Origin of the sequence: Bacillus haimaensis (genome assembly GCF_048270625.1) — a bacterium.
Classification (GTDB): domain Bacteria; phylum Bacillota; class Bacilli; order Bacillales; family Bacillaceae_I; genus Sutcliffiella_A; species Sutcliffiella_A haimaensis.
The window spans coordinates 4,088,880-4,146,550 of record NZ_CP158164.1; the positions used below are offsets into that span (position 1 = coordinate 4,088,880).

Here is a 57,671-nt window from a genome sequence, read left to right on the forward strand (position 1 = left end):
GTTAAAATAGAATTCTTTTGCATTTACTTCAAATACCTGTCCATTTTTTACAGCAGGGATATTTTTGTATGTTTCTGTTTCCTGGAAGGAAGTGTCGCCGTCTGAATTTTTACTGAAAATGACATAGTCGCCAGCAAATTCAGGAAGCACTTCAAAGGACAATGTATAGTAGCCATCCTTTAGAGCTGTCTGCTTCACTTTTTCCGGCATGTTAAGTTTCATTTCCTGATAAAGGATTTCGGTTCCGCGAGCCCAGTTGTCGCCGAATACATAAAGCTCTTTATCGAAGTTTTCAATAACGGATACTGTTGCGTTCTCTCCGATTTTTGCTTTGATTTCATCACCTGCAGCAGCTGCACGCTGCTTGAAGTCGTCAATCCAATCCTGTGCTTCTTTTTCCTTGTTTAAAAGCTTTCCGATTTCAAGGTGCTGTGTAAGGTAATCCAATTTACCGTATGTAAAAGTTACAGTAGGGGCAATTTCATTCAATTTTTCAACGTTTTTGATTGTGGAAAGTCCGATGATCAAATCCGGATCCAATTCAATGATTTTCTCCAGGTCCTCATCTGTTACTTGTTCCACGCCTTCCAGATATTCAGCATAGCGGGGATTCATCGCAGACCAGGAGTCTACTCCAACAAGGTCTACATCCAGTGCCATGACATTACCTGCAAAAGATGAAAGAACAATGACACGCTCTGGGTTTGCCGGTACTTCTACAGGACCGTTTTCTGATTCATAGGTGATGGTTTCAGCAGAACCTTCTTTGTTAATATCATCTGATGTTGCATTATTGTTGTTACTGTTACCGCATGCCGCGCTAACAACCAGTAAGAGCAGGAATACGAATGGTACTAGAATTTTCTTCATGGGTATTATCTCCTTTGAGTAAATTATAAGTGATACACATTGGTTTATCTGTTCGCGGATCTCGTCCGATGACGGCGTCAATCTGGAACACTTCTCTTAACACATCGGGATGGATGACTTCCTCACAGTTACCCGCCTTAATAATATGACCATCCTTTAAGGCGATCAGGTAATCGGCGAAGCGGGCAGCCTGATTCAGATCATGCAGGACCATGACGATGGTTCGCCCCTGTTCCCGGTTCAGACGCTGCAAAAGCTCCAGGACCTCCAGTTGGTGGGCCATATCAAGGTAGGTGGTCGGTTCATCGAGGAAGATGATCTCCGTTTCCTGAGCCAGTGCCATGGCAATCCACACACGTTGACGCTGGCCGCCTGAGAGGGAATCTACTGGCCGGAATTTGAAATCGAGGGTACCTGTTTCCTGAAGCGCCCAATCGATGACTTCATAATCCTTTTTCGTCAGACGTCCAAATCCTTTTTGATGAGGAAATCGGCCATAGGAAACGAGCTCCCCGACTGTCAGTCCACTTGCACTTTCCGGGGTTTGTGGAAGGATGGCCATCTTTTTTGCGAGCAATTTGGTATTCTCGCGTGAAATATCCTGACCGTCTAGAACCACAGTCCCGGATTGCTGGGAAATGATGCGAGTGATCGCTTTCAATAGTGTCGACTTTCCACAGCCATTGGAACCGATAATGGTGGTAATCTGCTTGTCAGGGATCTCTACTGAAAGATCCTTGACAATGAGACGCTCACCATAGCCAATGTTTAATTCATTCGTGTAAAGTCTCACCATGCTGAACCCTCCCAATGTTTAAAAATATGTAAATAAAAAACAGTTGATAATGATTATCAATGTCGGTACATTTATACTATAAAACCAACCAATTCTTCTGTCAACCGTTTTTTGTGTTGTAAAAATAGAAAGAAAGTCGTATATTTGAGTGAGAATGATAATCAATTACTCTTTTCGGGGATACGAGGGGTGTGCATATATGAGGGAAATGGATATATATGATGTAACAGTCATTGGCGGCGGACCGGCAGGATTATACTCGGCCTTTTATAGCGGCCTGAGAGAGATGAAAACAAAAATAATCGAGTATCAGCCACAGCTTGGTGGAAAAATTCATGTTTATCCCGAAAAAGTGATTTGGGATGTTGGTGGCCAGACCCCGATTCCAGGCGCAAAATTAATTGAGCAGCTCGTTCAGCAGGGAATGACGTTCAACCCGGAGGTCGTGCTGAACGAAAAAGTGGATAGCATCACAAAGGATGAAGAGGGAATCTTTATTCTCCATACAGCTTCAGGACAGAAGCATTATTCCAAAACGGTGATTGTTGCAGTCGGGAGTGGAATTCTTAATCCGCAAAGGCTCAATATTGAAGGAGCGGAACGATTCGAGGTTTCCAATCTGAACTATACCGTGAAATCCTTAAAGCATTTCCGGGACAAAACCGTCATTATTTCAGGCGGCGGAAACACGGCCATCGACTGGGCGAATGAACTGGAGCCCATTGCGAAAAAAGTGTACCTGACTTGCCGAAAGGACGCTTTAGGCGGTCATGAAGCACAGGTTAAACAGCTTTTGACCAGCTCGATCGAGTGCATGTTCCAAACCAGCATTACAAAGCTGATTGCCGATTCCAATCAGGAAGAAATCGAAAAGGTGGAGCTGACCAATTCGGAAACAGGGGAAATCTGTTACCTCGAGATTGATGAAGTGATTATCAACCACGGGTACGAACAGGACGCAAGTCTTTTGCAGAACAGTGATTTAAATATTGAGATTGCAGATAATTTCTATGTAGCGGGCAATGCCAACAGTGAGTCATCAGTAGATGGCCTATATGCAGCAGGGGATATCCTGAAGCATGATGGAAAGCTGCACTTGATTTCAGGTGCCTTTCAGGATGCCGCCAATGCTGTGAATAAAGCGAAACAGTACATCCAACCAACCGCACCTGGAGCGGCGATGGTGTCGTCCCACAACGATGTCTTCAAAAAACGCAATCGCAAGCTTGTAAAGGAAATGATGAAATAGATATAGCTAAAAAAGGGGCCTGACCCTCAACGCTTTAAAGCGTTAAGGGTCAGGCCCCTTTTTATTAAAATTCTTTATTTAACACCCTTCATCAACACTTGAATCTTCGGTGAAAGGATAAACAATAGGATGCTCAACAGAATGGCAGCTCCGCCGATGGTACCGAAATACATTACTTCATTTTCCGGATTATAGAATCTGACGAGCTGGGCATTGATTGCCTGAGCCGCAGCACTTGCCAGGAACCAGATACTCATGGTTTGAGCAGAGAATGCTGCAGGAGCCAGTTTCGTTGTTGCGGAAAGGCCGACCGGTGACAAACACAATTCCCCAAGTACGACGATGAAGTAGCTCAGGACAAGCCATAACGGACTTACCAATGCTCCTCCGCCAAGATAACCAGGGATTAGAATGACAAGGAAAGACAAACCGGCAAACAGCAGTCCCAAGGAGAACTTTTTCGGGACAGATGGCTGATACTTTCCAAGTCTTACCCACATCCATGCAAAAACAGGTGCAAGGATGATGATGAATAATGGGTTCAAGGATTGGAACCAAGCTGGAGAGATTGTTATTCCAGCAAATTCAAGCTGTGTACGTTTATCCGCATATAAAGCAAGAATGGTGGAACCTTGCTCCTGGATTGCCCAGAACATTGCAGCAGCAATAAACAACGGAATATAGGCAATAATGCGTGAACGCTCCACTGCCGTTGTTTTAGGGCTGCGGTACATCACAATAAAATAAATGGTCGGAATGGCTACGCCAAAGATACCTACCATGTTAATAACTGTTTTAATAGTAAATAGACCATTTGGAATCAGGATCGCTAAAAGCACACCAATAACAATGATACCGATACCAAAAATAAGCGACAGCTTTTTCTTTTCAGCAGGTTTCAACGGGTTGGCAACATAAGTTCCTGCTAGACCCAAAGTCTTCTTCTTTGTAAGCATGAATACTAAAAGTCCAAGGAACATCCCGACTGCAGCGACACCGAATCCAAGATGGAAGCTTTCTTTTGCCAATTCTCCAGTAATAAGTGGAGATAGGAAAGCCCCCAAGTTGATCCCCATATAGAAGATACTGAATCCTGCATCCCGGCGGTTATCGCCTTCCGCATACATATCTCCTACTACGCTCGATACGTTAGGCTTTAACAGACCTGTACCGATAACGATCAGAACCATGGAAACAAAGAACATGGAAAGACTGCCAGGTACAGCAAGTGCGATATGTCCGAACATGATTAGGATACCGCCATAGAAAATGGCCCTGGAGGTACCGAAAATCCTGTCAGCCAGCCAGCCGCCAATTACTCCTGACATATAGACCAATGCACCGTAGATCGACATGATGGATAGTGCAAGCTCCTCTGATAGACCAAGTCCACCATCAGAAATCTCATAGTACATGTAAAATACAAGGATAGCCCTCATTCCATAGTAGGAAAAGCGCTCCCAAAACTCAGTAAAAAATAGAGTGAATAGTCCCTTAGGGTGTCCAAAGAACCCTTTTTGAGGAACGCTATCCACAATTTTCTGTTTATTAAAATCAGACATTTTATAGCCCCCTCAACGTTTCTAATATAATAAAAAAATATTTCAATTTTGTCAAAAAGCAATAATTAACTGTATTATTTCAAATGGAAGCGGTTTTATGACAAGAATAATACTATATTAATAAAATGTTACAAAGAGGGATATAAGAATGGATAAAATGGAATATATTTGAGAATGATGGTGGGTCGATGGAACTAAAAAACGAACTTCCCTTCACCAGTAAAAAGATGAAAAAAAGTTCGTCATGATTGTTATTTTCGATGCATTTTAAATTCCAGGAACAATTCATTATAGTAAGCCAGGTTTTTTACACCGAGATTCTCGTAGACTTCCAGCTTTTCCGTCAGTTCCGGTGACGGATAGAAGCGTTCATCATTTACAAGCTCTTCTGGCAAAAGTGGAAGAGCAGCTTTGTTCGGGGTGGAATAGCTAACATATTCCGTGTTTTCGGCTGCGACCTCGGCATCAAGCATAAAATTGATGAACTGGTGGGCTGCTTCCACATTCTTGGCGGTTTTCGGGATGACCATATTGTCAAACCAGAGATTGGATCCCTCAATCGGTACCACATATTCCAGGTCCTCGTTCTCGAACATGAGTTCAGACGCCACACCGGACCAGACAAGACCGATTGCAGCCTCCTGGTTTTCAAGAAGCATTCTGCTTTCATCCCCGACAATCGCCTTGATATTTGGTGTGAGGGCATTCAGTTTTTCCTTTGCTTCCAAAAGATGCGCAGGATCGGTATCATTCAGCGAATACCCAAGGCTGTTCAGTCCCATTCCCATGACTTCACGTGCCCCATCTATGAGCAAGATTTCATTTTTTAGATCTTCATCCCACAGGTCATTCCAGCTCGTGATTTCCTTCCCATCAAGCATGGTGGGATTGTACACAATTCCGACCGTCCCCCAAAAGTAAGGCACAGAATACTTGTTTTCTGGGTCAAAAGGAAGGTCCATGAAGCGTTCATCAATATTTTTCAGGTTAGGGAGCTTCGAGTGGTCCAGCGGGATGAGCAGATTCTCCTGGCGCATTTTGTCAATCATATATTCAGATGGAACCGCAATGTCATAGGTGGTTCCGCCTTGTTCTATTTTCGTTTTCATCGCCTCATTCGAATCGAATGTTTCATAGATGACCTTCACTCCGGTTTCTTCTTCAAAGAGGTCGATCAGGTCGGTGTTGATATAGTCCCCCCAGTTGTATATGGTGAGCGTATTGCCGCTTGTAAAGCCCTGCGATTCATTCATTTTGGTAATGGTAAATAGAAGTACCCCAGAAACAAGTACAATCAAGATGAAAAACTGGACAAGCTTTCTCATCGTCTAACCCCCATTCCACTTGGCTTGTTGCGCATTGTAATGAAGTAGTACACAATCACCAGAATAATGGTGAAAAGGAAAAGCAGGGTGGACAATGCATTAATATTCAAGGATATTCCGCGCCGTGCAAGAGAATAGATCTCAACGGAAAGGGTGGTAAATCCGTTTCCTGTCACGAAAAAAGTAACGGCAAAGTCATCAAGCGAGTAGGTCAAAGCCATAAAGAACCCTGCGAAAATACCAGGCGTGATGTAGGGCAGTACCACTTTCCTTAATACATCCCAGCGGTTCGCCCCTAGATCATGGGCCGCATCAATCAGAGAGGGACTCATTTCCAAAAGCTTCGGTAGGACCATCAATACCACAATCGGCACAGAAAAGGCGATATGGGATAACAGAACCGAATAAAGTCCAAGCTTAATGCCTGCCATTGTAAATAGGATCAGGAAGGAGGCACCGATAATAACGTCTGGACTGACAATCAGAACGTTGTTTAAAGATAGCAGTGTGTTTTTCGTGCTTCTTCTTTTAAAAGAATGGATTGCCAATGCCCCGAACACGCCGATAATCGTGGAGATAAGGGCAGATAGCAAAGCGATAAGCAGGGTATTCAGGACAATGATCAGAAGTCGTGTATCCTCGAACAGCTCCCGATACGAATCCAGGCTAAAGCTTTCAAAATCATACATGTTTCCACCGCTGTTGAACGAATAGAAAATCAAAAAGAAAATAGGCAAGTATAGGATGATGAAAATCATACCGAGAAATAGTTTTGACGAGTGAGATATTTTTCTATCCAACCTAAATCCCTCGCTTTCTGCTGCTTGTCATTTTCATAAACAGGAACATGATGATAATTAAAAAGACGGCAATCGTCGAGCCCATTCCCCAATCCTGTGTCACAAGGAAATGTTGCTCAATGGCTGTACCTAAAGTGATGACGCGGTTTCCTGCAATTAACCGGGTCAGCATAAATAGGGACAATGCCGGGATAAAAACGATCTGACATCCTACTTTCACTCCGTCCATCGTAAGTGGCAGAACCACGCGGCGGAAGGTGGTGAAGCGGGATGCGCCCAAATCGTTCGCTGCATCTACAAGCGTAGGATTTAGCTCGTTCAGGGCATTGAAAATCGGCAGTATCATAAATGGAATGAAAATGTATACCGACACAAAAACAAAGCTGAAATCGGTAAAAAGGATCTGCTGGGTTCCAATCCCCAACACCTCCAGGAAACTGTTCGCTACTCCATATGTACCGAAAATCCCTAAAAATGCATAGGCCTTCAACAGAAGATTGATCCAGGAAGGTACAATCAATAATAAGAGCCATAAATGCTTATGACGCGTTTTTGTTAACAGATAGGCGGTAGGGTAAGCCACCAACAGCGAAATGGCTGTAATAAGAAAAGCGTACCAGAAGGAGCTGAAGGTCATTTTCAGATAGACCGGTGTAAAGAACTTCTGATAATTTGCTATGGAAAGGTTCCCTTCAATGTCAAAAAAAGAATAATAGAGCACAAGCAGGATAGGTGCAACGACAAACAGGGCTATCCAAAGGGCGTAGGGAATAAAGTAAAGATTCCTTGATACTCTATTTTCCATTTGGTTCTCCTATGGTATATGCCTCTAGACGTCGATCGAAATCCTCTTCCGACTCCCCGATACGCATAACGTGAATCGCTTCTGAACCAAAATAAAGACCGATCGTATCCCCTACCGCAGCCTTTTTCGTCGAGTGTACCAGCCACTCGTTGCCATCCTGGTCATAGCTGCTGATTTCATAGTGAACGCCTCGGAAAAGTTGGGAATCCACGCGAACCTGCAATTTCCCCTGTTCTGGTGTCGTTATCTCCAAATCCTCCGGACGAATGATGATCTCGACCGTTTCGTTCGGCTTCAACCCTTTATCCACACACTCAAATTCCTTTCCGGCAAATTCCACTAGGTAATCCCGGATCATTTTCCCGGCTACGATATTCGATTCCCCGATGAAATCAGCCACAAAACGGTTGATTGGTTCATCATAAATATCTATCGGTGTTCCACTCTGCTGAATTTTTCCTTCATTAATGACAAAGATCTCGTCTGACATCGCCAATGCTTCTTCTTGATCATGTGTGACAAAAATGAATGTGATTCCGAGCCGCTGCTGAAGCTCCCGCAGTTCGTACTGCATTTCGGTACGCAGCTTCAAATCCAGTGCCGATAAAGGTTCATCCAGAAGAATGACCTCCGGCTCGTTGACGATGGCACGTGCGATCGCTACACGCTGCCGTTGTCCACCTGACATCTCCCTGATTTCACGCTCCTCAAAGCCTTCCAGGTTTACGAAGCTCAGCGCTTCCTTTACTTTTGCCTTTACATCCAAATTTTTCATCTTTTTGATTCGAAGGCCGAATGCTACATTTTCATAAACATTCAGATGAGGAAACAAGGCGTAATCCTGGAATACGGTGTTCACCTGACGCTTATTGGCAGGAACATCATTAATCTTCGTTCCGTTAAAAAAGATCTCTCCATCCGTTGCTTCGGTAAATCCGGCAATCAAACGTAGGATTGTTGTTTTACCGCATCCGGAAGGACCAAGCAGCGTATAGAATTTCCCCCGTTCAATTTCAAAGCTGACATTATCCAATACAGCCGTGCCCTGATCGTATTGCTTTTTTACATTCTTGAATTGAATGATTGCGTTTGACATAGCAACCTCCCTGTAAATCGAATTTTTTCTGCTATAGGTTAATCTTCTATTATAAATGGAACCAAATGGAACGCTCTTTCATTTCGAAAATTAAAAATATTTAATTCGAAACAATTATACATGAAATGCATGAAAATACAATGGTGTTTAGGATCGGAAGATGTTTCGGCAGCTGTAGGGGGCCAATCTTCCAACGGAATTGGAGCTGCTTTATCTGATGAAGACAGTGAAGCTTCTATAAACGGTTCTGCAGATGCTGCCGGAATGACTACAGTTGAAACGAATGAAGATTCTTTCAAAGCTGAAACTACAGCGGCTGCAGCAACAGGTGTGGCAGCAGGTTATGAAGGTGAGGATTCTTCAGCTTGGTCGAATGCTACAACAACAGCAGTCCTGGATACAATGGTTGAAAGCAACGAAGAGGAAGATACAATCACAGGTGCATTCGAAACAGATGCAGCAACAGGTGTCATCGCGGGCTATGAAGATGAAGACTCTTCAGCGATGGTAAACGGAATGACTGGTGCGAGCCTGATGGGTATGTTTGAAAGCAAAGATAATGAAGACGAATCTTCTTTTAATGGAATGGTCGGTGGAAACAGCAGTACAGATTTAGGTGGATTACTTTCTTCAAATGAAGAGCAGGCTGGTATTCAAGCAATGAACTCTACAGCTGGTGCTCTCACCCTGATGGCAACAGAAAGTGATGACGAAGACACAGTGAAAACTGGCTTGAATCTTGACAGCCAAAACGCATTGGGATTCATGGCAACCGCTGATGAAGATAACGTCGTTTCTTCATCAGGTGCCAGTTTGGATGCAATGGCAAATATGGGACTTGAAACTACTAATTCAGACGATGATACAGAAACAAATCTAAATCTGGACCTTTCAACTGGAGTGATGCTTTATTCTCTATTTGATAGAGAGTAATAGCTAGACCTAATATAGAAGAAAGGATTGATCACCTTTCTCCTATCATATTCAAAAGGAAAGAGGAAGCCGATGACGGCTTCCTCTTTCTCGAGTTTACATAATCATAGGGGTCTGGCCCCTATTACTTTTTACCATTCTTTTGGTTCGTAGTTCAATTCAGCGAAAAGCTGCTTTTTTTCTTTTTTGCTGAGGTCGCGCCATTGTCCCATTGGAAGGTTGTTCAATTCGATGTTCATGATGCGCGTGCGCTGGAGGCGGTATACTTCATAGCCAAGCTCGGCACACATGCGGCGGATCTGGCGGTTCAATCCTTGTGTCAGGATGATTTTGAAATCAAACTTGGACAACTGCTCCACTTTGCATGGCAGGGTTTTGGTTCCGAGAATTTTCACACCTTCAGACATTTGCTTCACAAAATCAGGTGTAATCGGCTTGTCTACCGAGACGATGTACTCTTTTTCATGCTTATTTTCCGGACGGAGGATCTCATTGATGATATCCCCGTCATTCGTAAGAAGGATCAGTCCTTCGGATTCCTTGTCCAATCGGCCGATATGGGACAAGCGCAGAGGATGGTTGACTAGGTCGATGATATTTCCTTTTACATGCTTTTCGGTCGTACAAGTGATTCCGACTGGTTTGTTTAATGCAATATAGACATTATCACGGGCGATGCGGATAAGCTGTCCGTTCACCAGCACCTCATCTCCAGGCTCCACCTGTCCGCCTATTTTGGCTACCTTGCCATTGATTTTCACTCTACCTTCTTCAATCAGTTTATCTGCTCCGCGTCTGGATGCTATGCCAGAATCGCTAATGAATTTATTTACTCGCAGTGTACCCACGTCCTTATATGAAAAATTCTTATGAATAGTTGTTTTGAACAACCTAATCATACAATAAAGATAGAGTGGCTTTCAAATGGAGAAGGGGATAGTAAGTGAATGCACCATCCTCGTGAATCTAGCTTAAAGTATTGCAATAAATTTAAAGAATATTAATTATATGGAAAAAGCGTTTGTGAAAAGGCCATGAAATGAAAAATGCAAGGGTGCGGGAATGGAAAATTTTAATAGAAATACGGGACCCAAGTCCTTATCGCAAAGAGAACAATTGTTGAAAAACCTCTCTTTTTCCTACATGAAGAAATCTATTTTTTTCAACAAGACCTCTGCATAGATATTCCCGTAAATTATGTAATTTCTACCAGACGTCTAAGGTCTGACTCTTTAATCATCCGGCTTTTCTCGACAAAATTCTTTCCTAGGAAAATATAATCAGGGAATTTTGTTTATCTTTTAAAAACATATATTGAAAAATAAGAAGTTAACGAATATAGTATGATAGTAAGGGTTTTCAATTTACAATAAATTTTTAATTTTGGGGGAGTTAAGGCATGAAAAAGGGATTACTAGCTACAATTATTACTGTCATGACAACTATGTTGTTTTTAGTTGGTTGCGGCAGTGACGGCGGCAGTGGAGATAAAGGTGGATTTAAAGTCGGGATGGTAACAGACGCTGGAACAATCGATGACAAATCTTTTAACCAAGGTACTTGGGAAGGTATCAAAGAAGCTACGAAAGAATTGGGCCTAAAAAATAAATACTTAAAGCCTGCTGGAACATTAGAAGCAGACTATATGAAAGAAATCACAAACCTATACGATGCAGATTTCAAATTCATCGTAACTCCTGGTTTTAAATTTGAAACGGCTATCTTCAATGCACAATCTCAATATGAAGATGCTAAATTCGTTTTAATCGATGGTTCTCCACATAATGGAGATTTCAATCCTGTAGTAGGAGAGAACACAGTTTCCATCTTCTTTGCAGAGCATGAAGCAGGATTCCTTGCTGGGGTTGCAACTGCGTTAGAGCTTAAAGACGGTGAAGCAGGATTCATCGGTGGTATGGAAATTCCTCCAGTACAAAAATTCAACTGGGGCTTCCAACAAGGTCTTGCTTATGCAAATGAAAACCTTGGCACAAACGTAACAATCAAAGCGGACAATGTTGTATATCAAGGAACTTTTGACGATGTAGCAGCTGGTCAGCAAATCGCTGCTCAAATGTTTGATCGTGGTGTGGATGTAATCTTCGCAGCAGCTGGTGGTGTTGGTGTCGGCGCGATCACTGAAGCGAAAAACCGTGTTCAAGACGGTGAAAACGTATGGATGGTTGGAGTTGACGTTGACCAATACGAAGAGGGCGTATACGCTGATGGCAAATCCGTTATCCTTACTTCTGCTATGAAGCAAATCGACAAAGCGGCAGCTGATATGATCAAAGCTGAAAAAGACGGCAAGTTCCCTGGTGGAGAAACATTGACGTTTGACGCGAAAAACGATGGCGTTGGTCTTCCTGATGAGAACCCGAACCTAAGCGAAGATACAACTACTAAAGTTGATGAAGTATTCGAACTAATCAAGTCCGGTGAAGTGAAAGTAGCTTCTGAACAAGGTGACTTGATCAAGTAATAGAGAGAAAGTAAGCTGATAATGTAATAAAAAAAGACGGGTTGTCCCGTCTTTTTTGTTGCCTATATTGTTAGAGGTTAGTTGTCTGTCCTCTTGGAAAAATAATACTCGAGTGTGTTCAATTGGAAGAAATACTGATTGAATACGCTCTTCAAAAGGGAGAATCGCTATATGGAATATGTAGTTGAGATGCTCAATATCAGGAAGGAGTTTCCCGGGATCGTTGCCAACGACGATATTACCCTTCAACTGAAACAGGGAGAGATTCATGCCCTGTTAGGTGAGAATGGAGCGGGTAAGTCCACACTTATGGCTATCCTGTTTGGAATGTACCAACCTGATCGAGGATCCATCAAGATCAACGGAAAAGAAACGAAAATTTCCAATCCGAACGTTGCAACGAAGCTCGGGATCGGAATGGTGCATCAGCATTTTAAGCTAGTGAGTAACTTTACCGTTACAGAAAATATCATTCTCGGTTCTGAATCTCACAACTATTACATGCTCGATACAAAGTCGGCAAGCAAAAGAATAGAAGAGTTATCCGTCAAGTACGGCCTTAATGTAGACCCCCATGCCAAAATAGAAGATATATCTGTAGGAATGCAGCAACGTGTAGAAATCTTGAAGATGCTTTATCGTCAAGCGGACGTTCTTATCCTGGACGAGCCCACTGCGGTTCTTACACCACAGGAGATTACGGAACTTGGTAAGATCCTGAAAAACCTGATTGGTGAAGGGAAGTCCATCATCATCATCACGCATAAATTGAAGGAAATCAAAGAAATGGCTGATAGATGTACGGTGATCAGAAGAGGAAAAACCATCGGTACCGTAGATGTTGCAGCAACGAGCAAGGAAAAGATGGCCGAGATGATGGTTGGCCGTGAAGTTAACTTTAAAGTGAGCAAAATAGAAAGTACACCTGGCGAAGTCGTTCTTAAAATGGATGACGTTTCCGTGAAGCAGGGCAAGGACGTTTTTGGACTGAAAAATATGTCCTTTGAACTGAGAAAAGGAGAAATCCTTGGTATTGCCGGTGTTGATGGAAACGGACAATCCGAAATTGTAGAAAGCATCACCGGGTTGAAAAGTGTCGATTCCGGAACAATCACCTTTGAGGGAGCAGATATCACTAAGCTTCCGATCCGCTCTAGAATTGCAAAGGGTATAGCCCATATTCCGGAGGATCGCCACAAGAGAGGTCTGGTCCTGGATTATACCATTGAAGAAAACATGGTATTGGAGCTTTACCATCAAAAGCCTTTTTCAAAAAGAGGGCTACTGAATTTCTCTGAAATCAGAAAGCATGCAGATAATATCATCAAAAGCTTTGATGTCCGTTCTGGACAAGGAGCGGTTTCCGTTACAAGATCCCTATCCGGAGGAAACCAGCAAAAGGCTGTTATCGGAAGGGAAATCGAACTGGATCCTACGTTGTTGATCGCGGTTCAGCCTACTCGTGGACTGGATGTAGGTTCCATCGAATATATCCATAAGAGATTGATAGAACAGAGAGATAAAGGAAAAGCCGTTCTACTTGTATCTTTGGAACTGGATGAAGTATTAAATGTATCGGATCGCATCGCTATCGTGAATAATGGCCAGCTCGTTGGTATTGTGGACGCAAAAGACACAAATGAAAACGAGATCGGTCTTATGATGGCAGGCGTGAAGAAGGGGGAAGACGAATGAGAGCAGGAATTATCTCGCTGATTGCAGTCGTTCTTGGACTGATTGCAGGGGCGATATTAATGGCTATCACGGGAAACAGCCCGATAGAAGGATATCAATACTTGTTTGAAGGCGGTCTGAAGAACATCTCAAGGACCGGTAATACACTTGCAACTGCAACACCGTTGATTTTCACAGGATTATCGGTTGCATTTGCATTCCGTACAGGACTATTCAACATCGGTGCTGCGGGCCAAATGTTGTTTGGTGGTTTTTGTGCTGTAGCAATCGGTTTATCCATTGATGCTCCAAAACCAATCATGCTTTTGGTGATGATTATTGTCGGATTTATCGGTGGGGCACTTTGGGCATTCATTCCAGGTTTACTTAAAGCAAGATTCAATGTTCATGAGGTTGTATCCACGATCATGATGAACTGGATCGCTTACTGGACGGTATATTATGCAGTTCCAGCTTATTTTAAAGGGGAATTCTTAGAAACGGAATCAAAGAAACTTCCGGATACAGCATCCCTTAAAGTGCCTTTTTTAACTGAAGCTTTTGATGGATCGTATATCAATTTAGGTTTATTCCTTGCAGTTATAGCAGTTATTGTCTTTTCTTTTGTCATCAATAAAACAACGCTTGGATATGAGCTGAAGGCGGTTGGTTTCAATCGTGACGCAGCAGAGTATGCAGGTATTGCGGTAAACCGCAGCGTGATCACATCCATGCTGATCTCCGGTGGTCTTGCTGGTCTTGGTGGGGTGGCGTATTATGCAGGTAACTCCAATAGTATTCAAATTGGTATTCTGCCGACTCAAGGATTTGACGGAATTGCGGTTGCACTGCTTGGTGCCAATACCGGGATCGGGGTTCTTTTGGCAGCGGTGTTCTTCGGTCTTCTATACTCCGGACGCGGTTTCATGAACGCGATGACCGACATCCCGCCGGAAATTGCGGATTCCATTATCGCGATCATCATTTACTTTGCAGCAACAAGTATTTTGATTGAAAGACTTGTCAGCTTTATGATCAAGAAACGTAAAAGCAAACAATCCACGAACGTGAAAGCCAAGGAGGGGGAATAGGTTATGTGGACAACCATACAACAAATAGCTCCGTATGCAATTATTTTTACAATCCCTCTTTTAATTACAGCTTTAGGAGCATTATTCAGTGAAAGAAGCGGAGTCGTGAACATCGGACTAGAGGGGCTTATGGTAGTAGGTTCATTCTCTGGTGCCCTTGTGATCATGAAAATGCAACAGGCGATGCCGGGAGATCCAAAGGCAATCTGGATCGGGTTGATTGTAGCGACGCTTGTGGGATTACTTTTCTCCCTGCTGCATGCATTTGCAAGCATCAACTTGAGTGCGAATCAAATTATCAGTGGTACAGCCATCAACATGATTGCTGGTGCCATCACGGTTTTCCTTGCCCGTAATATTACAGGAAGCGGGAACATCCGTATTTCCAATGGCTTGCGTCCATTTGACGTTCCTTTTTTATCGGACATTCCGGTTATCGGAAGCCTGTTCTTTACTAAAACATACAGTACAACCTGGATTGTACTGATCATCTTGATTATCAGTACGATTGCTCTGTATAAGACGCCATTCGGCCTTCGCCTGAGAGCATGCGGGGAGCATCCTCATGCTGCAGAGGCTGCAGGTATCAGCGTTAGAAAGATGCGCTATATCGGGGTAATGATCTCCGGAGCTTTCTCCGGACTGGCTGGTGCCATCATCATCGTAACATTCGGTGGCGAGTTTTCCGGAACGGTTGCGGGACTTGGTTTCCTTGCCCTTGCTTCTTTAATCTTCGGTCAATGGAAGCCGCTTGGAATCCTTGGAGCAACCCTTTTCTTCGGGTTTGCAAGCACTATCGCAAACGTATCTCAGGTAATTCCGTCATTGGCAGTATTTCCGCCAGTGATCTTGAAAGTATTCCCGTATGTAGTAACGCTTATTGCACTGATTATTTTCTCCAAGTCTTCACAAGCACCAAAGGCTGTTGGAGAACCGTTTGATTCTGGAAAAAGATAATTAGAAAGCAACAAAATCATGGTGAATAGATTTCGAATGAAGAAAACATACATCCATTAGGACGTATGTTTTTTTTGTTTTTATGTTACTTCATCACTGAAGGTGGCTCTATTAGTAGAAGAATCATAAGTTAGAACTTGATTTGCATCAAAAGCGTTTGACTCAATGGTGATTCGAGTGTAACGGAAATTAATGGTTTCTCTAGGGGAATCTTCACCATCCTCACCTGATTGATTGAATTGTGTAACAATAACATTTTCTAAGGTAATAGTGAATAATGTTTCAAAATCTCCCCCAGTGTCATCAGTAACAAAAAGTGTCATCTCCCTGATGGTCCTGCCGGTTAATAAGTTAAATAATAGCGGGAGGGAGGATCTATCTGAACGTTTAGTGATTACCAATGGACTTAAAGTCGCCCTTGAGGCAGTGAAGGAGCTCAAAGATTGAGGGATAGCGGAATTAAAGAAATTCAACGAGTAGGTCAATAGTTCAATAGAATCTTCAAACCCAATAACAGTGGAGTTCCCAGGGATCCCTGGAATAACCAAAAATAATCTAACAGCCATACATACACACATCCTTTCTATCGTTTCTAGTACAATATATGTTTCCTATCTGAGAAGGGGTAGGCAAGTTAATAGGTTTCAGTAAAATTGGCTTCTGCCTCGATACGTAGAGAACTGGATAAGTTTTAGACTATTAAGAATAAGTAGTATTGACAGAATTATTAGTAGGTTTATAATAAAATATGTAAACATTTGTTCATGACGCATGAACAATATTTTATTTGTAAACGCTTACTGAACCAATTAAAGTTTAATTCCTCTAAGAAATGGCAGCCAGAGCACAAGAAAAAGCGAATTTAAGTCCCGTTGTTTTGAACATAATTTTAGATTTAGGTGAGTGGAACATGTCGAATGAGAAAATGGCTCGTCTAGTGGAAGTGGCAAAAATGTATTATGTCCAGGATTTCAGCCAAGCGGAAATCGCGAAAAAATTGGGTGTCTCCCGTCCTACGGTTTCAAGGCTGCTGCTGCAGGCGAAGCAGGATGGGATTGTCCATGTAACCATCAATGACCCTACAGAAGATGTGCAGCAGCTTGCCAAGCAGTTAAGAGACAGATTTCAGTTGAAGCACTGCGTCGTCACCTCCTCCCATTCCAATGAGGAGAGGGTGATCAAGGAAAAGCTTGGGGAGGCCGCGGCGGATTACCTGTATTCGATTGTGAAAACTGGCGATACAATCGGCATCACCTGGGGTACGACACTTTATGAGCTTTCCAAAAGGCTTTATCCGAAAAACGTAAAGGATGTGACCATCGTTCAGTTGAATGGCGGGGTGAGCTATTCGGAATTGAACACCCACGCTTCTGAAATACTCAATGGGCTGGCAGCTGCGTTCCATACAACGCCGCACTTTTTGCCGGTGCCTGCTGTGGTGGATCACACTGTCGTCAAACAGGCCATAGTAGCCGACCGTCACATAAGAAAAGTGCTGGAACTTGGAATACAGGCGAACATTGCGATCTATACGGTTGGTGAGCCTGGGGATCATTCCACGTTGATGCGAGCGGGCTACTTTTTGGATGAGGATATCGAAACCTTGAAGCGAAATCACACAGTTGGAGATATCTGCTCCCGTTTCATTGATGGACAGGGGCATCTAAGCAACCAGTCCTTGAACGAACGAACCATCGGCATTGAACTGCCACATCTGACGAAAAAGGAATATAGCATTCTCGTCGCGGGTGGAAACAAGAAAACGGATGGAATGATGGGAGCTCTTAAGGGAGGCTATGCCAATGTGCTGATTACTGATCAGTATACGGCAAAAGCCTTACTTGAAAAGGGGTGATAACAGGAATGGATAGGGAAAAAATTAAAGCGCTCGTTCAGGAGGTTGTGCAAAACTCCTTGCAGCAATCAGCAAAAATGGTTCCAATTGCAGCTTCCAATCGGCATATTCATTTATCAGTTGCACATGTCGAACGGCTTTTCGGTCGAGGCTACAAGCTTCAAAAGCAAAAAGACCTTTCTCAGCCTGGACAATTTGCTGCCAAAGAGACCGTCACACTCATAGGTCCAAAAGGGAAGATAGAAAAGGTGAGGATCCTCGGTCCTGCAAGAGGGGATACCCAGGTGGAAGTATCCTTGTTTGATGGATTCACGCTTGGTGTAAAACCGCCCGTGCGACAGTCCGGGAATATAAAAGGCTCTGAATCCATTGCCATTCAGGGGCCGCGTGGTCAGCTGACCTTGAAAGAAGGGTTGATCTGTGCTGCACGCCACATTCACATGCACCCAAGCGATGCAGAGACATTCGGAGTCTCGGATGGCGATTTCGTGCAGGTAAAGGTGGATGGGGACCGAGGAGTGATTTTCTCCAACGTATTGATCCGGTCCTCCGAAAGATACAAGCTAGAAATGCATATCGACCTTGATGAAGCAAATGCAGCTGGACTACACAATGGAAAGCTTGGTGAAATCATTGCCATCGAACGCCCATCAAAAGGAAGTGGAGGCTGTGGTTGTGGATGTAACGGTAAAGGAAAAGATTAAGCTGCTCGTCCAGGACGCAGTGGAGGCTTATCTGAACGAGCAGAATCAACAAAAACAAAAAGGAAAAAAGCCGATAGGCATCCTGCTTGGCTACGAAACTGGTAATCTGACAGGAGTTTTGGAAGCGGTTACGATACTTTCTGGACGCTATGAAGTAACGCTGCTTTTGAGCAGGAAATATCTCGCTGACCCGGATGCGTTCAGTGGCTATTCCATTTTGCCATTGGAGAGGCTGGAACGCGAGGATGTCAATAGGCTCCTGAATGAACTTGGGGCGATTGTGCTTCCCGTTGCGTCCTATCAATTGCTCGCAAAACTTGCTCTGACAATCGATGACGATCCGATATCCTCCTTGGTCCTTCAATTCCAGATGCTAGGAAAACCGGTGATTGTGGTGAAAGACGAAGTGGAGTTCAATGTGTATCAGCAGATTTCAGCACCATATGCTGTTCAGAACAGGGTGGATGGGTACATAAGGCAGATTCAAGCCGATCAGGTGAAATGGGTGCCATTGAGCAGCCTTGTACGTACGGTCAAGGAACAGCTTCAGGCCTTTGATGAAAAACAGCCTCTAATTCTCGCAAAGCATATTGAAAAAGCGAGCCAGGAAGGTCTAGAAGAGCTACATCTGCCAAAGAAAAGCAAGCTGACCCCAGTAGCAAAGGATTTGGCCAGGGAATTCAAGATACAACTGAAAAAACAGGACTCCTAGAAAGGAGACAAATCTATGATTATTGCAAAAGTGACAGGATCCATCGTTTCCACTACTAAGGCGGAAAAGCTGAAGGGCAAAAAGCTTCTTATCATCACTCCGCTTGATATGAAAACCATCGAAGAGGATGGAAAGCCCATCGTCGCCATCGACACTGTCGGTTCAGGGGTGGGGGAAGTGGTCCTGGTTGTCAGTGGAAGCTCTGCGAGGCAGACGGAAATCACGAACGGTGTACCTGTTGATGCAGCCATTGTCGGAGTAGTGGATCAGATTGAAATAGAAGGGTCACTTACCTTCAAAAAAGGAGGAGAGTAATCTGTGCAGATAAAGGAAAATGACATTAAAAAGATGGTGGAGCAGGTACTGCAGCAGCTTGGTGGAAACGTCCAGGAGGCTGTTGTATCGACAGAGGATGTACCACTTGGCAACGGTGTATTCACTACGGTGGACGAAGCGGCAGAAGCTGCAAGGGTCGCGTGGGAGAAGCTCCGTGAAACCTCTTTGGAAACAAGAAAGAACATGATCGAAAAGATGCGGGAGGCAAGCCGGTCCCATGCAGAGGAGCTGGCAAAGCTCGCAGTAGAGGAAACCGGCCTTGGAAGAGTGGCGGACAAAATTGCCAAAAACCTTCTTGCAGCCAATAAAACTCCCGGTGTGGAGGATATCGTAAGCACCACCTATTCCGGGGACGGCGGACTGACACTTGTGGAGTACGCTCCCATAGGGGTATTCGGGGCAATCACGCCTTCAACGAATCCAGGTGCAACCATCATCAACAACTCGATTTCGCTTGTAGCAGCGGGGAATACGGTAGTATTCAACCCGCATCCAAGTGCCAAAAAGGTATCCATCCGAACGATGCAGCTGTTGAACAGGGCGATTGTCGAGGCAGGCGGACCTGAGAACACATTGACTTCTGTAGCAAGCCCCAATATCGAAACGTCCAATGAGGTCATGGTTCACCCTAAAGTGAATGCACTTGTGGTGACGGGCGGAGGAATTGTCGTACAGGCAGCCATGAAGGCAGGCAAAAAAGTCATCGCTGCAGGCCCGGGAAATCCTCCGGTTGTCGTGGATGAAACAGCCATCATTTCAAAGGCGGCAAAAGACATTGTCACAGGCGCAAGCTTTGACAACAATGTCCTCTGTACAGCGGAAAAAGAAGTATTTGTCGTCGATAAGGTAGCTACAGAGCTGAAAAATGAAATGACCAAAAATGGCGCCATCGAGCTGAAAGGCTTCCAGCTGGATAAGCTGTTGGCAAAAATCATGGTCAAAAAGAACGAAAAGTCGTATCCAAACCGTGACTTTATCGGTAAAGATGCGCGTGTCCTCCTGGAAGCGGCAGGCATTAAAGCAGACGCGAATGTGAAACTGATCCTCGCCGAAACTGCTGCCGATCATCCGCTTGTACACACGGAAATGCTCATGCCGATCCTGCCGATCGTCAGGGTTCCGAATGTGGACAAAGCGATTGAGCTTGCGGTGAAGGCGGAAAAGGGAAATCGTCATACAGCCATGATGCACTCACAGAACATTACCAATCTCACAAAAATGGCCAAGGAAATCCAAGCAACCATTTTCGTGAAAAACGGACCTTCCGTATCCGGCCTCGGATATCAAAGCGAAGGCTTCACAACCCTTACCATCGCAGGGCCGACAGGGGAAGGGCTGACAAGCGCCAAAACCTTTACCCGTCAGAGACGCTGCGTGCTGGTGGATGGCTTCAGAATAATCTAGTGTGGTGATATCAGATGGAAGAACGTAACGAAGAACTGCCATTGAATCCAGAGCAGGTACAAGAACCAGTCAAGCGTAAAACACGGGCGAAAGCTCAACCAAAAATAAAAATAGAAGAGCAACCAATAGGAGGAATTCAAATGAGTCAAGAAGCATTGGGAATGATCGAAACTAAAGGATTAATCGGGGCAATCGAAGCAGCAGATGCAATGGTGAAGGCAGCAAACGTAACGCTGGTAGGAAAAGAGTTTGTTGGTGGAGGACTTGTAACAGTCATGGTACGCGGTGATGTTGGCGCGGTTAAAGCGGCAACTGAAGCGGGAGCGGATGCAGCAGGACGTGTCGGCCACCTTATTTCTGTACATGTCATCCCACGCCCGAACAGTGAAGTGGATGGAATATTACCGAAAGCTAAGTAAGGGAAAACATGATGGATCAAGCGATAAAATCCTATATCGAACAAATGGTGAGAGAGGCACTTGGGCAATCCGTCGGAAGCCCCTCCGCCAGGACCAATTACGCAATCGCGAATTGGAAAATGAATAAAACCTTCTCGGAAATGGCGGTCTATCTGCAGGAACTGAAAAGCAAAGAAGGCGTATCCGTTGTCATCTGTCCACCAGCGCAGCTATTATATCCAGCAGGTTTAATGGCCAAGCAACAAGGCTCCACGGTCAGCATCGGTGCTCAAAACGTCCATGAAGCGGACATGGGCGCCTATACAGGAGAAGTGTCTGCAAGCATGCTTAAGGATATCGGCTGTGAGTATGTCATCATCGGGCATTCAGAGAGAAGGCAGTATTTTAACGAAAATGATCAACAGGTGAACGAAAAGATCAAACAGGCCATAAAAGAGGGCCTGATTCCGATCATTTGTATCGGGGAAACCATCGAACAGAAGAACAGTGGGCAAACGGAAAAAGTGCTGACAACCCAGCTTGTCGGCGCCCTGCAAGATATAGATTCAGAATTCATTCTGGCTTATGAGCCGGTTTGGGCGATCGGGACAGGGGAGTCGGCTTCTGCCGAGCAGGCCCAGTCCACGCATGCCTATATCCGTAAAGTGCTTACTGCATTGCTCGGAGGCAGGGCAGAGGGCATCTCCATTCTTTATGGGGGGTCCGTGAATGACAAAAATGCCGCCGAGTTTTCCAAAATGCCTGATATAGACGGTGTGCTGGTAGGCGGAGCCAGCCTGAACGCAGAATCATTTGAAAAAATCATTGCTGTATTTGCCAAAGGAGACATGTAAATGAAAAAAGTTGCAATAGGATGCGACCATGGTGGATACGAACTGAAGGAAGCGTTGAAGGTTTATTTGACGGAGCTTGGCTATGAATATCTCGACTTTGGCTGCAAAGCGGAGGAATCCGTTGACTATCCTGACATTGCCTTTCTTGTCGGCGAGTGTGTGGCGACAAATCCGGCCTATGTCGGCATCATGATCGATGGTGTCGGAGTAGGAAGCGGCATGGTACTGAATAAGATACCTGGTGTCCGTGGAGCCGTTTGCTGGGACCTATCCTCTGTGATCAATAGCCGTGAGCATAACAATGCCAATGTGCTGTCCATCGGAGGGCAATTCATCGGGGAAGGTCTTGCCAAACAATTAGTCAAGACATGGCTTGAGACGGACTTTGCCGGTGGTCGCCATGACCGCCGTGTGACCAAAGTCATGGAAATCGAAAGCCGTTTTATCAAACGCTGAAAGCAGGTTAGAGCATGTTTGTAGCAAAAGTGATCGGTAATATGATCTGTACACATAAAGACGACAATTTAAAAGGTTTAAAGCTCCTGATTGTCCAGCCTGTGGATGATCAACTGCAGAATAAAGGCAAACCACTTGTTGCTATAGATACCATCGGGCAATCCGGAGAAGGGGATCTTGTGTACCTGGCAAAAAGCCGGGAATCCTCCCTCCCATTAAATAAAGATCTTGTTCCCTCGGATGCAGGGATCCTAGGAATCATCGACTATTACAACGTAAAACGAATGGAGGAAATATAAATGAGCAACGCATTAGGAATGATCGAAACAAAAGGTTTGGTAGGAGCAATCGAAGCGGCAGATGCAATGATGAAGGCTGCAAACGTATCTTTAGTAGGTAAGGTGCAAGTAGGCGGTGGCCTGATAACTGTCATGGTTCGTGGAGACGTAGGAGCGGTAAAAGCGGCAACAGAAGCAGGCGCAGATGCAGCACAGCGTGTAGGGGAATTCCTATCTGTTCACGTTATTCCTAGACCACACCAAGATATCGAGAAAATCCTGCCTAGCACTCTATGAAGCTGGCAAAAGTCGTTGGAAACGTCGTTTCGACGATTAAAACACCAAGTCACCAAAACAAAAAGCTCATGGTCGTCATTCCCGTTGATGCACAGGGGAAGGCGTGCGGCGATGCAATGATCGCCATCGATCACTTCCATGCAGGAGCGGGAGACTATGTGCTCATTCTAGAAGAAGGTGGATCGGCAAGGGACATCATCGGAGACCCGAACGGCGCCTTTGATGCAGTCATTGCTGGAATTGTCGACCGATTACATTAATGTGAGGTGGAAACAATGCAAATAGAAGCATTGGTGGAACAAATAACGAATCAAATCATGGAACAGCTTACAAATAAACAGGAATTGAAGGATGGCAGGCCTGTACAAGCAGCAGCTGCTACTGGGCAAACCAGTAATTTTTTAAGCTCCTCTTCCAATATCATCACAGGGCCTTCCATTGCGCGTATGATCGACCATACGCTTTTGAAGCCTGAAAGCACAAAAGACCAAGTGATCAAGCTTTGTGAAGAAGCGAAAGAATATAACTTCGCGACAGTGTGTGTCAATCCTTACTGGGTGGCAACTGCTGCAAAGGAACTGAAAGGCTCCAATGTCGGGATTACAACGGTTGTAGGCTTTCCTTTAGGCGCAACGAACAGCTTCGTGAAAGTGTCCGAAACAAGAGATGCCATCGCAAGCGGCGCAACGGAAATCGACATGGTGATGAATATAGGCGCCCTTAAATCCGGCGATTTCGAAACGGTGAAAAAGGATATCGAGGCGGTAGTAATGGCAGCAAAAGGCCATGCACCTGTAAAAGTAATCATCGAAACCGGACTCCTTGAAAATGAAGAAAAGAAAAAAGCTTGTATCCTTGCAAAAATGGCAGGAGCGGACTTTGTAAAGACCTCCACAGGGTTTGGACCTGGCTGTGCCACTGCTGAAGACATCAAGCTCATGAGAGAAGCTGTAGGTCCTGATATGGGCGTAAAAGCCTCTGCATGCGTAAGAGACCTTGATACCGCCAGAAAGCTTGTCCAGGCCGGTGCAACACGTATCGGAGCAAGCTCAGGCATCGCAATCGTTACAGGCGGAAAAGGAACAGGATATTAATCTTCGTCTTGAATCTTTCAAATAGGCAGTGCACCGAGTGTGGAGGTGTACTGCCTTTATTAATGGCTGCTTTAGTAGGGCCTTTCTTTTGATGAAAGCAATAAAAATATGTAATATAACCTGCTCAAAATCTTTTTATGTATACTAGCTGTTGATTGGAGCAATAGGCGAAGACTCCTCGAAAATGCGAGCATTTTCTTCGTGCGAGGTATCGCTGCCGCAGCCTTCCTTGTCCTGCGGGAGATAGCGGTAGGCTGGAGACCCCACAGGCGAAGCCCGAGGAGGCTCCAATACCGCCCCTTGGGTCGCTGCGCCTAGTGCGGAAATCAACAGCGGAGTTAGAGCCTTCACTAAATTGATATTGTAATTTTCGAAAAATTTAATTATAATGAGGATGGATGTAATCGCTTTCATAAACAGGGGGGACTATGGTGAACATTATTGGCAAACAACTAATCACGGCTAGAACAAGACGAGGCCTCGATCAAGAGAACCTTGCCCTTTTAACAGGCTTGAATGTAAACGACATCGCTGCAATCGAAGCAGGAACGGTGGATGTTCAAGTTTCTACCTTACATAAGCTATCAGAAGCACTCAAATGGTCATTTTCCATCGGAGATGTGTCCATCTAAAAAAGTGCATCATACACGAAGAACCGGATATATTCCGGTTCTTTTCGCGTTTTCTTGCTATAATAAAATTACCAATAAAAGCTAATGCAAGGGGTTTTATACATACATGTACACAAAAGAGCAGCACTACCAGATAGACAATGTCCTCGAATTTATAGAAGTCAATCTCGACCAATCACTCGCCCTCGAACAGCTGGCAAAGGTATCCACATATTCCCCCTATCATTTCCAAAGGCTTTTCAAGGGGATAGTAGGGGAAACACCTGCAAATTATGTTAAAAGGCTGCGCCTAGAGAACGCAGCACATTTCCTTATCTATGAACATCAGATTCCCATTACCCAGATTGCACTCATGTGCGGCTTTTCCTCTCTCTCCTATTTTACGGCTACCTTTGTGGCTAATTTCCAGATGAGTCCGAAAAAGTGGCGGGAAGGGGGATATCTGGAGCGGTTCCCACGTGAATACGAAGATGATAGCAAGAAATCTAAACAATCCCGCAAGATGGAGAAAGCACACCATGAGCACGAGGGCTATAATAAGTTTCAGTGGCTTAACTTGAAAAAGGTCAATACCGCTGAATTCCCTGCATTTACAGCAGTGAAAAGGCAAAGCGTCGGACCTTATACAGAAGGTGTGCCAAGTGTTTGGGAGGAAATCTATCGTTTTGCGAATGCAAGGGATCTGGTGAAAGAGGATACGGTTATGTACGGAATACCAAAGAATAATCCGTATATCACCCCACCCGAAAAAAGCAGGTATGACTGTCTTTTACCCGTAAATGATCCCGACAAGCTCGCTTTGGAGCAGGAGCGGATCTATCATTTCCGGGGCGGGAAGCACGTCATCTATGAATTTGATGAGCCTTTGGACTATGCAGAGCGCAACAGATTGATCGAATGCTATTCGGAGCTTTACAGCTTCTGGTTGCCTAAAAGCGGGTATAAGTATCTGGCGAATCCAGTGGAACTGGTAGAGGCGGAGCCCATTCCTGGTACGTTAAGCCTGCAATGTAAAATTAAAGCGATCGCTTTAGCCATCGAACCGAAATAGGGGGAACAAGTATGGAATTGGATTTGAAGGAATTAAGTTTACTGGCAATATTAGCAGGTGGGATCCTTTATATGGTCTATGGGGGCATTTACTATTCCATCATGCTTGGAAAGAAAAAGGATGCACAATTCACGCAAAGTGAGGGGCCTCTCAAATACATCGTTTCTGTCATCATTGCTTTTATCAGTTCTTTTATCATGTCGGTTCTCACAGAGGCAACAGGTGCCAATACCCTAGTGGATGGACTTATGATAGGTGCGATGATAGGTGTAATGATCTCATTGGTTTACTTTAAAAATTCATTGTTTGGATTGATGACCAAAAAGGCATTTCTAATTGCAATCGGGGACCATCTTGTTATATTCACTTTGCTCGGTGGCGTTCACGGGATATTGAGCTGATTAAAGGATAAAAAAGCTTGGAAATGCCCAAGCTTTTTTACTTATTTTTTATATCTACTAATTTAAAACGTTCACATACCAACATCATATCTTCTGAGAATTCTAGTCCTAAATCACGCAGCTCTTTCTTGAAGAACTTTTCGTGCGCCTCTTTCCAATATTGATATGTTCGATCCCCTGCGCCTTCAGCAACAGCAAATTCCTCTGGAACCTCATTCATTGGCATCAGTTTAACATCGACGGTTTTAATGATCGCCAAGGGTTCATCATTGCCATTTAAAATTACACTATAATCTTCCACGGCAGGCAGAGGCTCGTTTTCCATTTCATAAAAAATCAAACCAGAACAAGTGGCTGTTTTAACACCATCCATTACTAATTGAGCTAAATGGTCTGGTTTAGATCCAAATTGCCACGCACTCACTGATCTTGGTTTTTCGTGACCTTTGGATGTCCAAAACTCATTCCAATATTTTTGTGAAGCTTGATTCATATTTTTTCTCCCTCATTTTAAATAAAACTACCTTAAATTTAATTATTCCTTTTTAAGGAAATCCAACTAGTGCATTTATTATATAATGATAGAAAAGTTAGATTAAGAGATTGGAGGCATACCATCTTGTATAAAGATTATATCAAAGAGCTGGTGGAAACGGGGGAAATTCCAGGTGGGGTCCTCTACGTATCTAAAAATGACGAAGTGAAATGCTTGGAATCTTTCGGGTCTTTTACTGATAAGAATGGTGTGAAGCAACGCATCTGTGCAAATACGCTATTCGATGTAGCCTCTTTAACCAAAATTTCTGCCACAGTACCGTCAATCCTGTATCTTATAGCAAAAAAAGAATTGAAACTTGATACCAAGGTCAGGGACGTATTGCCTAGGTTCAGACACAATGATGTGACCATCGAGCATCTGCTGACGCACACTTCCGGTTTTTCTGCAGATCTCCCTTATAGGGAAAGAAAAATAGAAAGAGACGTCCTCCAGGAAATCTATCAAAAGGAATTAACCTATGAACCTGGTCAAAAGATGATCTACAGCGACCTTGGCATGATCCTGCTCGGAAAAATAACAGAGAATGTCACCGCTCAGGCACTCGACATATTTGTGAAGGAACAGATCCATGAACCGTGGGGAATGAAGCATACCCGTTTTAATCTAGCCGAAGAGGCAAAAAAGAAGGCAGCTTCCACAGAAAAGTATCAGGATAGCTATATTCAAGGGGAGGTTCATGATGAAAAGGCGTACCAACTTGGAGGGGTCAGCGGAAGTGCGGGGCTATTCTCCACGATAGAGGATATGGCGATATACGCAAGAATCCTGCTGTATCCCGGCTCGCAATCGGTTATTCCCCCCGCTTTTCTGAAAATGGCAGTTGAACATCGCCAGTTTAATCGTGGACTGGGCTTTGAGGTCTGGAACGGAATTGGGGAGGCTCCGTCCTGTGGGGATAAATGGTCGATTGGTTCATTCGGTCATACCGGCTTTACCGGCACGAGCTTCTGGGTAGACCCGACCAATGAGCTGATCGCCGTGTTTCTCTCCAATGCCGTCCACTATGGTCGCGAGACGCCTATCAGAAGTATCAGAAAGAAGCTCCATACCTTGATATTTGAAACAGAAAACATCCACTAACCTCTGGGGGGAGTGGATGTTTTTTTTCTCCTAGAAAGTAAAGGACTCTCTCAAAAAATAGTAAAAAAGAATCCCCAAATACCCGTTTGTCCGACAATCCAGAAGGGTACGTGAAAAGGGTATTTGTTTTACATAAATGTTACCAAGGGGAGGAACGCAGTTTGAGTAATGAAAACCGCAAAAACGATCAGTTGGAACAGTTTCGTGTAAAAGATGAAGGCAAAGAGATGACCACCAACCAAGGCGTGAAGGTGTCGGAGGATGAATTTTCGCTAAAAGCAGGCGAACGCGGCCCGACCTTGATGGAGGATTTCCATTTCAGAGAAAAGATGACGCACTTCGACCATGAACGCATTCCGGAGCGAATTGTACATGCACGTGGATTCGCGGCACATGGCGAGTTTGAATTATATGAGTCTATGAAGGAATATACAAAGGCGGGCTTTCTGCAGGACCCATCGAAAAAGACGCCTGTTTTTGTCCGATTCTCCACGGTTGCGGGTTCCAGGGGATCCGGTGAGACTGTGCGGGATGCTCGTGGGTTTGCTACAAAGTTCTATACAGAGGAAGGAAACTATGACTTGGTCGGCAATAATATCCCGGTCTTTTTCATTCAGGATGCCATGAAGTTTCCGGATCTGGTGCATGCATTGAAACCGGAGCCCCATAACGAAATGCCCCAGGCTGCCTCGGCGCATGATACCTTCTGGGACTTTGTAGCGAACAACCAGGAGTCCGCGCACATGGTGATGTGGGCCATGTCAGACCGTGCGATACCAAGGAGCCTCAGGATGATGGAAGGGTTCGGAGTGCACACTTTCCGCTTTGTAAATGAAGAAGGAAAGGCTCATTTCGTCAAATTCCATTGGAAGCCGGTGCTTGGCACGCACTCCCTCGTATGGGATGAAGCGCAGAAAATAAACGGAAAAGATCCCGATTTCCATCGCCGTGACCTGTGGGAGTCCATCGAAAACGGGGATTATCCGGAATATGAATTCGGCGTTCAGATTCTTGCCGAGGAAGATGAATTTAAATTTGATTTTGATATTCTCGACCCTACAAAGCTGTGGCCGGAAGAGGACATTCCCGTCAAGATCATCGGGAAAATGACCTTGAATCGTAACGTAGACAATGTCTTTGCCGAAACCGAGCAGGCAGCCTTCCACCCTGGGCATGTGGTGCCGGGAATCGATTTTTCCAATGATCCATTGCTGCAGGGACGTTTATTCTCCTATACTGATACACAATTAATCCGACTTGGCGGACCCAATTTTCATGAGTTGCCAATCAACCGTCCTGTATGCCCGTTCCATAACAACCAAAGGGATGGCTATGGCCGTCAAACCATCAATCGCGGCCCTGTAAGCTATCATAAAAATTCCCTTGCCTCCAACACACCAAGACCAGTGAGTGAAAAGGAAGGCGGCTATGTGCACTATCAGGAAAAGGTGGAAGGGCGCAAGGTGCGCAGCAGAAGTGAGAGCTTCAAGGACCACTTCTCCCAGGCCACAATGTTCTGGAACAGCATGAGCGAGCCTGAGAAAGAGCATATCAAACAGGCATTCAGCTTTGAGCTTGGCAAAGTGAAAAGCAAATCCGTCCAGCAACAGGTAGTGGATATGTTCACCAATGTCAGTGTAGAGCTTGCATCCACTTTTGCTGAAGCAATCGGTGCAACCCCACCTGAAGGGCAGGAATCACGAGTAAGCAAGGCTTCGCCGGCATTAAGCCAGGAGAAAACGGTGAAAAAACCGGATACTCGAAAAGTTGGGGTGATCATCGCGGACCAATACAACGGAAGCGAAGTGAAGACGGTGTTGGATACACTGAAAGACCAAGGTGTGCAACCGGAGATTATCTGTACAAAGCTTGGAGTGGTAAAGGGGTCGGATGGCTCCGAATTGGAGGTCGATCATACATTCTTAACTTGTGATTCTGTCCTATTCGATGCGCTTTATGTTGTAGGAGGCAAAGAAACGGACAAGAAATTCGACCGGGAAACCACCTATTTTGTAGAAGAAGCCTTTGACCATTTCAAACCGATTGGAGCAACTCATGATGGTGTGAAGTGGCTGCAAAAGCTTGAAATATCGGATAGTCCAGGTGTGGTGGCAGGAGAGGATATGAAACAGTTCTCTGCTAGCTTTATTGAAGCTATATCCGCACATCGCCACTGGAATCGGGAAGAAATTTAATCTATGACATAAAAAGGTATAATCCGCACTGAGTGTGGGATTATACCTTTTTTAATGCCATTTGGTTGTATTTATGCTGCTTTAAAGCGGTTTTCTTGGTTATCCTTTCGTTCAAGGGACATGCTCAAGCCTGTTAGAAGGACGGCTGCAAGCACCATGATCCCGCCGATCCAGGCTGTGTGAATCAATCCGATTGAGTCAGTGATCACTCCGCCTAAATAAGATCCTATAGCAATGCCGGCATTAAATGCTGCTATATTGATGGCAGAAGCTACATCAACTGCACTTGGCACAAACCTCTCCGCAAGCATCACCACATATACCTGCAGTCCCGGAACATTCATAAAAGCAAAGATCCCCATCAAAAAGATGGTAATTAAACCGGCTATTTTATACGGTGCAGTAAAGGTTAAGGCAAACAGGACGATTGCCTGTACTAAAAACATATAAAAGAGCGCGACAATTGGTTTTTGATTGGCTACCTTTCCGCCAATGATATTTCCGATAGCGATGGCAATTCCATAAACAAGTAAAATAATGACGACTGTTTCTGCCCCAAAACCTGTTATATCCTGTAGCAGTGGCGCTAAATAGGTAAATACAACAAACGTACCACCATATCCTAATGCAGTAATCATAAATACAAGGAGTAATCTGCCGTTTTTCAGAAGCTTGGCTTGATCACTGATTTTTGTCTTAGCAGCCTTTGGCAAATCGGAAGGGATAAGGATACTGATGGCAAGGAAAGCGATGATTCCGACAGCGACGATTGCCATAAAAGCGATCCTCCATCCAAACTGCTGACCAACAAATGTCCCGAATGGTACACCCGTAACAGTCGCTACTGTAAGGCCTGTAAACATAATGGAAATTGCTGTGGCCCTTTTATTTTCAGGCACCAAATTGGCGGCAATAGTGGAGCCGATCGACATGAACACACCATGAGAAAAAGCAGCTATCACGCGGGCAAAAAGCAGCATGCCAATCCCGGTTGCACTGGCTGCGATACTATTTCCTATGATGAAGATGACCATAATCCAAAGCAATAAGGTTTTTCGTGACATTCTAGATGTTAGAGCGGTTAATATGGGTGCTCCTAACGTAACTCCTAAAGCATATAAGGAAACGGTCAACCCTGCTGTTGTAACAGGGACATCAAGGTCCTGCGAAATCAGCGGCAATAATCCAACACTGATGAATTCGGTTGTCCCTATGGCAAATGCACTAATTGCCAAAGCAAGCAGTGCGAAGATACTTCTTTTCTTATCTAAACTCATTTTTTCTCCTCCTTGGGTTCTGTTCTTTGTTGTATGCAAGACTCTCAATGGCTGCACACTATATAAAAATGAGATTGGTGTAAGTTAGCCGGCAAATGTTATTATTATACAAAGGGAACCTTATGAGAAGAACGTACTTTAAAGTGCCATAGATACCAAAAAGTAATATAGGCACTTTTAGGTTCCTTAGAATCAGGAGGGTCATTCTATGCAAAAGAAGAAGTACAATATATCAGTAGAGGCCACACTCGAAGTGATCGGCGGAAAGTGGAAAACCGTCATTTTATGTCATCTTACACATGGCAAAAAGCGGACAAGCGAACTTAAACGATTGATGCCCGGCATCACGCAAAAAATGCTCACACAGCAATTGCGCGAGCTTGAGGAGGACGGTGTGATAAATCGTATCGTCTATAATCAGGTTCCTCCAAAGGTTGAATATGAATTAAGTGAATATGGCTGGAGTTTACAGGGAATTCTCGACTCATTATGTGCTTGGGGGGAAAAGCACATCACAAAGGTGTACGGAGACAAATTTGCTGTTTTGGAAGAAGGCATCTTAAATGATGGTCTGAAGGAACAAAGGTAATCAGGATAATAAATCAAAAGCACGGCAGTCTATTAACAGGCTGCCGTGCTTTCATTTATCTTCACAGTTGTTCACGCCCCATTTACATAGGCTTTTCATCGTAGGTTGTAAGGTCAGGGCTTCCCCTGTCAGCTCATACTCCACATGAAGGACTTTACCTGGATAAGAGGTGCGTTTCACCATTCCCAGATCCTCCAGTTCCCGAAGCTGATCGGTCAGTACCTTGCGGGTTATTTCAGGAATCTCACGTTCCAATTCAGAAAAGCGTTTAGGGTCTTATTCGAGTGCGCAATATACTTGGGGGCGCCACTTGCCTCCAATGATGGATAATGCCCTGTTAACAGGAAATGCTGTTGGTTCCACGTGAAACATACCTCCCTTGCAATGGTAGTTACCTGAAAGTGCGTACTTTTTTTTCTTTAGGATAATCATTTACGATATGCATTATATTAAAAATCATACAGAATTACGAGGAGGAAGAACCATGAGATATCCAAGAACATTTTCACATATCGGACTTTCTGTCCCAAATCTTGAAGAAGCAGTAAAATTTTACACGGAAGTAATGGGATGGTACGTCATCATGGAGCCTGCTGAGGTCGTGGAGGATGATTCCGCCATCGGCATCATGTGTACGGATGTATTCGGTAAAGGGTGGGGAAAGTTCCGGATTGCCCACCTTGCTACAGGAGATAAAATCGGGATCGAATTATTTGAGTTCCCACAGAACGAAAAGCCGGAAAATAATTTTGAATACTGGAAAACGGGAATATTCCACTATTGTGTCCAAGATCCAGACGTAGAGGGGCTAGTCGAAAAGATAGTTACCTACGGTGGGAAGCAGCGCATGCCGATCCGCGAATATTATCCGGGGGAAAAGCCTTACAGAATGGTATATTGTGAAGATCCATTCGGAAATCTGGTTGAAATTTATTCGCATTCCTATGAGCTGACCTATTCAGAGGGTGCTTATTGATATACGAGGAGGAAAAACTATGAAAGCTTGGTTATTAAATAAACCTGGGAGTCTTGACGGGATGAACTGGGGGGAAATAGAGACGCCAGTTGTACAACCTGGTGAGCTGTTGGTTGCAGTCAAAGCAGTCGCTTTAAACCCTGTTGACTATAAAGTCGCGCAAAACGGAAACCCGGCGTGGGAGTATCCACATATTGTCGGGGTTGACTTGGCCGGGGAGGTTGTATCAATAGGGGAAGGGGCAGGCTTCAGCGTAGGTGATCGTGTAGCCATCCATACGAACCTTTCAAGAAAAGGTGCATTTGCACAATATGCGGCAGTGGATGCCAGGGCTGCGGCACTTATCCCTGAAGGTGTAAGCTTTGAAGAGGCTTCAGCCATTCTATGTGCAGGGATGACGGCCTATGAGTCAGTCGTCCAGAAGCTGAACACCACCCAGAAGGAAACGATTCTTGTGCATGCCGGTGCAGGAGGGGTCGGGGGCTTTGCCATTCAACTCGGGAAACAGCTTGGCCTGAAGGTGTTTACCACCGCCTCTAAAGAAAACCATGAGTGGGTAAAATCCCTCGGCGCAGATGTTGCCATCGACTACAAAGAGGAAGATGTGACGGCGAGGATCCTCAAGGAAACGGCAGGACGTGGCATGGACCTTATCCTGAATACAGTGGGCCGGGATGTCGCAACAGCAGACCTTGAACGCCTTGCCTTTTCGGGCCAGCTTGCCTTCATTGCGGGGCCACCTGATACTTCCGGAGTAAAGCCATTCTCCCTTTCCCCATCCATCCATGAAGTCGCACTGGGAGCGGCCCATGCCAGCAGGGATGAGCGGGCAATCCGCAACCTATCCTTTATGGCCACCGAATTGATGGAAATGGTAAAGGATAAAAAACTCAATCCCCTCATAACAGAGGTGCTGCCCCATACAGAATTGGTCAAAGGCCTTAAAAAACTGCAAAGCCGCCATGTTAGAGGGAAAATCATCGTGACATTCTAAAACACAAAAACCATTCTTGGGTTTTTGTGTTTTTTTTGTATATATAAATTATATTTAACTTTTTGCAATATATATATTGCAAAAAGACATTTATTATATATAATAGAATTAACAAAGGAGATTAATGGAGGGGTTAGTGGTGAAATTTTTTAAGGGAAAAACAAAAGTTGTCGATGAAAGAATCGTCAATATGCAAAACAAGATTTATCGTGAAATCTATATGGGTATAATGGCGGTCTGTATTGCGTCCATCGCAGTGAAATTCTATCTGAATGGTGCAGATCTAAAAAATGTCACAACAGAGCTAGTGATTATGATGGGCCAGGGCATTTACTACATTATTCGTTCCACCAGCATGGGGTTGCTTTCCTCAGAAGTGGAAATGCATAATCGAAACAGCAGTATGTCGTTATTGAAGAAGAATATCATCATCCCAGCGATAACGGGACTGGGGCTAGCAGTATTTTTTGCAACCAACAGTGCGGTAAATTTTGCTGAGACAAGGGAAGAAAGCATCTACTATTTCATCAGCGTATTTTTTATCACGCTATTATTTTACATTCCTTTTATCCTGATTATTTTTGGCGGCCCATTCCTGGCAGCCAAAAGGATCAGTGATAAGATAGAAAGCAAGGAACTTGAAGATGATGAAAAGATATAAGGTGAGAACATGAAAAATATCAGATTGAAGATGGCCAGGGTGGAAAAGGATCTTTCGCAGGAGGAGCTGGCGAACATAGTGGGGGTTTCCAGACAGACTATCGGGCTGATCGAGCTTGGGAAGTACAATCCGAGTCTGAGTTTATGTGTGTCCATCTGCAAAGCTCTCTCCAAGACACTGAACGATCTGTTTTGGGAAGAAGAATAATCTCTAGAGTGATTTCCCGTAATGCGGCAATCACTCTTTTTTGTAGGTGATTAATATTTAAATTCCTCCCTGAATATATAATCTAGTAGTGATATGAAGGGGTGGTGAGAGGATGGCTTTTTTAGAAGTTAAACCAGGAGTGGAGCTTTATTACGAGGATGAGGGAGAAGGGACACCGGTTCTGTTCATTCATGGGGTTTGGATGAGTAGTAGATTCTTTCGCAATCAAATACCTCATTTCAAAGAGGAGCATCGAGCCATTACATTGGATTTAAGAGGGCATGGAAGGTCGAGCAAGAATCAAGATGGCCATACGATTAAAACGTATGCTGAAGATCTGCATAAATTTATCCAAAAACTAGTATTGAAGGATGTTGTGCTGGTAGGCTGGTCGATGGGGGCATTTGTAGTATGGGAGTATTTACAGCAGTACGGAGAGGATAATGTAAAAGGAACCGTGATTGTGGATGAGTTGGCATCTGACTACAAATGGCCGGATTATCCTATAGGCGCCTTTGACCTCGCAACCTTGACGCATTTCATGAGGGAGGTCCAAGAAAATAGAGAGGAATTCCTGAAAGGGTTTATTCCACTTATGTTTAAAAAGGATGTAGAAGAAGAGGAAATGACGTGGATGCTGGAGGAGACCAATAGCCTGCCTGCCGGAGTTGCGAGTGCCATTCTCTTTGATCAGTCTGTAGTGGATTATCGAGCCTCTCTTGCTTCGATTCAAGTGCCGACTCTTCTTTGTTTTGGAAGGGAAGAAAAGCTGATTCCTGTTACAGCGGGTGAACATCTTCGCGACAATCTGCCCAATTCGGAACTTGTCTTCTTTGAAGACAGCTGTCATTGTCCGTTTCTTGAAGAACCAGAAAGATTTAATCGTGAGTTGGAACGCTTCATTAAAAGTCTTTAATAAGGAGGATGGAGTCAAAATGACTTCCATCCTTCTTTTTCATATTGCGAAACAGTAAATAATACCCTAACATGAATATATATAATATTCTGAAAGTGGTGCCTGTAATGGAAGTGTACAATAATCGTGAAAATTTTCCATATCCATTTAAGGGGAAGAGTTTTCGGTATACGAATAATTCCATCCTGTTAGATCCGCCCTCCAGTATCGATTGTACCGATCACTATGAGAGAGAAGTCCAAATCAAAAGAAAGCTTCTTGAAGAACATCCGGAGCGTTGCTATCAATCCTTGCCAACTACGATGGAGGCTCAATGGGAGGCATTTGCCCTTGTCGCGGATAACCTGGCCACTTATTTCCCGGAAAAGTTCAGTCTTCTGAAGAAAGGGAAGGAATGGTGCTTTTCTAATAAGGTCTTGAACGAGCAACATTCGTTTATCTTTGGGGATGCCAGCTCTCTTCCCGTGGAGCCTTTGGATTTTATCGGACGGCATGTTCAGGAAGACCTGATCCTGATGATCCAGAAGGACAGGGAGCTTTTTTTGGATGCAGGACAGCTCTGTTTTCCTGCCAACTGGTCGCTTGCCTTCAACCTGGGGATGAGCTTTAAGGAGCTCCATCATCCGATACCGGGCTTCAAGGACAACGATTTGGTGGACCGCATCCAAGCATTTATTTTAAAAATTGAGGATGGAGCCCCGTGGGTAAGGACCAACTGGCAGATGATGGCCGGGAACAGGCTGGATACTCCCTTGGAGACATTCCACGATTGGGGCCAGGCAAGAAGGCAAGTCACGAAGGACAATGTAGGGGAGCTGGTACATCTTCGGGTGGAGGTGCAAAAACTGTTTCGCCTTCCAAGGACACATTCCATTCTGTTTTCCATTCATACACATCTACTTTCTCTGGAGGCATTTTCCGGAAATGTGGAGTGGGCAAAGCAGTTTTCCTCTATTTTGGCAGAACTTCCTTCCTACATATACGAATACAAAGGCATTGCCCTATATCGGGAGGCGGTCATTGATTATTTGAATGAGAGAGTAAGAGAATAGGGGAGAGCTGGCGATGGAGAGAATCACACTAACCTATGTTCCGTACAAAAAGCATTATGTATTCTGTGTCGACGAAGCAGGGTTTTCAGAGGTTGCGGAAGTCATGATGCACGTCCAATCTGACCAAGCCTCTTATGAGCTGTTCCAAGTAGCTTGCGTTAAGGATTTTACTGTATGGCATACAGAAATGGAAGAGAGGCTTTTCAAACAAAAAATGGGGACGTACCTTTATGTTGCGGCTTCGTGGGATATGTTGAATGTGATAAAACATATCGCAATCGATGTAGGTTTTACAGATGAAGAGGCACAGTATCGGGGAATCGGAGAACAGGAAAAAGCTGTTTTTTGCTGTAGGTGTCATGGAGTAACAAAGGTGGAGAATATTCTTTTTTGCACGAAATGCCCAGAATGTGGAATTTCCTTAACGATTTCCGACCATTTTTCAAAAAATAAAGAAGCGTATTTAGGGTATACAGACATTCAATAGAAAGGTAGGCCTAATTTGGTGGAAAAGAAGCTTAAAGTAATCATAGATTCCATAAAAATGGAAACATCTGCGGTGAAATCATTTAACCTGGTTTCTGCAGATGGAAATTCTTTGCCGGCATTTAGCGGTGGAGCACATATCAAAATCTTTCTACCTACTTCTACTTTAATCAGACATTATTCCTTGATAAGCAGTCCAGATGATTCTCGATCGTATAAGATTGCTGTTGCGCATGCAGCAAATTCAAAGGGGGGTTCTGCGTATCTGCATCGGCAAGCAAGAGAAAAAGACATCTTAGAAATAAGCTATCCCAAAAACCACTTCCCCTTAAGCTATAGAGCCAAGCACCATGTGTTTTATGCAGCAGGTATCGGAATCACACCGTTTTTATCCATGATGGCCGATCTGCGAAGTAGGGGAAAGCCTTTCGAGCTTCATTATGCAGCCAAGAGTGAAGATAAATGTGCGTTTTATTCCTTTTTGCTTGAGTATTATTCAAAAGAAACCCGTTTCTACTTTTCCGGGAAGGGTCAACGGTTAAAAGGGGAGGGGCTTTCCGACCACAGGATAGGTACGCATGTTTACTTTTGCGGCCCGGACTCGTTCATTTCCACCCATATTCAAATGTGTAAAGATATTGGCTATCCTGCCTCCAGTATACACAGTGAGCACTTTTCTCCTCCTATCATTCGTGCTTCTTCCTCTTTTATTGCAGAACTTAGCAATGGAATGTCGATTTCTGTACCAGCTGATAAGAGTTTACTTGATTCACTGCATGAAGCCGGAATAGAGATTCCATATTCATGCAAGGTGGGAAAATGCGGTACCTGTGAGTTGCGTGTTCTGGAAGGAGAGATTGTTCACCTGGATACCTTCTTAACGGAAGACGAGAAGAATGCACAGGATGTGATTGTCAGCTGTGTTTCACGTTCAATTACAAGATTACGGATTGATTTGGATAAGCAATAATTATTAAGGTGCATACGGGGTATCGTTTTTCTAATGGTGCCCCGCTCTTTTTTTCACAAGAGGGGAGGGGAGTGATAGATAGAGAAATATCCATTTTCTACATGTTTACACTTTTTGTATACTTGTACACATAAAAGTAAACAAAAGTTTACAATTCAGTTTACGTGTATACAAAACCGTAAACATGTTGGTATATAAGGATGTGTACAGGTTTGTGTTTGTTGTAAACGGTAAGTGTATACAAGTAAATGAAGTTTACAGAAACGTATACATTTTTTACACTTTCATTACGAATTGCAAGAATGATTGAATAGTAGACAAACATTCTGTAGGCTTAAGATATACAGACTAGATTTATTTGCTACATATGGAAAGATACTTATGAACCAGGAAAAGAAAGGAAGATGAACAAATGACTTATTCAAGAATTGCAGCAGTTGACGTAGGTAATGATTCTATTAAAGCTATTTTTGGCCACATGGACTCCGAATTAAATATTCCGAACGTAGTAGCTAGAGATATTGAGGATCGTCCTGTTATCGGAATCGAAGAGCTTGACAATAAGGATCCACTGGATGGTCTGCATGTTCGTCTCCACTCCCCTGCCCTGAAAGATAACAACAGCATCTATCGTATTGGTAACCTAGCTACCAAAAGCAATAATGCGACAGAATTGGACCCAGGAAGCAGCAAGTCTGAGGAAGACCAAACATTGATCATGCTATTTGCTACATTAGCGTTGGATGCTGTAAATGCAAGAAATGAAAAGCACTTTACACGCAATAAAAATGTGATTGATGCAAATTACACGTTAGGAACCGGACTTCCATTGAGAGAAGTGAAGGAAGGTAAAGACGCTGGCTACCGTTCCAAACTGCTTGGTTCTGTTCACCAGGTAGAGTTCCTTATTACCCCGAAATATCAAGGTTTGAAAGTGAATATCAAATTTGACGAAGTGAAGGTCTACCCTGAAGGATTCGCTGCATACATCAATCTTGTGATGGATAACAATGCAAACATCATCAATAAAGACCTTATTGATAAACGCATCCTGATCCAGGATATCGGTGGTTTATCGACGGATATCGCTGTCATTAAAAACCGTAATGTGGACGATGACAAAGCACAAGGGTTCAACCTTGGTGTGTCCGAAGCGTTGGAGCAGATCAGAGAAGAGATTCGTTCCAAGCACGGCGTGGAGCTTGATAGCCGTAGGGATGTTGTCGAGATCATCACAAAGAAGAATGATCGTAACCACATCATGGTGCGCGGAAGCAGAACAAGCGTACATGATATTACTGATAGAATCCTGCTTGATTTGGCGAAAAAACAATACCGCCTACTGCGTAATGTGTGGCTGAAAAACTCCCAGACGGAGATCTGCTATTTTGTTGGCGGTGGAGCAACGGTATTGAAGGACTATCTGAAGACACTAAACAACAGCTTGGATGGCTATAACATCGATTTCTTTGAGGATGAGAAGGAAAGCATCTGGATGATGGCGAATGCCTACTATAAGCTTATAGCTGATTTCAAAAAGAAGTCTGATAAAGCGAAAGAACCGAAAGACCAAAAAGCTGTAAAAGCGTAAAATAAGGTGATTCTATGAAGAAAACCGGCTCCCTGAACGAAATAAAACGAGGACAGGCCATATCTTTCCGGATTCCCTCTGATACTCCGGACCATCTGCTGAAGCATCTGCAAAAGCTAAAGGAAACAGAGAGAAGAAATTTTTCCAGTAAGATAGCGGAGTTTGTCATGCAAGGAGTTACGACCTCAAGTGCACGGGAAAAAGAAACCATTTCCATTCCATTGCCGAACTCTCTTAGCAAAAATCAAAGAGACTGGTTGAAGCATCAGCATTCAGAGGCGTTGCTTGGGAGTATCGTGTATCAATTGCTAACTGATCCTGTTCGTGCCACCAGTATTCTGGCCGCGATGAATAGCAACTCGACTGATATCGATCAAGCTCTCTATCTTCAGGAGGATATCCCTGCTAGATATGAAGAGCAGGAAGCATCCATTCAAGAGGAAACTGCTCCAATCGATCTAAATGGAGACGATGATCTGGACTCCTTTGATTGGGATAAAGCCTTACAGGAACAGGCGTCCGGTGAAGAGGAGCCTGAAGAGCTTGATGTGGAAGATGTAGATAAGCTGCTGGGGGATTTTCTGGCACATATGAATAAATAGAAGTAAAGAGGGCGCCAACGAACTGGGCGCCCTCTTTTGCATGTAAAATGTATTTGAGAAGCTTCACGGAAACGCAAGTAAGCTTAGGATACGGTAACTTCACTCATTAGTGCATGTGTATTCCCCTCTTCATCCGAAAAGAAGGTCATCCAAGTCTCTGTATCTCCCATTTTAGCAACTACATGTGGTTCATCCAGAAACCTTACATCGTTTTTCACCATTTCATCATAGGAAGCCTGGATATCCTCTACAGTAAAATAAAGGATCGAGCTGGCAATTGCAAATTCCTCTCTTTCGGGAAGGCTAAGAAGCAGTCTGACTCCATTGCAATCAAAGAAAGCTAGATTCCCAGTTGAAAACAGCAAAGGAAGTGTCAATTTTTCTTTATAGAAGGCGACGCCTCTATCAAAATCCTTTACGGGTATCCCTATTTGACCGATCTGCTTGATTTGCATAAAAAATCCTCCTGTTATTTTCCGATTATTCCACCAATTAAATTATCCCAGATGGAATATCTATTTATCAAGCAAGTACGATAGAAATGTGTCGAATTTTTTTCAGACAGGAAAAGTTATACCAATAAGTAAAAGGGTATAGTATAGAATGGTCCTAAAAACGAAATGACTGACGAACTATATAGCAGAATAGTATATTTTCTATCAAGAGACGAAGCTACTAGAACCATTAGATTACTTTTCTCTTTTAAAATAAGCAGAAATAAAGATTGGTGGAGGGAAAAATGACTACGGAAAGCAAATTCATTAATAAGACGTATTTTGAAACATTTATGCTCGATATCGAAACGAAACATCCTGTCCAGGTGCTTGGAGAGGCATTTTTGGCAGAACAGACAAAGGAAGTGTATGATCTCTCCTTTATTCGCTTTGCCCAGGGAGAGGTGTATTTTCATAGCAAGGATTATGAGAGTGCCATCTTTAAGTGGGAAAATATTCACAATGAACTGGCGCCATGGGCGAAAAAGAATATTGCAGATGCCTATTACGAGTTGGGGATGCTGGTAGAGGCGGAGGATATCTACACGCAAATCCATACCGATAACTATGTTTTGCGGGTGGAAGTGGCAATGCAGCTTTTCAATCTGTATGTGGAAAGGGAGAAGCTGGAGGGTGCGTATAAGCAATTGCGTAAAGCGATCTCCGTCGACCCTGATTATCCGGAAGTGACATCCACTGCAAGGTTGTTCTATGAAGAGCAGGAGGATTGGAACCATGCGATAGAGCTTTCGGTCAATGAGTCCATTCGTTTGAGGTCACCGCACTGGTTTGACCGATTGAACCTCTATGTGCAGCAGGAGCGCCACGCTGAAGGCTTCGCACCTGAATATTTCCATGACGTCCTGATGACATTGCTGGAAGCTGACAAGCACGTATTTGAAGAAGTGACGGCTGGCTTGTGGAACAGCTATAAAAACCACCCGTTATACCTTTCGTGGATAAAAACGATCAATGCCGTGTTCCTGAACCTGGAGAAGAATTCTTCTGTTTCCTGGAATGTGGTGGCAGATCTTCACCAGACAACCTATCTTGATCTGATTGATGGAAAATATCTGGTTAGAGAATTGGAGGGGATAGTCCCTGATCTTTTAAGCAACTGGCTGAAGATTTCCAATCAGTCCAATTCATTGTTTGCAGCGGCTGCGGTCATGTCATGGGCGGAAGTGTTTCCGACTGCCATTTCGGCGGATACGCTGCATGATGCCGAAACTCGCATCTTCCGTTATGAGCATGACAGCATCCAGGTAGGCTATACCGTTGAATTGTTCAAAACATTGATCAATTGGGCGAAGAACAACCATCTTGAGGTGGGCCATCAGAAGAAGTGGCTATTTACCCAGCTGACCAACCTGAACCAAAAGCATATTGTCGTAACCGGTACAGCTCAGAATGGTAAAACATCCTTCTTGAACTCCTTGATAGGGGAAAAGCTGTTAGGGGATGAGACATGCCCGATCTTTATCAGGGCTGACGAAGATAAGGCTGAATTGAACGAAATTACGGTTCAGGGGACAAGGGTATTGAATGATTTAGGGGAACATCAAGCAGGAGCGATCATTGACCTGAAATGGCCATCCACCTTCCTGGAAGAACAGAATTACTCGCTTATCAGTACTTCTGAATTTGATGTGAAAAATGTGGAGGGCAACGAAACCCTTGATTTTGTCCCATTATCGGATGGACTATTGTACGTATTGGATGCTCAAACTCCGTTTACGGAGGAAGAGCTGCATGTGCTTGTGAAAATAAAAGAACGTGCACCGGAGATTCCCGTGCATTTTGTGATAAATAAAATGGATACCGCTTTTCATGAGGCGGAAGCTGCGCAGATTATCGAGGAGACGAAAAACAGGATCAACGAATTCTTCCCGGATGCAAGGGTGTATCCATACTCCTCCCTGCGCGGGGCGAATAAGCAGCATCCTGGTCTGGTTACCTTCATGGACGCCAACTTCAAGTTGCGCAACAAGGCTGTGGAGGAGCGACGCACATCCAAGCTGTTGCAACTTATCCGTTCGACATTGACTGAGCTCTTGAACAGTCGAATTGCGATGGAGGATAACCTGGTGAGTACGGTTGCTTTCAATGAGGATATTTTAGGCAGACTCAGAGGCTTCATCCATCACCTGCAGGATGCGGAGCTTGAGAAAATCCGTACAGTTTCAGAGAATTATCGCGCAGTAACCCAGGAAATGAAACGAGAAGTGAAGCTTACCATTCCGAAGCTGCTTAGAGAGTGCTCAAGTTATGTAAAAGAGGATAGCAATTTCAGTAATCTGCATCATGAACTGAATGAAAGGATGAATGAAAAGATCCAACTTTACATGCAGGAGGATCTATTGCCTAGATTCCGCCACGAACTGCAGCTATGGCTGGATTCCTCAAACAGGGAGCTCCTCGAAAGTCAGGAATACCTGAGAGATATGAGCCAAACCTTTAATGGTCTTTACAAAGAGGATCGCATGAAATTGGATTGCGACTTTAAAGTAATTGAGGACTGGCGCAGAGACATCAACCGTATGCTTAGCAGGGCTGACGTGGAAAAGGAAAACATCCTGAACCGTCCTAACACGACACAATTCCTGCTAAAGAGTGCAGGGCGCCTGTTTGGGTCCATTCAAAGCAACAACCAGCTGCTTTACAACCAATATAAGAAATACATTGAGAATGAAAGATTTGAAGATGTGACAGAGTCAGTCATCAGAAAGTTCTTCCTGGAATTCGACCTGTTTGAAAAGGCATTAAAAGCCGATGTCAGCATGTTCTACCAGGCACCTTTCACAGAACTGAATAATACTGTCACAGATACCGGGCAGACCATTGAAGATGCCAACCTGAAGCTGGAGCAGATGAAAGCCAGCCCTGAGCGTTATTATGACCCTCTTAAGCTATTTGAAGTAAGACTGCTTCAATACGAATTCATGGTAAAAGTCTGCGAGGACAATGCCAATATACCGACACATTAACCATTTACAGGCCTCTATCCATTATTCACCGGATAGAGGCCTTATCTTTGTGGGTAAATGTATAAAATACCCCGAAAGAGTAAATGAGTTATACTAGAATAAAATATAAAAAGAATGGATGACAGGATGCGACAGGAAATCACATTAAGAGTAAAAAATAAATTCAGCAAACAGTATAAGGCCGGATATCCTCTAATCACAAAAGAGGCCATTATCAACGGCAAAGACCTGAAGGAAGAGGGGGTCCTCGTGAAATTGGTGGACGAGGGCAACATATTTCTCGGGAAAGGGTACTACGGAAATCAGAATAAAGGTTACGGCTGGATCGTCACCAACAATGAAAATGAGGAATTGGATACCCGTTTTTTTGTACGGAAACTCCAGATGGCTTTTGGTAAAAGGGAATCACTCATGAAGGATGATTCCACCACAGCCTATCGCCTTTTTAATGGGGAAGGCGACGGAATCGGCGGATTTACCATCGAGTATTTTGATGGCTATCTTGTGATCAATTGGTACAGCAAAGGCATCTATACCTTTAAGGAAGAAGTGCTCGCCGCTATCGGGGAGGTACTCGATGTAAAGGGAATCTATGAAAAGAAAAGATTCAACACAGAGGGTGGCACCTATGTTGAGGATGATGATTTTGTATCAGGGGAAAAAGCGCCGGAACCTCTTTTGATTAAAGAGAATAGCGTGAATTTTGCGGTCTATCTGAACGATGGCGCCATGGTGGGGATTTTCCTGGATCAGCGCGAGGTCAGAAAAACGATCCGGGACAAGTATGCGAAAGGGAAGACGGTCCTGAACACCTTCTCCTATACAGGTGCATTCTCCGTCTATGCGGCACTTGGCGGGGCAGCTAACACAACAAGTGTGGACCTGGCTAACCGCAGCCTTCCTAAGACGATCGAGCAGTTCAACGTCAATGGAGTCGACGAAAAAACGCAGTCCATTCTGGTAGAGGAGGTATTCCACTTTTTCATATATGCCAAAAGAAAAGGCCTAAAATACGACATGGTCATCATGGATCCCCCAAGCTTTGCACGATCCAAAAAAGTGACATTCCGTGCAGCTAAGGACTACACCAGCCTGGTCAGCGATGCCATAAACATCACGGAAAAGGACGGAATCATCGTAGCCTCCACCAATTGCAGCACCTTCGGAATGGATAAATTCAAAAGCTTTATCGACCAGGCCTTCAAGGACAACAAAAAGAAATACAAAATCCTAGAAGAATTCTCCTTACCAAGCGATTTTGCCACAATCAAGCCCTTCAAAGAAGGCAACTACTTGAAGGTTGTGTTTGTGCAAGTGCTGGGGTAAGTAAACAAACTCTAAAACGACACTAAATTCAGCGAGAGGGTCTGGCCCCGCAACCCTAAAAATTTTATAGAGATGTTCTTCCATACCGAACGGAACATATTTATTGCACAATCCTAGCGGGTCCAGCCCCTGCACTAGCGAACACTTTAAAAGGGGTCCAGCCCTGCCAACTTTACAGCCCTTGAGGATGATTTTTGTCGAAACATGCGTTTTATCGATATCTACCCTCTTTTCGTTGTTAAATCAAAATTTCCATCGATATCCTTTCATTTTCGTCGATATCGTGACCGGAATCGTTGATATATCAAAATTTCCATCGATATACGGATTCCCAGCATCCAAAAGCGAATGTAACTTGATAAACAGACATCAAAAAAAGTAAAAACTCGTCAATTTGACGAGTTTTTTTCTTTTTATGCCGTGTCAAAGACTAGCGGTGTTCATCAGAGCCTCATTTTCACCAACCATCAAGACCCCTTCTGCAGATGATGATACATATACTGATAGGACTTCGATTCCTCTACCATCCCAAGCTCCAGATAAAGCTTGGTCAGCCATTTGATGGAGCGAATGTCGGTTGGATCGAGCTCGAGCTCCCAGTTGAAGCACTCTACTGCTTCGTTCAGCTGCTTCATTTGGTAGTACAATTCGCCAAGGGCATACATTTGATCCGGGTCGTCTTTCAGGACGGCCATTTTTTTAATTTTCAGGAGGACCGGCACGGTAGGGTACTGATCGTAGTACGGCTTTAGCCACTGGTTGGTAAAGTCCAAGCCCTTTTCCTTCAGAAGGATGGGAATGACCACTTGGAAGAATGACTGCGCTTGTTTGGCTGAAATGTCATCAGAAAGTGGAAGGCTCAGGTTCTCCAGCATATTTACATACTTGGAAGGGTCGATATGAATCAGGATTTCCAGTAGATAAGGGAAATTCTCCATGGAGATGGGAGATTTGTTTTTGGTTAAAAGCAGGAGAGCGTCCTCATAGCGCCCTTCTTCCTTTAGTAAAGCAAGGAGATCTTTCCATAGTCTATCGTGTGGAACAGAACGCTCCGAGGCGACATGGGCAAGATAATCCGTTTTCCCCTCAAGGGTAGGGTTCGCGGTGAATAAGGCTGTTAATTGCTTGTAATTGAAATCATGGGTGGGGGAGTCATGAATCAGAGAGTGTGCATACATGCAGAGCAGTTCCAAGATGCGGCCCTCCTTTTTCAAAAGCTGATGAAGGGTTGCTAGGCATGTTTTATCCTCGAGACGTTCATAACAGTATTGCTCGGCATATAAGGGGTCTTTTGCAGCTAGTGTTGCAAGGCTTGACTGATAGAGTGATTGGTAGGACTGATACTGCAGGTTTTTGGACATTTCAGTTGCCCATTTGTGGGAAGGGTATAAATCAGAAAGCAGGTGCAGCATTTGATAGGTGTGGAAAAGCTGTCCTTCACGTCGCATCTGGAGGGCAAGCTCCTTGATTGCTTTTATGATTTTTTCCTTTTTTATATAGGAGTCGAAGATGGTCAGTATGTTCGCTGCTTCAAGGGGAGCGTGCTTCTTCTGAATTCTTTCCCATAGCGGATTCAGGGTTGGAAAGGTGTGTATTCGATTATGTGTGAGCAGATAGGATACGAATGGATGAGTTGGTGGCAGGTAGATGCCTTTTTGCAGGATGGTGCTTAGTCTGGAGCTTCTTTTAATCTTGGTTGTATGTTTTCCGGTCAGGTAATCGGTTTTATGGAAAAACAAGTAATAGCAATCTGCCTGGTTGGTGTCTTGAGTCTCCAGGACTTGAAAGCCTTGGTACATGTATAGGCCGGTTGGCTTGAGGAGTAAGGAGTGCTTATCGTGTTGAATGGTAATGGACGTCATTTTCGTCATTTTATTCCCTCCAATGGTTTGTACCTGTATTGAGAGATAGCTTCTGTTTCAATTGTAACACGAAAGCTGGAAGAAAGAGAAATAACCGATAATCTTTGAATGTTCCCTTACTGCACGTCCTTACATATAATGGGTGAAAAAAGCGCGAGGATAAGGTGGAGGATCGATGATAACAGCTCGAATCGGGAGTAAGTGGAGGGAGTATGGGGGAGATTTGGAATCTTATTTCTCCACATTCAGAACAGGAATTATCGGAAACGGGCACAAGATGAAAACACCAATAGGGGAAAAGGAAATCCGATATGCAGATTGGACGGCAAGCGGTCGGTTATATGAACCGATAGAAAAAAGGATCGTAGAGAAAATCGGTCCATTCATGGCAAATACGCACACGGAGTCCAATACCACCAGTTCTTTTATGACAGCAGCCTATCAAAAAGCCCGGACCATCATCAAACAGCATGTCCATGCAAGCGAGGAGGATGTTCTCATCATGGACGGGTTCGGGATGACGAGTGTGATGAATAAATTCCAAAGAATACTTGGGCTTCGCGGTCCGGAAACATGGAAGGCTCAGATCAATTTACCAAAAGAGGAACGGCCAATTGTATTTATCACACATATGGAGCACCATTCCAACCACACGACCTGGCAGGAGACGTTGGCGGAGGTGGTAGTCGTACCGCCGGATAAGAGCGGAAATGTCAGTCCGCGGAATTTGAAGGCGCTTTTGGAACAATACCAGCATCGTAAATGGAAAATCGGGTCTTTTACCGCCTGCTCGAATGTGACAGGGATCGTGACACCTTACCAGAAGTTAGCGAAGGTCATGCACCAGTTCGGAGGCGTTTGTGTGGTGGACTTTGCAGCTGCTGCCCCCTATATTTACATGGATATGCACCCTTTGGACCCTTTGGAAAAGCTGGATGCCATCCTGTTTTCGCCTCATAAATTCTTAGGCGGGCCGGGCACGAGCGGGGTACTGCTTTTTGATAAAAAGCTCTATCACAACAAGGTGCCGGACCATCCGGGTGGCGGGACCGTCACTTGGACGAATCCTTGGGGCGGGCATGCGTATTTTGATGATATTGAAACGCGGGAGGACGGGGGTACACCGGGTATCCTGCAGGCTATCCGCACGGCGCTTTGCATCCGGCTCAAAGAAAAAATGGGTGTCGGGAAAATAGTAGCACGGGAACAGGAAATGGTTGCACTCCTGCTTGGTGAACTGGCCTCTTTACCGGAAGTGCATGTTCTCGAAGCGGAAAAAAAGAGCCGGATCGGCATCGTTTCTTTTTGTATCAGAGACATGCACTACAATCTTGTTGTAAAACTGTTGAATGACCGCTTCGGCTTTCAAGTAAGAGGGGGTTGTTCCTGCGCAGGAACCTATGGGCATTATTTATTTCACATTGATGAAGCGGTGTCCAAAGAGATCACCGATAAAATCTCTGAAGGGGACCTCTCAGGCAAACCGGGATGGATCAGGTTTTCGATGCATCCCACCATGACAAATGCAGAGATATACGATTTTGTAGACGCGCTTAAGCACATCATTCGTCATCAGGAGGATTGGAAGCGGGAGTACATGTATTGTGCAAGCAGTAATGACTATTTTTATATAAAAAGGAAAAAGCGAGACGTGGAAGAACTGTTTGAAATTTAGATAGCACAAAAGAGGATGGCCACTTGGACCATCCTCTTTCTATATATAAGGGGGGAGTTTACTATTTTCATATTCCTAAGGAGATTCTAGGGTTACTTAAAAGGTATGGCTCGCAGTCGCGTCTTTTACGACAAGAATGACTTTTCCATGATCCAGCTTTTCTTCAAGCTGCTCCGCTTCACCGGAAGTGAATCCAAGCTCCTCGAATTGGGCACGAAGCTCATCTCCTTTGCTACGGAAAACATTCTTCACATAAGTATCCAGTCCAACATCGCCAACGCCAACTGTATTAGCATCCGCGTTGTCAGCTACACGCTTTGTGCGATCATCATCATGTGTGATAACAAAGATGTCATTCTCATGCACACCTCTCGTTTTCAGCTCCTGTACGGCTCCTACTACTTGTTCATCGTTTTGAAATTCTTTATAAGTTGGTTTCATATTCTATCGCCTCCTTGGTTATGTAATAAAAATACCCGGCTCACAAAAAGTGAAACATGCTTTGTGAAATTTTTTTTTGGTAAAGCATCTAACACCTGGGATGAATAATGCGGTATAACCATGGCAAACTACATAAAAAAGCCTGGAGCGATTTCTATGTCCTTTTTCAAGAAAAAATCCAGAAAAACCGAACCGGCAAGTGTACAAAAGGAATTACCGCAGAAAACAGATAACTCCAAACTATTGGACAAGGACTTAGAGCGGAATCTGGCTACTATTAAACATTTATATGGAAATAGTTCTGATTTGGTAATCAGAAAAATTCGATCTGGAGAAGATAACAAACTGTATGTAGGATTGATTTATCTTGATGGACTTATAGATATACAAATGATGGAGGATCTGATGGCAGCCTTCATGTTTCAGCTGAAAGACAACCAAGTAACGGATGGTTCATTGGAGAAAGAAGATTTAGCAAAACTTATAGAGAGCACATCCATCCCTATTGCGGAAACAACAGAATTTCATAAGCTTCATGAATTGGAGAGTGCCATAAATTGTGGAGGCGTAGCGGTCCTGATAGATGGGTTGATTTCCGGACTTAGAATAAATGCCTGTGGTTGGAAGGAAAGAGGGGTCACTGAGTCTTCCACAGAAAATGTGGTAAGAGGTCCTAAAGAATCATTTACCGAAACCTTACGGACTAACACTTCACTTGTTCGCAGGAAGATAAAGCACGCTTCTCTGAGAATAGAAGAACTCCAAGTCGGGAAGATCACAAAAACTGATATTGCCATTGTACATATAGAAGGAATAACAAATGAGAAAATTGTGGAAGAAGTCCGGAACCGCATTAACCGTATTGAAATAGATTCCATTCTGGAAAGCAGCTATATAGAAGAGCTTATAGAAGATAAAACCTACACACCCTTTCCCACTCTCTATAATACGGAACGCCCTGATGTCATAGCTGCGGGACTGCTAGAAGGAAGAGTAGCAATTTTAGTGGATGGGACACCCTTTGTTCTTTTGGCACCTGCTTTGTTTACTCACTTTTTCCAATCTGCAGAGGACTACTATCAGAGATGGGATATTGCGACTCTATTGAGGATGCTTCGGGTGCTAGCTTTTTTTGTTTCGTTGCTGGGCCCATCCCTTTATATTGCCCTCATAAATTTTCATCAGGAAATGCTTCCAACCACGTTGTTGATTGATTTAGCCGCACAACGGGAGGGAGTGCCTTTTCCTGCTGTTATCGAGGCACTATTGATGGAGGTCACACTTGAAATTTTAAGGGAGGCAGGGTTGAGACTTCCTAAAGCCATAGGGCAGACAGTTTCTATTGTAGGTGCATTAGTGATAGGACAAACTGCGGTAGAAGCAGGAATTGTTTCTGCCACGATGGTGATCGTAGTCTCTATTACGGCCATATCTAATTTTATCCTACCTTCCTATAGCATGGCGATATCCATCCGGATACTTCGATTTGCTTTTATCATTTTTGCCGCTACTTTCGGATTATTCGGCATTGCGATAGGGCTGTTTTTCCTTACCCTCCACTTATGCAGTCTTCGATCTTTTGGAGTTCCTTTCATGACCCCGATTGCGCCGTTTGTAAATGAAGATCAAAAAGATACATTATGGAGATTGCCAACCTGGAAAAGGTATACAAGGCCAAGACTTGTCAGCAAAGAAAATTCCATCAGAGAAAGTGAAGGGACGGGCCAAAATATTCAATTCGGAAAAAGGAGTGAGGGATAGTGAAAAAAAGTATATTTCTTATCCTTATTTCCATTCCTTTTCTTCTTTTCTCCTCAGGCTGTTGGAATAACCGCGAATTAGGTGAACTGGGGATAGCTGTCGCATTGGGAATTGATAAAGAGGGGGAACAATTCGTCGTCACGGTACAATTAGTGAATTCTGCAGAAATTTCTAATCTCCAGGGCAGTGGAACAAGGGCGCCTGTTGTGATATATCGAGAAAAAGGAAAAACAATCTTTGAAGCGATAAGAAGAATCACAACTAAAGCACCGCGTAAAACCTTCTATCCTCACCTTCGGGTCCTTGTGATAGGAGAAGATTTAGCAAAGGAAGGATTCAGCGAATCACTCGACCTCTTAGTAAGAGATCAAGAATTGCGTTATGACTTTTTTATATTGATAGCAAAAAACTCGAAGGCGTCAGACATATTGTCGATCATGCCAGCGGTAGAAAAAATACCTGCTCAAAACATGTTTACAAAATTAGAAACCTCACAAGATGTTTGGGCACCAACATTGGCAGTTACTCTTGGAGAGTTGATTGAAGAACTTGTCGTTCCCGGAAAACAACCGGTCATTTCCGGAGTTGAAATCATAGGAGACTACGAAACAGGAAAAATGATGGAAAATGTACAATCAAGCGATCCTCCTGCCCAGCTGCATTTTACCAACTTTTCTGTCTTTAACAATGATAAACTTCAAGGTTGGTTAAATGAGGACGAAAGCAAAGGGGTAAATTATATAAATGGCAAGGTAAAAAGTACGATTGTGGTAGTGCCTTGCCCTGGTGGGGAAGAAGGCTATGTCTCGATAGAACTGCTTCGGACGAGCCAAAAAAGAAAGAGCAAGGTGAAGTCGAACCGTCCCAATGTGAAAGTCACTTTAAAAGCTGAGGGCAACATTGGGGAAATAAGTTGTCCTGTGGATTTAACAAAACAAAACTCAATAAAAGAGCTTGAAAGGTTAACGGAAAAGGACATAAAAGATGTAATGATTCAGTCCATTAATGCTGCACAAAAAGAGTATGGCCTAGATGTATTCGGCTTTGGCCTAGACATACATCGGTCAGATCCAAAATACTGGAAATCGGTGAAAAATACTTGGGATGAACAATTTTCAACTATGACAGTAAACGTTGAAGTAGATGTATCCATTAGAAAATTCGGGAAAAGAGCAAATTCATTTATTAAAGAATTAGAGGGGCCATAATATGTGGAGCATCATCATTGCAATAACCGCAACCCTCCTTATTATCATCCTGGACGGAAAAATATTATGGCAAAAAAGGAAACAGAACAAAAAGGAGTTCTGGGTATTTGTAATATTATTAAGTATCGGTTTTACCCTATGGATTGCATATGGCCTGGACTATCAACTTCCGACACCGTTGGATTTAATAAAAGTAATATTAGAGCCCCTGAGTAAGAAAATATTAAATTTTTAGAAGGTAAGACTCGTTCAATTCTTGGGAATTTTAATACGGTGAAAATAATTTAATCTGAAGAGGGATTACATGGAAAGAGGGAAAATAAGCAATCGACAATTCACGATTTTAGTCGCCTTATATACTGTAGGTACAGCTATATTAATCATTCCTTCCATTTTAGCATTCAGTGCAAAACAAGATAGCTGGATTGCAGGGCTCCTTGGTTTGGGAATGGGTCTTTTGGCAGTATTGCTATACTGCTCGATAGCGCAAAAGTTTAATGGGTTGGACCTAGCGCAATATCTGGAAGTGATATTGGGAAAGTGGCTTGGTAAAACAGTTTCATTTGTATTTTTTAGCTGTTTTACCTTACTTCTGGCTAGCTTCGTTTTAAGAGATATTGGGGATTTCATGACGACCGTCATGATGGTGGAAACACCAATAGATGCCATTCTTATCCTTTTCCTGGCTGTTGTCCTTTATGCTGTACGTTTGGGACTCGAGGTTTTTGCACGGGCATCGGAAGTGTTTCTGCCCTTCATTGTCATCCTTTTTCTTGTTCTTTTTTTCAGCATTTCTCCCAAAATGGAAATTCAAAACATCCTGCCGGTTTATGAATTTGGGTTTAAACCAATTTTTAGAGCTTCGATTTCACTGCTGACCTTTCCCTTTCTGGAATTGATTGTCTTTTTAATGATCATTCCCTATACCAATAAGCCTGACGATAGGAGAAGTGGGTTTCTCCTAGGAGCGCTGATTGGTGGGGTGGTATTAATTATTGTATCCACCTTGTCTGTGCTGGTGATGGGAGTGAATGAAACGACTCGAAGTGTCTATCCCAGCTATGACTTAACAAAAGGGATAAATATCGGGAAATTCTTTCAGCGGATTGAAGCAATGATGGCATTGATCTGGTTTATTACCGTTTTTATGAAACTCACCATTCTTACTTATATTACAACCACGGGACTTGCTCAGACTCTGCAGATTAAAGATTACAAACGCTTGACCTTTCCCATTGGGATCATCCTCTTTGTTTTATCCTTAATCATTTTCCCGAATTCTTCCTATTTGATCGAATTTACACCAGTTTTTGAAACGTACACCTTAATTTTCGGATTAGTGTTCCCTTTATTGATATGGGTGTTGGGTGTGTTCAGGAAAATGAAGGGGAGTGGTATAGGTTATTGAAAGTAATTGGGACACGTAAAATCCTATGAAAAGGAGGGTATTTAGATGTTATACGATTGCATGATCATCGGCGGCGGAATAGCTGGTCTGCAGGCTGCCATTCAATTGGGAAGATATCAGTACAAGGTGATTGTGATTGATTCGCATGATGGAAGATCAAATCTATGCAGATGCTACCATAACCTCCTTGGCTGGCCAGATGGAGTTAGTGGAGAAACACTGAGAAGGCTTGGAAGACAGCAGGCGGAGGGCTATGGCGTCCTTTTTATGAAAGACCGTGTGACAGGCGTAGCAGAAGACAATGGGACCTTTCAGGCATTTACAGAGCAGTCAGAATCGTTTTCAGCCAGGCGCCTCCTGTTCGCAACAGGAGTAAGAGATAACATCCCCATCCTGCCAGGTCTTATCCCTTGTTTGGGTATCAGCATCTTTGTATGTCCGGATTGTGATGGATATGAAGTCAGGGATAAACCGGCGGTGGTCATAGGCTCGGGAGATGCGGGAGCAAATATGGCGTTGGCTTTAACACACTGGTCGCGGGATATTACCTATATAAACCATGGAAAGTCTCCTATCCAACAGAAACTTCTTGAACAATTACATAATAGAATGATTGCTGTCATCGATGAAAAGATTGTCTCCGTTGTTTGTAACGGAGCGCAGTTGGAGAGCCTCGCATTGGAAAACGGTCTGGACCTCAAGGCCTCACATGGGTTTCTTGCCCTTGGGGGAATGTCGTCAACACGAATCTTGCAGCACAATTGGGGGTAAATCTTGAAAAAAATCGGCATATCCAGGTGGATCCAAGAACAAAAATGACGAACGTGAAGCATGTGTGGGCGGCAGGTGACATTGTTGCACATTCCGAGCAGGTGGCAATTGCCATGGGGGACGGGGTACAGGCGGCGATATGGATGCATAAAAGCCTGCAAGGAGAATAGAATCCTAGTTGACAGTAGTTTGGGCCAATGCGTAACATAGGATGTAAGGGTTTACATAAATATCTGAAAAAGTGGAACGTAGTCGTTAGCCGTTAGTCTTTCCATTTCATTCGGGAGCAGGAGGAGAAAAAATGGAAGAGAAAAAGATATCCGATTATGAGAAATATATTCGCACAGAAGAGCTGTTAAGCCTGCAAAAGGGGGATCAGGAGCTCTGCTGCGAGGATGAACTGACGTTTCAGATGATCCATCAAATCGCCGAACTTCATTTCAAGCTGATCATCCAATATATTAACCTCGCAGACACCAATATGAAAGCAAAGGAAACGGTTCAGGCTGTCCAGCAGCTGCAACGGGTCAATATGCACCTGAAGCATCTGCCGCCCGTATTTGATATGGTAAAAGTAATCAGTCCAAGAGATTACCATACAATTCGTCTCGCTCTTGGCAGAGGGAGCGGCCAGGACTCACCGGGCTTTAATCATATTTTGAAACTGGGACCGACACTTTGGCAGCCGTTTGAAGAGTTACTGAACGAGCAAGGCCTGACTCCGCTTGAACTGCACAAAAATGCAGCTGCGAACCTGGAGCTGTTTATGCTGATGCAGGAGATGATTGCATTGGATGAGAATTTCCAGACGTTCCGCCAATGTCATATCCAGCTTGTCCGCAGAATGATCGGTCTGAATACGAAGAGTCTGAAGGGGATTCCGGCTCAAGCCTTGGAGCGTGGGGCGAAATTCGAGTTTTATCCAAAGCTGTGGGAAGCAATCTGCGAACTTACAGACTGGACGGGATCGAGCTATAATCCGAAGCCTTTGTAATAGGCAAGGGAAAAACGAAGGTGATTGCCTTCGTTTTTTTGTTGCCTTTCTCGGACTGTAAGGCGTTTTTCATTTTTTGTTTTTGCCAAGTTTTTCGTTACCGCGTTTAAAGTTTCCAGTGATTTTAGCTAACAATAACTGTACCTCTGTCATATTATCTTCAACTTCTTGAATTTTTGCTATAAGACGTTCGGCTTCCTTATCCTTTACAATTTTTATTTGTTTACCCTCGTAATGGATAAACACTATTCCTTTTTTCGTTATTTGATAAGTGAATGGTTCTTCGGATAATCGGTTTCTTTTATCTATTTCGCTCATTGCATCGGCTCCCTGATTTTTTAGTAATACATACATTTTATTTTATATAATTGAATGTTTCACTATTTTTACAAAATTTTTAGAATAATCAAAAGACATTACGGATGAATTTTGAGCATTAGTTGTGAGGGACGGTAGCGATCCTCACTAAATACTTGTCTGGAGAATGCATAATCTAAGGATAGCGAATAGATTCGTGTCCAAACTTATGGGCGGGAACAGGATATCAACGGAATTTCTTATATATCAACGAAAAAAACTTTATATCAACGGATTTTTTTATATATCAACGAAAAACACCTGGATATCGATAAAACGCATTTTACGACATAATTCGCTATGTCCAAAAAGTTCGCCATGTCCCAAAAAGTTCTCCATGTCCAAAAAGTTCCCATAACAAAAAAGCCGCCCGAAAGTCAAATATTGCATGACTTTACGGACAGCCTGTATCAATTATTTCTGCTCGGCCCATTCCTCGACGTTCCATACTTTCGTTACCCAATCCTCATAAAAGCTAGGTTCGTGGCAGACAAGAAGGATGGTGCCTTTGTATGCTTTGATGGCACGTTTCAGCTCTTCTTTTGCTACCACATCCAAGTGGTTGGTCGGCTCGTCAAACAGCAGCCAGTTGCTCTCATGCATCATCAGCTTGCAAAGGCGGACCTTCGCCTGCTCGCCACCGCTCAATTGGCTCAAGGGACGGGAGATGTGTTCGTTTTTCAGACCGCAGCGCGCCAGCACGGCACGGACCTGGTGCTGATCTAATGCAGGGAACTCATTCCATACATCATCAATCGGTGTAAGGTCTTTCGCTTTTACCTCTTGCTCGAAATAAGAAGGGAAAAGAAAGTCTCCACGAACAACGTTCCCGCCAAGAGGATCGATTTTACCCAATATCGTTTTCAGCAGTGTGGATTTACCAACCCCGTTGCATCCGACAATGGCAATCTTATCGCCGCGTTCGATTTCCATCGTTAGCTTTGGCAATAGTGGCTCAGCATACCCGATTTCAAGGTCCTTTGCTTCCACCACATAACGGCTGCTGGCACGGGATTCCTTGAATTCGAAAGTCGGCTTTGCGGCAGTTTCCGGACGGTCGATCCGCTCCATGCGGTCCAACTGCTTCTGACGGCTTTTCGCACGTCCTGTCGTGGAGTAACGCGCTTTATTTTTAGCAATGAAGTCCTCTTGCTTCTTGATGAATTCCTTCTGCTTTTCGTACGCGTTGATATGCTGGTTTTTATTTAATTCCGCGAGCTCCAGGAATTTCTCATAGGAGGCCGTGTAGCGGGTCAATTTTGAAAATTCCAGATGGAAGATGACATCGACGACGCCATTCATAAACTCCGTATCATGAGAGATTAATAGGAAAGCGTGAGGATATTCCTTCAGATAAGAGCTTAACCAGCGGATATGCTCGACATCCAGATAGTTCGTCGGCTCATCCAGGAGCAATACTTGCGGCTGCTCCAATAACAGCTTCGCCAAAAGAACCTTCGTACGCTGTCCGCCACTTAGGGCAGCAACGTCACGTTCAAGTCCGATTGCATCCAAGCCGAGTCCCCGTGCTGCTTCCTCCACCTTGATATCGAGATTATAGAATCCGCCGGCGTCCAGATGGTCCTGGATTTCCCCCATCTGTTCCAAAAGCTCTTCCAATTCCTCAGGAGTTGCTGTACCCATCTTGTCCGTAATTTCGTTTAATTCCTTTTCTTTTTCATAAAGTGGAAGGAACGCATCGCGCAGTATGTCGCGAATCGTCTTTCCTGGCGTAAGGACCGTATGCTGATCCAAATATCCATAATGCACACTTGGTGTCCATTCCACGCGGCCTGTATCGTACACTATTTCCCCAGTAATAATATTCATTAACGTGGATTTACCAACCCCGTTCGCACCAACCAATCCTACATGCTCACCTGCAAGAAGACGCAGGGATACATCCTTGAATAACATGCGGTCGCCAAAACTGTGGCTTAATCCATCTATGCTTAATAAACTCATGCTCGTATCCATCCTATCTCTAAAAATATCTACTTTTCATCATACTAAATTCTGCTAGGAAAGGAAAAGAGAAGTTTCTTCCTATTATCGTTATTTTTTTGAACTATTCCTTCCCCACTTCATATAAAATAGAAAATAGAGAAAAGTTGGAAGAG

At 43.9% G+C, this 57,671-nt stretch carries 58 protein-coding genes and 2 pseudogenes (1 of these 60 only partly in view); 43 read left to right on the forward strand and 17 right to left on the reverse strand.

Features of this window, described 5'->3' with window-relative positions:
• Window positions 1-870, reverse strand: the 5' portion of a protein-coding gene (locus ABN702_RS20780) for an iron-hydroxamate ABC transporter substrate-binding protein (RefSeq protein ID WP_417898504.1). The gene continues 60 nt to the left of window position 1, outside the view; 870 of the gene's 930 nt are visible here — the first part of the coding sequence; the start codon lies at window positions 868-870; the stop codon falls past the left edge of the window.
• Window positions 821-1,666, reverse strand: coding sequence for an ABC transporter ATP-binding protein (locus ABN702_RS20785; RefSeq protein WP_417898505.1), 846 nt, complete (start codon window positions 1,664-1,666; stop codon window positions 821-823). Before ABN702_RS20785 ends, ABN702_RS20780 begins: the two co-directional genes overlap by 50 nt.
• Before the next feature lie 199 nt (window positions 1,667-1,865).
• Between ABN702_RS20785 and ABN702_RS20790 the strand changes: the two genes are divergently transcribed.
• On the forward strand, window positions 1,866-2,915 hold the full coding sequence (locus ABN702_RS20790) for an NAD(P)/FAD-dependent oxidoreductase (protein ID WP_417898506.1): 1,050 nt from the start codon (window positions 1,866-1,868) through the stop codon (window positions 2,913-2,915).
• Window positions 2,916-2,989: 74 nt separating this feature from the next.
• On the opposite strand, the gene ABN702_RS20795 is transcribed toward ABN702_RS20790, so the two are convergent.
• From ABN702_RS20795 to ABN702_RS20815, 5 genes are all read right to left on the reverse strand, one after another.
• Window positions 2,990-4,477, reverse strand: a complete 1,488-nt coding sequence (locus ABN702_RS20795) for a peptide MFS transporter (RefSeq protein ID WP_417898507.1) — start codon at window positions 4,475-4,477, stop codon at window positions 2,990-2,992.
• A gap of 251 nt (window positions 4,478-4,728) precedes the next feature.
• Entirely contained in the window at window positions 4,729-5,802 is a 1,074-nt protein-coding gene (locus tag ABN702_RS20800) for an ABC transporter substrate-binding protein (protein WP_417898508.1), read from the reverse strand.
• Complete coding sequence (locus tag ABN702_RS20805; protein ID WP_417898509.1) at window positions 5,799-6,602, reverse strand: ABC transporter permease; 804 nt, start codon at window positions 6,600-6,602, stop codon at window positions 5,799-5,801. Before ABN702_RS20805 ends, ABN702_RS20800 begins: the two co-directional genes overlap by 4 nt.
• A 1-nt stretch (window position 6,603) precedes the next feature.
• The gene (locus ABN702_RS20810; RefSeq protein ID WP_417898510.1) at window positions 6,604-7,407 is read right to left on the reverse strand and encodes an ABC transporter permease; all 804 of its coding nucleotides are present in this window, start codon (window positions 7,405-7,407) and stop codon (window positions 6,604-6,606) included.
• Window positions 7,397-8,503, reverse strand: coding sequence for an ABC transporter ATP-binding protein (locus ABN702_RS20815; protein ID WP_417898511.1), 1,107 nt, complete (start codon window positions 8,501-8,503; stop codon window positions 7,397-7,399). The genes ABN702_RS20810 and ABN702_RS20815 overlap by 11 nt, the downstream gene beginning before the upstream one ends.
• Window positions 8,504-8,632: 129 nt before the next feature.
• Here ABN702_RS20815 and ABN702_RS20820 point away from each other — a divergent pair, with 129 nt between their 5' ends.
• Window positions 8,633-9,436, forward strand: coding sequence for a hypothetical protein (locus tag ABN702_RS20820; RefSeq protein ID WP_417898512.1), 804 nt, complete (start codon window positions 8,633-8,635; stop codon window positions 9,434-9,436).
• 131 nt (window positions 9,437-9,567) lie between these two features.
• Here ABN702_RS20820 and rluF read toward each other — a convergent pair whose 3' ends face one another.
• Complete coding sequence (gene rluF / locus ABN702_RS20825) at window positions 9,568-10,275, reverse strand: 23S rRNA pseudouridine(2604) synthase RluF (RefSeq protein ID WP_417900988.1); 708 nt, start codon at window positions 10,273-10,275, stop codon at window positions 9,568-9,570.
• A 560-nt stretch (window positions 10,276-10,835) separates the two neighbouring features.
• On the opposite strand from rluF, the gene ABN702_RS20830 reads away from it, so the two are divergent.
• The 4 genes from ABN702_RS20830 (at window position 10,836) to ABN702_RS20845 (ending at window position 15,640) form a co-directional block, all read left to right on the forward strand.
• On the forward strand, window positions 10,836-11,918 hold the full coding sequence (locus tag ABN702_RS20830; protein WP_417898513.1) for a BMP family lipoprotein: 1,083 nt from the start codon (window positions 10,836-10,838) through the stop codon (window positions 11,916-11,918).
• Between the two features lie 171 nt (window positions 11,919-12,089).
• A complete protein-coding gene (locus ABN702_RS20835; protein WP_417898514.1) occupies window positions 12,090-13,613 on the forward strand; it encodes an ABC transporter ATP-binding protein in 1,524 nt (507 codons plus the stop codon).
• Complete coding sequence (locus ABN702_RS20840) at window positions 13,610-14,683, forward strand: ABC transporter permease (protein ID WP_204413244.1); 1,074 nt, start codon at window positions 13,610-13,612, stop codon at window positions 14,681-14,683. The genes ABN702_RS20835 and ABN702_RS20840 overlap by 4 nt, the downstream gene beginning before the upstream one ends.
• A gap of 3 nt (window positions 14,684-14,686) precedes the next feature.
• On the forward strand, window positions 14,687-15,640 hold the full coding sequence (locus tag ABN702_RS20845) for an ABC transporter permease (protein WP_417898515.1): 954 nt from the start codon (window positions 14,687-14,689) through the stop codon (window positions 15,638-15,640).
• A gap of 80 nt (window positions 15,641-15,720) precedes the next feature.
• Here ABN702_RS20845 and ABN702_RS20850 read toward each other — a convergent pair whose 3' ends face one another.
• Window positions 15,721-16,206 (reverse strand): Hcp family type VI secretion system effector, encoded by a 486-nt coding sequence (locus tag ABN702_RS20850; RefSeq protein ID WP_417898516.1) that lies wholly within the window; start codon window positions 16,204-16,206, stop codon window positions 15,721-15,723.
• 344 nt (window positions 16,207-16,550) lie between these two features.
• Between ABN702_RS20850 and ABN702_RS20855 the strand changes: the two genes are divergently transcribed.
• The 15 genes from ABN702_RS20855 (at window position 16,551) to ABN702_RS20925 (ending at window position 26,112) form a co-directional block, all read left to right on the forward strand.
• Window positions 16,551-17,495 carry a sugar-binding transcriptional regulator gene (locus tag ABN702_RS20855; protein WP_417898517.1) on the forward strand — a complete coding sequence of 315 codons (945 nt, stop codon included), beginning with the start codon at window positions 16,551-16,553 and terminating at the stop codon, window positions 17,493-17,495.
• Window positions 17,496-17,503: 8 nt separating this feature from the next.
• Complete coding sequence (locus tag ABN702_RS20860; protein ID WP_417898518.1) at window positions 17,504-18,199, forward strand: phosphate propanoyltransferase; 696 nt, start codon at window positions 17,504-17,506, stop codon at window positions 18,197-18,199.
• Window positions 18,108-18,911 carry a hypothetical protein gene (locus tag ABN702_RS20865; RefSeq protein WP_417898519.1) on the forward strand — a complete coding sequence of 268 codons (804 nt, stop codon included), beginning with the start codon at window positions 18,108-18,110 and terminating at the stop codon, window positions 18,909-18,911. The genes ABN702_RS20860 and ABN702_RS20865 overlap by 92 nt, the downstream gene beginning before the upstream one ends.
• A 15-nt stretch (window positions 18,912-18,926) precedes the next feature.
• Complete coding sequence (locus ABN702_RS20870; protein ID WP_204413238.1) at window positions 18,927-19,226, forward strand: EutN/CcmL family microcompartment protein; 300 nt, start codon at window positions 18,927-18,929, stop codon at window positions 19,224-19,226.
• 3 nt (window positions 19,227-19,229) lie between these two features.
• A complete protein-coding gene (locus ABN702_RS20875; RefSeq protein WP_417898520.1) occupies window positions 19,230-20,651 on the forward strand; it encodes an aldehyde dehydrogenase family protein in 1,422 nt (473 codons plus the stop codon).
• 140 nt (window positions 20,652-20,791) lie between these two features.
• Window positions 20,792-21,070, forward strand: coding sequence for a BMC domain-containing protein (locus tag ABN702_RS20880; RefSeq protein ID WP_204413457.1), 279 nt, complete (start codon window positions 20,792-20,794; stop codon window positions 21,068-21,070).
• Window positions 21,071-21,078: 8 nt separating this feature from the next.
• A complete protein-coding gene (gene tpiA, locus ABN702_RS20885) occupies window positions 21,079-21,903 on the forward strand; it encodes a triose-phosphate isomerase (protein ID WP_417898521.1) in 825 nt (274 codons plus the stop codon).
• Entirely contained in the window at window positions 21,904-22,359 is a 456-nt protein-coding gene (locus ABN702_RS20890; protein WP_417898522.1) for an RpiB/LacA/LacB family sugar-phosphate isomerase, read from the forward strand.
• Between the two features lie 14 nt (window positions 22,360-22,373).
• Window positions 22,374-22,658, forward strand: a complete 285-nt coding sequence (locus tag ABN702_RS20895; protein WP_386645414.1) for a EutN/CcmL family microcompartment protein — start codon at window positions 22,374-22,376, stop codon at window positions 22,656-22,658.
• Window positions 22,659-22,934, forward strand: coding sequence for an ethanolamine utilization microcompartment protein EutM (eutM, locus tag ABN702_RS20900; RefSeq protein WP_204413230.1), 276 nt, complete (start codon window positions 22,659-22,661; stop codon window positions 22,932-22,934). It begins immediately after the preceding gene.
• Window positions 22,931-23,194, forward strand: a complete 264-nt coding sequence (locus tag ABN702_RS20905) for a EutN/CcmL family microcompartment protein (protein WP_417898523.1) — start codon at window positions 22,931-22,933, stop codon at window positions 23,192-23,194. The genes eutM and ABN702_RS20905 overlap by 4 nt, the downstream gene beginning before the upstream one ends.
• Before the next feature lie 186 nt (window positions 23,195-23,380).
• The gene (gene deoC, locus ABN702_RS20910) at window positions 23,381-24,028 is read left to right on the forward strand and encodes a deoxyribose-phosphate aldolase (protein WP_417900989.1); all 648 of its coding nucleotides are present in this window, start codon (window positions 23,381-23,383) and stop codon (window positions 24,026-24,028) included.
• A gap of 428 nt (window positions 24,029-24,456) precedes the next feature.
• Window positions 24,457-24,660 (forward strand): helix-turn-helix transcriptional regulator, encoded by a 204-nt coding sequence (locus ABN702_RS20915; protein ID WP_204413227.1) that lies wholly within the window; start codon window positions 24,457-24,459, stop codon window positions 24,658-24,660.
• A gap of 106 nt (window positions 24,661-24,766) precedes the next feature.
• On the forward strand, window positions 24,767-25,711 hold the full coding sequence (locus ABN702_RS20920; protein ID WP_417898524.1) for an AraC family transcriptional regulator: 945 nt from the start codon (window positions 24,767-24,769) through the stop codon (window positions 25,709-25,711).
• A gap of 11 nt (window positions 25,712-25,722) precedes the next feature.
• Window positions 25,723-26,112 carry a DUF1761 domain-containing protein gene (locus ABN702_RS20925; protein ID WP_417898525.1) on the forward strand — a complete coding sequence of 130 codons (390 nt, stop codon included), beginning with the start codon at window positions 25,723-25,725 and terminating at the stop codon, window positions 26,110-26,112.
• A gap of 37 nt (window positions 26,113-26,149) precedes the next feature.
• Here the strand turns inward: ABN702_RS20925 and ABN702_RS20930 are convergent, their stop codons facing one another.
• A complete protein-coding gene (locus ABN702_RS20930; RefSeq protein WP_417898526.1) occupies window positions 26,150-26,605 on the reverse strand; it encodes an ASCH domain-containing protein in 456 nt (151 codons plus the stop codon).
• 126 nt (window positions 26,606-26,731) lie between these two features.
• Here ABN702_RS20930 and ABN702_RS20935 point away from each other — a divergent pair, with 126 nt between their 5' ends.
• Window positions 26,732-27,751 carry a serine hydrolase domain-containing protein gene (locus tag ABN702_RS20935; protein ID WP_417898527.1) on the forward strand — a complete coding sequence of 340 codons (1,020 nt, stop codon included), beginning with the start codon at window positions 26,732-26,734 and terminating at the stop codon, window positions 27,749-27,751.
• Between the two features lie 161 nt (window positions 27,752-27,912).
• Window positions 27,913-29,946, forward strand: a complete 2,034-nt coding sequence (locus ABN702_RS20940) for a catalase (RefSeq protein ID WP_417898528.1) — start codon at window positions 27,913-27,915, stop codon at window positions 29,944-29,946.
• Window positions 29,947-30,017: 71 nt separating this feature from the next.
• Here ABN702_RS20940 and ABN702_RS20945 read toward each other — a convergent pair whose 3' ends face one another.
• Window positions 30,018-31,223, reverse strand: coding sequence for an MFS transporter (locus ABN702_RS20945; protein WP_417898529.1), 1,206 nt, complete (start codon window positions 31,221-31,223; stop codon window positions 30,018-30,020).
• Between the two features lie 208 nt (window positions 31,224-31,431).
• Here ABN702_RS20945 and ABN702_RS20950 point away from each other — a divergent pair, with 208 nt between their 5' ends.
• Window positions 31,432-31,812, forward strand: a complete 381-nt coding sequence (locus ABN702_RS20950; protein WP_417898530.1) for a winged helix-turn-helix transcriptional regulator — start codon at window positions 31,432-31,434, stop codon at window positions 31,810-31,812.
• A gap of 51 nt (window positions 31,813-31,863) precedes the next feature.
• Here ABN702_RS20950 and ABN702_RS20955 read toward each other — a convergent pair.
• Window positions 31,864-32,073 (reverse strand): annotated as a pseudogene (locus ABN702_RS20955) (winged helix-turn-helix transcriptional regulator); the annotation flags it as partial.
• Between the two features lie 223 nt (window positions 32,074-32,296).
• On the opposite strand from ABN702_RS20955, the gene ABN702_RS20960 reads away from it, so the two are divergent.
• The 10 genes from ABN702_RS20960 to ABN702_RS21005 all read left to right on the forward strand — a co-directional run bounded on the left by ABN702_RS20960 (window position 32,297) and on the right by ABN702_RS21005 (window position 40,267).
• Window positions 32,297-32,788: a lactoylglutathione lyase family protein gene (locus tag ABN702_RS20960; protein WP_417898531.1), complete on the forward strand. Its 492-nt coding sequence runs from the start codon at window positions 32,297-32,299 to the stop codon at window positions 32,786-32,788.
• 19 nt (window positions 32,789-32,807) lie between these two features.
• Window positions 32,808-33,782 carry a zinc-binding dehydrogenase gene (locus tag ABN702_RS20965; protein ID WP_417898532.1) on the forward strand — a complete coding sequence of 325 codons (975 nt, stop codon included), beginning with the start codon at window positions 32,808-32,810 and terminating at the stop codon, window positions 33,780-33,782.
• Window positions 33,783-33,921: 139 nt separating this feature from the next.
• Entirely contained in the window at window positions 33,922-34,443 is a 522-nt protein-coding gene (locus tag ABN702_RS20970; protein ID WP_417898533.1) for a DUF6773 family protein, read from the forward strand.
• A gap of 9 nt (window positions 34,444-34,452) precedes the next feature.
• Complete coding sequence (locus ABN702_RS20975) at window positions 34,453-34,650, forward strand: helix-turn-helix transcriptional regulator (protein WP_417898534.1); 198 nt, start codon at window positions 34,453-34,455, stop codon at window positions 34,648-34,650.
• Window positions 34,651-34,762: 112 nt separating this feature from the next.
• Window positions 34,763-35,566, forward strand: coding sequence for an alpha/beta fold hydrolase (locus ABN702_RS20980; RefSeq protein WP_417898535.1), 804 nt, complete (start codon window positions 34,763-34,765; stop codon window positions 35,564-35,566).
• 107 nt (window positions 35,567-35,673) lie between these two features.
• Window positions 35,674-36,618 carry a heme-dependent oxidative N-demethylase family protein gene (locus ABN702_RS20985; RefSeq protein WP_417898536.1) on the forward strand — a complete coding sequence of 315 codons (945 nt, stop codon included), beginning with the start codon at window positions 35,674-35,676 and terminating at the stop codon, window positions 36,616-36,618.
• Window positions 36,619-36,631: 13 nt separating this feature from the next.
• Window positions 36,632-37,105 (forward strand): dimethylamine monooxygenase subunit DmmA family protein, encoded by a 474-nt coding sequence (locus tag ABN702_RS20990; RefSeq protein ID WP_417898537.1) that lies wholly within the window; start codon window positions 36,632-36,634, stop codon window positions 37,103-37,105.
• A gap of 18 nt (window positions 37,106-37,123) precedes the next feature.
• Window positions 37,124-38,074 (forward strand): PDR/VanB family oxidoreductase, encoded by a 951-nt coding sequence (locus tag ABN702_RS20995; RefSeq protein WP_417898538.1) that lies wholly within the window; start codon window positions 37,124-37,126, stop codon window positions 38,072-38,074.
• Between the two features lie 412 nt (window positions 38,075-38,486).
• A complete protein-coding gene (locus ABN702_RS21000; protein WP_417898539.1) occupies window positions 38,487-39,665 on the forward strand; it encodes a hypothetical protein in 1,179 nt (392 codons plus the stop codon).
• Between the two features lie 14 nt (window positions 39,666-39,679).
• Window positions 39,680-40,267, forward strand: a complete 588-nt coding sequence (locus ABN702_RS21005) for a hypothetical protein (RefSeq protein ID WP_417898540.1) — start codon at window positions 39,680-39,682, stop codon at window positions 40,265-40,267.
• A gap of 83 nt (window positions 40,268-40,350) precedes the next feature.
• On the opposite strand, the gene ABN702_RS21010 is transcribed toward ABN702_RS21005, so the two are convergent.
• The gene (locus tag ABN702_RS21010; protein ID WP_417898541.1) at window positions 40,351-40,722 is read right to left on the reverse strand and encodes a VOC family protein; all 372 of its coding nucleotides are present in this window, start codon (window positions 40,720-40,722) and stop codon (window positions 40,351-40,353) included.
• Between the two features lie 284 nt (window positions 40,723-41,006).
• Here ABN702_RS21010 and ABN702_RS21015 point away from each other — a divergent pair, with 284 nt between their 5' ends.
• Window positions 41,007-43,748 carry a GTP-binding protein gene (locus tag ABN702_RS21015; RefSeq protein ID WP_417898542.1) on the forward strand — a complete coding sequence of 914 codons (2,742 nt, stop codon included), beginning with the start codon at window positions 41,007-41,009 and terminating at the stop codon, window positions 43,746-43,748.
• A 126-nt stretch (window positions 43,749-43,874) separates the two neighbouring features.
• The gene (locus ABN702_RS21020) at window positions 43,875-45,074 is read left to right on the forward strand and encodes a class I SAM-dependent rRNA methyltransferase (RefSeq protein ID WP_417898543.1); all 1,200 of its coding nucleotides are present in this window, start codon (window positions 43,875-43,877) and stop codon (window positions 45,072-45,074) included.
• Between the two features lie 467 nt (window positions 45,075-45,541).
• On the opposite strand, the gene ABN702_RS21025 is transcribed toward ABN702_RS21020, so the two are convergent.
• On the reverse strand, window positions 45,542-46,945 hold the full coding sequence (locus ABN702_RS21025) for a hypothetical protein (RefSeq protein WP_417898544.1): 1,404 nt from the start codon (window positions 46,943-46,945) through the stop codon (window positions 45,542-45,544).
• A 166-nt stretch (window positions 46,946-47,111) separates the two neighbouring features.
• On the opposite strand from ABN702_RS21025, the gene ABN702_RS21030 reads away from it, so the two are divergent.
• Window positions 47,112-48,611 (forward strand): aminotransferase class V-fold PLP-dependent enzyme, encoded by a 1,500-nt coding sequence (locus ABN702_RS21030; protein ID WP_417898545.1) that lies wholly within the window; start codon window positions 47,112-47,114, stop codon window positions 48,609-48,611.
• Between the two features lie 96 nt (window positions 48,612-48,707).
• On the opposite strand, the gene ABN702_RS21035 is transcribed toward ABN702_RS21030, so the two are convergent.
• A complete protein-coding gene (locus ABN702_RS21035) occupies window positions 48,708-49,052 on the reverse strand; it encodes a general stress protein (protein ID WP_417898546.1) in 345 nt (114 codons plus the stop codon).
• 120 nt (window positions 49,053-49,172) lie between these two features.
• On the opposite strand from ABN702_RS21035, the gene ABN702_RS21040 reads away from it, so the two are divergent.
• From ABN702_RS21040 to ABN702_RS21065, 6 genes and pseudogenes are all read left to right on the forward strand, one after another.
• Window positions 49,173-50,813: a spore germination protein gene (locus ABN702_RS21040; protein WP_417898547.1), complete on the forward strand. Its 1,641-nt coding sequence runs from the start codon at window positions 49,173-49,175 to the stop codon at window positions 50,811-50,813.
• Window positions 50,813-52,021, forward strand: a complete 1,209-nt coding sequence (locus ABN702_RS21045; RefSeq protein WP_417898548.1) for a Ger(x)C family spore germination protein — start codon at window positions 50,813-50,815, stop codon at window positions 52,019-52,021. The genes ABN702_RS21040 and ABN702_RS21045 overlap by 1 nt, the downstream gene beginning before the upstream one ends.
• Before the next feature lies 1 nt (window position 52,022).
• Window positions 52,023-52,256, forward strand: a complete 234-nt coding sequence (locus ABN702_RS21050; RefSeq protein ID WP_417898549.1) for a hypothetical protein — start codon at window positions 52,023-52,025, stop codon at window positions 52,254-52,256.
• Between the two features lie 69 nt (window positions 52,257-52,325).
• On the forward strand, window positions 52,326-53,429 hold the full coding sequence (locus tag ABN702_RS21055; RefSeq protein ID WP_417898550.1) for a GerAB/ArcD/ProY family transporter: 1,104 nt from the start codon (window positions 52,326-52,328) through the stop codon (window positions 53,427-53,429).
• Between the two features lie 45 nt (window positions 53,430-53,474).
• Window positions 53,475-54,370, forward strand: a pseudogene (locus ABN702_RS21060) (NAD(P)/FAD-dependent oxidoreductase).
• 131 nt (window positions 54,371-54,501) lie between these two features.
• Window positions 54,502-55,194: a tryptophan 2,3-dioxygenase family protein gene (locus ABN702_RS21065; protein WP_417898551.1), complete on the forward strand. Its 693-nt coding sequence runs from the start codon at window positions 54,502-54,504 to the stop codon at window positions 55,192-55,194.
• A gap of 69 nt (window positions 55,195-55,263) precedes the next feature.
• Here the strand turns inward: ABN702_RS21065 and ABN702_RS21070 are convergent, their stop codons facing one another.
• Both ABN702_RS21070 and ABN702_RS21075 read right to left on the reverse strand, forming a co-directional pair.
• A complete protein-coding gene (locus ABN702_RS21070) occupies window positions 55,264-55,512 on the reverse strand; it encodes a hypothetical protein (RefSeq protein WP_386645503.1) in 249 nt (82 codons plus the stop codon).
• Between the two features lie 453 nt (window positions 55,513-55,965).
• Window positions 55,966-57,516, reverse strand: coding sequence for an ABC-F family ATP-binding cassette domain-containing protein (locus ABN702_RS21075; protein ID WP_417898552.1), 1,551 nt, complete (start codon window positions 57,514-57,516; stop codon window positions 55,966-55,968).
• Window positions 57,517-57,671 lie beyond the last annotated feature (155 nt).

Coding starts and splice junctions, on each gene's coding strand:
- ABN702_RS20785 (WP_417898505.1), bottom strand. CDS start 1,666: ATGGTGAGACTTTACACGAATGAATTAAACATTGGCTATGGTGAGCGT.
- ABN702_RS20790 (WP_417898506.1), top strand. CDS start 1,866: ATGAGGGAAATGGATATATATGATGTAACAGTCATTGGCGGCGGACCG.
- ABN702_RS20795 (WP_417898507.1), bottom strand. CDS start 4,477: ATGTCTGATTTTAATAAACAGAAAATTGTGGATAGCGTTCCTCAAAAA.
- ABN702_RS20800 (WP_417898508.1), bottom strand. CDS start 5,802: ATGAGAAAGCTTGTCCAGTTTTTCATCTTGATTGTACTTGTTTCTGGG.
- ABN702_RS20810 (WP_417898510.1), bottom strand. CDS start 7,407: ATGGAAAATAGAGTATCAAGGAATCTTTACTTTATTCCCTACGCCCTT.
- ABN702_RS20815 (WP_417898511.1), bottom strand. CDS start 8,503: ATGTCAAACGCAATCATTCAATTCAAGAATGTAAAAAAGCAATACGAT.
- ABN702_RS20820 (WP_417898512.1), top strand. CDS start 8,633: ATGAAAATACAATGGTGTTTAGGATCGGAAGATGTTTCGGCAGCTGTA.
- ABN702_RS20830 (WP_417898513.1), top strand. CDS start 10,836: ATGAAAAAGGGATTACTAGCTACAATTATTACTGTCATGACAACTATG.
- ABN702_RS20835 (WP_417898514.1), top strand. CDS start 12,090: ATGGAATATGTAGTTGAGATGCTCAATATCAGGAAGGAGTTTCCCGGG.
- ABN702_RS20840 (WP_204413244.1), top strand. CDS start 13,610: ATGAGAGCAGGAATTATCTCGCTGATTGCAGTCGTTCTTGGACTGATT.
- ABN702_RS20845 (WP_417898515.1), top strand. CDS start 14,687: ATGTGGACAACCATACAACAAATAGCTCCGTATGCAATTATTTTTACA.
- ABN702_RS20850 (WP_417898516.1), bottom strand. CDS start 16,206: ATGGCTGTTAGATTATTTTTGGTTATTCCAGGGATCCCTGGGAACTCC.
- ABN702_RS20855 (WP_417898517.1), top strand. CDS start 16,551: ATGTCGAATGAGAAAATGGCTCGTCTAGTGGAAGTGGCAAAAATGTAT.
- ABN702_RS20860 (WP_417898518.1), top strand. CDS start 17,504: ATGGATAGGGAAAAAATTAAAGCGCTCGTTCAGGAGGTTGTGCAAAAC.
- ABN702_RS20865 (WP_417898519.1), top strand. CDS start 18,108: ATGGAAAGCTTGGTGAAATCATTGCCATCGAACGCCCATCAAAAGGAA.
- ABN702_RS20870 (WP_204413238.1), top strand. CDS start 18,927: ATGATTATTGCAAAAGTGACAGGATCCATCGTTTCCACTACTAAGGCG.
- ABN702_RS20880 (WP_204413457.1), top strand. CDS start 20,792: ATGAGTCAAGAAGCATTGGGAATGATCGAAACTAAAGGATTAATCGGG.
- tpiA (WP_417898521.1), top strand. CDS start 21,079: ATGATGGATCAAGCGATAAAATCCTATATCGAACAAATGGTGAGAGAG.
- ABN702_RS20890 (WP_417898522.1), top strand. CDS start 21,904: ATGAAAAAAGTTGCAATAGGATGCGACCATGGTGGATACGAACTGAAG.
- ABN702_RS20895 (WP_386645414.1), top strand. CDS start 22,374: ATGTTTGTAGCAAAAGTGATCGGTAATATGATCTGTACACATAAAGAC.
- eutM (WP_204413230.1), top strand. CDS start 22,659: ATGAGCAACGCATTAGGAATGATCGAAACAAAAGGTTTGGTAGGAGCA.
- ABN702_RS20905 (WP_417898523.1), top strand. CDS start 22,931: ATGAAGCTGGCAAAAGTCGTTGGAAACGTCGTTTCGACGATTAAAACA.
- deoC (WP_417900989.1), top strand. CDS start 23,381: ATGATCGACCATACGCTTTTGAAGCCTGAAAGCACAAAAGACCAAGTG.
- ABN702_RS20915 (WP_204413227.1), top strand. CDS start 24,457: ATGGTGAACATTATTGGCAAACAACTAATCACGGCTAGAACAAGACGA.
- ABN702_RS20920 (WP_417898524.1), top strand. CDS start 24,767: ATGTACACAAAAGAGCAGCACTACCAGATAGACAATGTCCTCGAATTT.
- ABN702_RS20925 (WP_417898525.1), top strand. CDS start 25,723: ATGGAATTGGATTTGAAGGAATTAAGTTTACTGGCAATATTAGCAGGT.
- ABN702_RS20930 (WP_417898526.1), bottom strand. CDS start 26,605: ATGAATCAAGCTTCACAAAAATATTGGAATGAGTTTTGGACATCCAAA.
- ABN702_RS20945 (WP_417898529.1), bottom strand. CDS start 31,223: ATGAGTTTAGATAAGAAAAGAAGTATCTTCGCACTGCTTGCTTTGGCA.
- ABN702_RS20950 (WP_417898530.1), top strand. CDS start 31,432: ATGCAAAAGAAGAAGTACAATATATCAGTAGAGGCCACACTCGAAGTG.
- ABN702_RS20960 (WP_417898531.1), top strand. CDS start 32,297: ATGAGATATCCAAGAACATTTTCACATATCGGACTTTCTGTCCCAAAT.
- ABN702_RS20965 (WP_417898532.1), top strand. CDS start 32,808: ATGAAAGCTTGGTTATTAAATAAACCTGGGAGTCTTGACGGGATGAAC.
- ABN702_RS20975 (WP_417898534.1), top strand. CDS start 34,453: ATGAAAAATATCAGATTGAAGATGGCCAGGGTGGAAAAGGATCTTTCG.
- ABN702_RS20980 (WP_417898535.1), top strand. CDS start 34,763: ATGGCTTTTTTAGAAGTTAAACCAGGAGTGGAGCTTTATTACGAGGAT.
- ABN702_RS20985 (WP_417898536.1), top strand. CDS start 35,674: ATGGAAGTGTACAATAATCGTGAAAATTTTCCATATCCATTTAAGGGG.
- ABN702_RS20990 (WP_417898537.1), top strand. CDS start 36,632: ATGGAGAGAATCACACTAACCTATGTTCCGTACAAAAAGCATTATGTA.
- ABN702_RS21000 (WP_417898539.1), top strand. CDS start 38,487: ATGACTTATTCAAGAATTGCAGCAGTTGACGTAGGTAATGATTCTATT.
- ABN702_RS21005 (WP_417898540.1), top strand. CDS start 39,680: ATGAAGAAAACCGGCTCCCTGAACGAAATAAAACGAGGACAGGCCATA.
- ABN702_RS21010 (WP_417898541.1), bottom strand. CDS start 40,722: ATGCAAATCAAGCAGATCGGTCAAATAGGGATACCCGTAAAGGATTTT.
- ABN702_RS21015 (WP_417898542.1), top strand. CDS start 41,007: ATGACTACGGAAAGCAAATTCATTAATAAGACGTATTTTGAAACATTT.
- ABN702_RS21020 (WP_417898543.1), top strand. CDS start 43,875: ATGCGACAGGAAATCACATTAAGAGTAAAAAATAAATTCAGCAAACAG.
- ABN702_RS21025 (WP_417898544.1), bottom strand. CDS start 46,945: ATGACGAAAATGACGTCCATTACCATTCAACACGATAAGCACTCCTTA.
- ABN702_RS21030 (WP_417898545.1), top strand. CDS start 47,112: ATGATAACAGCTCGAATCGGGAGTAAGTGGAGGGAGTATGGGGGAGAT.
- ABN702_RS21035 (WP_417898546.1), bottom strand. CDS start 49,052: ATGAAACCAACTTATAAAGAATTTCAAAACGATGAACAAGTAGTAGGA.
- ABN702_RS21040 (WP_417898547.1), top strand. CDS start 49,173: ATGGCAAACTACATAAAAAAGCCTGGAGCGATTTCTATGTCCTTTTTC.
- ABN702_RS21050 (WP_417898549.1), top strand. CDS start 52,023: ATGTGGAGCATCATCATTGCAATAACCGCAACCCTCCTTATTATCATC.
- ABN702_RS21055 (WP_417898550.1), top strand. CDS start 52,326: ATGGAAAGAGGGAAAATAAGCAATCGACAATTCACGATTTTAGTCGCC.
- ABN702_RS21065 (WP_417898551.1), top strand. CDS start 54,502: ATGGAAGAGAAAAAGATATCCGATTATGAGAAATATATTCGCACAGAA.
- ABN702_RS21070 (WP_386645503.1), bottom strand. CDS start 55,512: ATGAGCGAAATAGATAAAAGAAACCGATTATCCGAAGAACCATTCACT.
- ABN702_RS21075 (WP_417898552.1), bottom strand. CDS start 57,516: ATGAGTTTATTAAGCATAGATGGATTAAGCCACAGTTTTGGCGACCGC.